We start from the raw sequence: 57,671 nt of genomic DNA, 5'->3' as shown, positions 1-57,671 counted from the left end.
TTCCCTCCCATGTCTCAACGGGTCATCGAAAAATATGCCCTCTCATTCCTTCGTCATGCCTATCCAAGGGGTGGAGGCCAGTTATGCTAACCTAATGGGTCGGTGCCCTTTTGTTCAAGAAATCTGGTACTCCGTGCATCTTTGAAATCCTACGAATAAGAAAACATTCGACAAAAGATAAGCTGAAAATAAAGTATTAATTATTTTCAAGTGAGGTTCCCTTCGAGAACCTGTAAAGCATGATTTATTCAATAAAAACTAGGCTGCTAGAGCTGAAAAAGGTTGTAATTTTTCTGGGGAATAAGATTCATTTCGTTTGGCTATGCCTACAAATACTCGAGCCAGTTTACCAACCAATTTCATAATTGATTTCATTTTCTTTATTTTTTTCACCTTAACATTATTAGCGTGCAACGCTTTAAACTCAGGGTTATTCATGACAAGGCACATCGTCGCTAGGTATAAGAAACGCCGTAGCCTGGATCTCCCACGTTTAGAAATGACAATCTGACCTTTCCATTTACCAGAGCTCGCCTCGGAAAGATGTAACCCTGCATGACGAAGTAGAGAATTACCGTGGGCGAATCCACTTAAATCTCCAGCTTCCCCTAAAATTCCAGCTAAAGAGATTTCACTGATCCCTTTAATAGCCAACAGTTTCTTTGCGAAAGGAATTTGTTGAAGCACGTTAGTGACTTCTTGTTCCACTCTTTCGAGTTGCGTTGTAGCTAGATCATACTCTTCCAGTAGTTGTTCTAAATGTAGCTTGTAAGCATCATGTGCTTGGTGGGATCCGATAGAGCGTTTAGCTAAATCTATAAGTTGATAAGCTTTTTTCAACCCAGGCTGACGCTTCATTACCGATTTCCATTTGGCTACAATATCTTGAGGTTGCATCGATCGTAACTCGATTGGTGTCGGAAACAAACGTAGAGTTGCGATTGCCCCTTTTCCTTTCACATCTTTAAACACTTGTCGTAGCTCAGGAAAGACAACATCTACCCATCGATTTAATTGATTAATAGAACTAACGAGACGTTTTACGATTACGTCACGGTTGGACATAAGAACTCGAAGTTTTTCGAAAGACTCTGAAGCCACATGAACAAAAGAATAGTATCCATTCTTGACCATATCCGCAATCACGAGAGCGTCTTTTTTATCACTTTTGGACTGAGTGTTATCTCGATTTTCTTTATTTCTTTTTACAAGGTGAGGATTGACTGTTACGACATCAACCTTTTCGTTAGATAACCATTTCGATAGATTAATCCAGTAATGACCTGTAGGTTCCATACCGACAATAGTTGTGTCTAATCTGTTTTTACCTTTTAGTTTATTAATCCATTCTAGAAATCTGTTAAAGCCTTCTTCGTTATTTTCAAAAGTAAGAGGATCACCTACCACGATTCCTCGATAATTTACAGCTCGAGCAACGTGAAATTGTTGGGCGATATCCACGCCAACAACGAGATGTCGATCAGAAATTCGTTCAATGAGTTGATTTTGTTTGTCCTGCATTTTAAAATTCATATTAGGGTTCCTCCTAAGGTTTTGAGTTAGAGTGATGTCTTACTCATATCTTACTGAGGAGCCCTATTTTTTTCAAAGTTAATAATTAACGCTCTACAGGAATGCTATCCTGCCCCGTTAGCCAACCATGCAGCGCACGACCAGCGCTGCACCACAGAGAATGAAAATGGTGGAAAACCGTCCATACTGATTCTATGGCTGGGTGAGGAAGGTCGATGAACTATGGTGCCATTAGAGCCCATCCGTTAGTCTGACTCCAACGACCTCGGTGCATCACAGACTGTCGCTCCCTTACGGGAAGCACTCATGGTAGATTAATCCTATTCTGGTTTTTGCACCAGCCTCTAATTTTTTCGCCATAGGAAGGATGGTTTCAATGGAAGTTATCATTGAACGAGTATGCGGAATGGATGTACATAAAGATAACATTACCGCCTGCATTATGACCCCCGAAGGAAAGGAGATTCAAACATTTTCTACAAAAACGGTGTTTTTAATTCAACTGATGGATTGGATTAAATCACATGGTTGCACTCATGTCGCTATGGAGAGCACAGGTGTGTTTTGGAAGCCTATCGTGAACTTAATTGAGGCTGAAGAAATGGAATTTTTAGTTGTTAACGCACAACATATGAAAGCAGTCCCTGGTCGAAAAACAGATGTCAAGGATGCCGAGTGGATCGCTCAACTTCTTCGTCATGGGTTGTTGAAAGCAAGCTTTATCCCTGATCGAAATCAGCGAGAATTACGTGAGCTTGTTCGTTATCGCAGAAGTATTATTGAAGAACGAGCTAGACAGCATAATCGAATTCAAAAGGTACTTGAAGGTGCAAATATCAAATTAGGATCTGTCGTATCTGATATTATGGGCGTTTCATCAAAGGACATGCTTCAAGCGATCGCAAATGGTGAGGATGATCCTGAGAAACTAGCAAACTTTGCGCGACGCTCGATGAAGAAGAAAAAAGATGATTTAATCCTTGCCCTGAATGGGTATGTGAATCCTCATCAACGCATGATGCTCAAAACGATTCTAACTCATATTGATTTTCTGACTGAACAGATTGAAAAACTTGATCAAGAGGTTGCCCAAAGAGTTAGTGTGTATCAAGAAAGCATAGAACGACTGGATTCAATACCTGGTATTGCCACTCGGATGGCAGAACAAATACTAGCTGAAATCGGAACGGACGTTGAAAAACAGTTCGAAAGTGCAGCCAGATTATGTTCATGGGCCGCCCTCGTACCAGGACACAATGAAAGTGCAGGAAAAAGGAAATCAACCAGAGGCAAAAAGGGAAATAAATATTTAAAATCTGCTTTAACCGAAGCTGCTCATTCAGTTGGAGCCTCCAAAAACTATCTTGGAGCTCTATACAGACGGACAGCTGCGCGAAAAGGAAGAAAACGAGCTGGAATTGTCGTTGCCCACGCCATGTTAAGAATTTCTTATTATCTTTTAACAAGGAAAGAAATGTATGTAGACTTAGGCGAAGATTATTTTGATAAACAAAAGCAAGCTTCCATTGTAAGAAATTCGGTCCGAAGGTTAGAAAACTTAGGATATACCGTAAATATATCAGAGGCATCCTAACCACCGATTTATTAGAAGATCTAATAGGGCGCTGCTCTTTTTCAAAAAAATTGAAGCTTGCGTTTTATTTAATATGGTCTTTTTTCTTATTATTAGTGTTTAATTTTCATGGTAGTTCAATAAGAAAAAGGCTGCCGAAGCAACCCCTGTTATAGAACTAACGCACCCGTTAGTTTAAGTACAATTTTTCACAAACAATAAATTTTACCTTGTGACAGCAAGTAATAATGTAAGAAAATATTATTAGTAGGCGATACCTACACGTGATTTTATATAATTGTTACTTTCAATCTGCTTATATGTAAATTCTGCTGTATCCGATACGTATATTTTAACTCCACCCACCGGCAAAAAATCACGTTCCACACGATATTCACCTAAACTTTCTCCATCAGGTAAATACGTAGGACATACAATAGTCCATTCGAGTGTTGATTGTTTAAGCATATCGTAAACTTTATGATGTTCTTCTGCTGCACGGGTTGATTTACGCTTTGATTCAATTGATTGATAACGCAGTAAATTTGGGGTGGTTCTACTTTGTAGGATACCTGCAGTTCCTATAGTAATAATCCGTTGTATACCTTCGTTTTCCATTGCTTCGATAATGTGTGGCATACTTTCAGACAAAGTTGTTGCCCCATCAGTATTTAGCGCACTAATAACTACATCAATCCCGTGCATTGCACGTACGATATCCTCTTTATTTAAAACATTACCTCGAATAATAGTTAAATTTTCATTATTTATTTGAATCTTCTCTGGAGTACGAACTAATGCAGTAACATGATGTCTGTCATGAAGAGCATAATTAACTATTTGACCTCCAACTCGTCCAGTTGCACCTAAAATTAAAATATTCAAAAGTATAATCCTCCTTTTTACGAATACAAATATTACACTACACTATAAATGCTATTATTTCTTCTTTTTTAACTTAGGCAGGATTACTTTAAGTATATAAATTCAAACTACTTAAATTTTGAATAGCGAACTAATTTTCTTTAAAGAAGCCGCTCAACAAACTGACCCTTTTGTTGAATACAAGTTAACAGCACTCTTCAACTAACCTGCCCCGATAGTTCCATAAAGAAAAGCTGCCTTAAAGACAGCTCCGATCATCAGCTAAAGCACCCGTTAGTTTAAGAACATTTCTTCACATTGTTATTCTAGGAGTAAACAATTCAGCGAATTTGTTTATGAAAAAGGCCTGTTAAAACAGGCCTTTTTTAGTTAGAGATACATTTAAAAGTTCTAATACTGGTACCATTTTAATATTTTTAATTTTTTCATCATTTTTTTATAACTCTTACTAAGCCTTTTTATTGCTACATCAGGTGATGGACGGTCGGACGGTTCATAACCAATTTGTTTTTTTAACAAAGAAACAAAATCCAAAGATTCAACTAGATTTTCACTGTCTCTCAATAGGCCATCATGTATATAGACCATTTGTACGAAGAGAAATTTCATATCTTTAAAATAAGCTGGTGGCACTTCGGTTTCAAGCTTCTCTAGTTGCAAAGAAAAAGTTACTGATGGTGGTAATGAGGATTGCCAATCATCTTCTGGGTCATATTTATTTATTTTTTTCATAACTTCAAAAATCTTCATTTGTAGGTATTCGTACTCGTAAACGGGAACTTCGCTTCTATAAAGTTGCAAATTTTCTAATAGGCCTGATGCATTTCCTGAAAATACCCATATATCATTCGCAGCACTTTTAAATCTCTTATAAAACTCATTATAAGCTAATTTTTCAGTTTTATTATTTTGCCAAATTGCAATAAAGACAGCTCCTACAACACATATGAAAGCCCCGATGATTGCAGTAGTTAATGCGTTTTCCCAAAAGTTCATGTGGTAACTCACCTCAACTTCGAATACTTAATTATATGGTAGTTTACCAATAGTATTCACTCAAAGTAAGAGAATATTATTTTCAAAAGGTATACCATTAGGGATTTGATTTTCGGAGCCAGTGCAGCTGCTCTTGGTGTTCTCAAAAGCTTTCTTTTTTATAGAAGTAAACATTTTGGAGATTATGTTTACTCATACGAAAAAGGGACTGTAGATGACAATCCCTTTTTTAACTAACGCACCCGTTAGCTTAAGTACAATAATTCACAATCTTACTTTTTTAGATAAAAACTATTACTAAAAGTTTTATATTGTATAAATATTTTAAATATGTAAAAAAGCTTACTCAAAGAGTAAGCTTAACCTCTATAAACACTATCACATGTTCCAGGTTTTGGTTCATAAAAACAATGGTCTTTAAATTGACCAGTATGAGGTTGATCATACCATGTTGGAGGGCATGGAGCATATGGATTAAAATACCAAAGAGCATATCTAGCCGGATGCTGTCTCCAGTGCTTCAAATTCTGTTCTGCTAATCTTCTTTCAATACCTCTCGCTCTTTGATAAAATACATTCCCTTTTTGAACAGCTTCAAAAGAATAATTTCCTCCTTGTACATGATAAATGACTTGTGGAATTGTTCTTAAACCTTTAAAGTCTAAACAATTAGCTACAAGACGATTCACAATTACATTTCCAACATATAACATTCCTAGTTTTCCTTCACCTTCGGCTTCTGCTCTCATCATCCTTGCCATTAAGTCAACGTCTGAACTTGTGTATTTTGCTCTTGTCATTTTTCCACCCCAAAAATATTGTATGAAAAATAGCCTACAGTCATGTTTATGTAATATAAATGCTTAGTTATAATAACTTACAGCTTTTAAGTAAAATGAAAACTATTGCATTCTTTTTTCCCTTTATTCAACTAACCTGCCCCGTTAGCCAACCATGCAGCGCACGACCAGCGCTGCACCACAGAGAATGAAAATGGTGGAAAACCGTCCATACTGATTCTATGGCTGGGTGAGGAAGGTCGATGAACTATGGTGCCATTAGAGCCCATCCGTTAGTCTGACTCCAACGACCTCGGTGCATCACAGACTGTCGCTCCCTTACGGGAAGCACTCATGGTAGATTAATCCTATTCTGGTTTTTGCACCAGCCTCTAATTTTTTCGCCATAGGAAGGATGGTTTCAATGGAAGTTATCATTGAACGAGTATGCGGAATGGATGTACATAAAGATAACATTACCGCCTGCATTATGACCCCCGAAGGAAAGGAGATTCAAACATTTTCTACAAAAACGGTGTTTTTAATTCAACTGATGGATTGGATTAAATCACATGGTTGCACTCATGTCGCTATGGAGAGCACAGGTGTGTTTTGGAAGCCTATCGTGAACTTAATTGAGGCTGAAGAAATGGAATTTTTAGTTGTTAACGCACAACATATGAAAGCAGTCCCTGGTCGAAAAACAGATGTCAAGGATGCCGAGTGGATCGCTCAACTTCTTCGTCATGGGTTGTTGAAAGCAAGCTTTATCCCTGATCGAAATCAGCGAGAATTACGTGAGCTTGTTCGTTATCGCAGAAGTATTATTGAAGAACGAGCTAGACAGCATAATCGAATTCAAAAGGTACTTGAAGGTGCAAATATCAAATTAGGATCTGTCGTATCTGATATTATGGGCGTTTCATCAAAGGACATGCTTCAAGCGATCGCAAATGGTGAGGATGATCCTGAGAAACTAGCAAACTTTGCGCGACGCTCGATGAAGAAGAAAAAAGATGATTTAATCCTTGCCCTGAATGGGTATGTGAATCCTCATCAACGCATGATGCTCAAAACGATTCTAACTCATATTGATTTTCTGACTGAACAGATTGAAAAACTTGATCAAGAGGTTGCCCAAAGAGTTAGTGTGTATCAAGAAAGCATAGAACGACTGGATTCAATACCTGGTATTGCCACTCGGATGGCAGAACAAATACTAGCTGAAATCGGAACGGACGTTGAAAAACAGTTCGAAAGTGCAGCCAGATTATGTTCATGGGCCGCCCTCGTACCAGGACACAATGAAAGTGCAGGAAAAAGGAAATCAACCAGAGGCAAAAAGGGAAATAAATATTTAAAATCTGCTTTAACCGAAGCTGCTCATTCAGTTGGAGCCTCCAAAAACTATCTTGGAGCTCTATACAGACGGACAGCTGCGCGAAAAGGAAGAAAACGAGCTGGAATTGTCGTTGCCCACGCCATGTTAAGAATTTCTTATTATCTTTTAACAAGGAAAGAAATGTATGTAGACTTAGGCGAAGATTATTTTGATAAACAAAAGCAAGCTTCCATTGTAAGAAATTCGGTCCGAAGGTTAGAAAACTTAGGATATACCGTAAATATATCAGAGGCATCCTAACCACCGATTTATTAGAAGATCTAATAGGGCGCTGCTCTTTTTCAAAAAAATTGAAGCTTGCGTTTTATTTAATATGGTCTTTTTTCTTATTATTAGTGTTTAATTTTCATGGTAGTTGCATAAAGGAAGAGCTGCCTTAAAGATAGCCCCGACCTTGAGCTAACGCACCAAGTTTAAAACTATTTAAAACTAATCACCTATGGCAAATATATGTGTTTTTCGTTGTAACGCTTCTATGCAAAAAAATTTTAATTCTTTAGCAAAACGTCTAACTTTTTGTTCTTTGTCCTCTCCTTTGTATTTATTAATTACGCCATCACATATACCTATTAATTCATTAATCTCTTCTCTATACAATATTGTTTCACCATAAATATTAAGATTTAGAAGTAGACCAAACTCATTATTAGAGTCCTTTTCCCTACTTAAAAGATATGAGTGTATTCCCTCTTCAAACTCTACATATGTTTCTTCCTTATACGCTTCTTTATAGGTGTTAGCTAAAATGAAACTGATTCCACACATTTACTTCACCCTTCCCTGCCTTGTGCTTTTTTAGTCGTCAAAATCATTTTCATAAGGGTTTGCATACAAATCAAAATCAATCTCAGCTTTAACACTATTTGCAAATTCAATCTGTTCGTTATCAAAATACAAACCCGGTGTATCTCCATTTTCCATAATAATAACAATGATGATTTTACATTCCAGTTTATACTTTGTTTTTAACTGATTTATTATAGCTGCTTTATTTTTTAACGGTCCTAAAATCTGGTCCATTTGTTCCTTCACATCATAGGATTCTTGATAGCCCGTACTTAATTCCCAGGCTGTTTCTTTTCGATAAAGAGTTTTCGTTGAAATAACATTTGGATTATGAGGTCTTATGATGACTTCACCCTTTTTATAGGTTTTTGTTGGTTCAATTTCCAACGTTTCGGTCACATAACTTATTGGAAATTCATCTCCATACAAGCTGAAGTAAACCATTACTTGAGTTTTGTCCAATTTCAAATTTCCCCTCCCGATAGTTGCATAAAGAAAAAGCTATCTTAATGACAGCTCCGATCTTCAGCTAAAGCACCCGTTAGTTGAAGATCAAAATAATCAATTACTATATGTACCCTCACTCTAACGGTTTCCAATTTGGGTCCTTTATATCGGACTTATTTGGCTTTCTGACATACTGCAAACTTCTTTCACCTTTAGCCCCAAATTTTTTGAAATTTTGTTGTGCTTCTCTAAAGGAAACATAATTTGCTCCATCCTCATCTGGATGTTCATATTGGTAACCATCATCTTCCCAAAAACAGGTTTCACAAATATCATACGTTCCTGGAGGTTCTTCATCTAATGTTTTATATCCACAGCAAGGACAAGTATATATCATACAATCACCTCTTAGTTGTTTGTTTTTCTTTTTTATAGTTAAACATAATTCTTCAACTAACCTGCCCCGGTAGTTCCATAATAAAAAAGAGCTGCCAAAGCAACTCTCTTATTGAAGTAAAGCACCCGTTAGTTCATTAAGAAAAGCACATTATTTGTCTATCTCTTTTACATAAATCATAGATCTAGGTAGTATACCTAAATATAAATAGCCTCATCAAGTTTTTCCTGAGGCTATTCACTGCGTATAGGTTATTAATGTTTTTGCACTAGAACCAATATATCTATAGGAGCATTTCTTTATTTTTGAACGGCTCTAGTATAATAATATTCTTCAAGAGTAATTCCTTGGCTCATAATAGTTTGAGCTATTGATTTACCTACATATCGAAGATGCCATGGTTCATATTTATACCCAGTGACTGATTCTTTTCCTTTAGGGTATCGGATAATAAATCCATAATCATCTGCATGTGCCTGTAGCCATTGTGCTTCTTTAGTACCTCCAAAGCAATCCTGTGCCGCGCATTTACCATTGCCTCCTGTCACATCAATAGCAAGGCCTGTTTCATGCTCACTTGTTCCAGGTAATGCACTGTATGTGATTGCTTTGGCATAACCATCCCTTTTTACATAAGAATCAAATAGAGCAACTTGTGTAGCATGTGATCTGTAAGCAGATACACCGAGAAGACTTACTCCCTGCTTCTTGGATTCCGTAAATAATTTGCTAATGGCAGCAGCTGCTTCACTTCGCATTTTTCTCTTTTCTGTCTTTTCTTTAAAAGTAAACGGTATCGATGTATACACTAAGTCTTTTGGTACATAGTTTTCTGGTAGCTTATTTTTTTTATTGACTAGCACTGGAATACTTTCAGGCTTTGCAACAACCTGAATGGCGTCAGATGAAGAGTTTGATATTTTTACATATTTGCTACTAACATAACCTGTTTGACCGTTTAAGCTTACCTTTAGCCATCCATTCACATTTTTTCCAGTAACCGTTAGCTTTGTGCCCTGTTTAACTGTTGTTATAATTTTATTAGCAGTAGAAGGACCTGTACGGACATTCAGGTTAGCAGTTGCTGTATAGGTTACAGTTTCTGTACTAGATGAAGAGTTTGATATTTTTACATATTGGCCACTAACATAACCTGTTTGACCATTTAAGCTTACCTTTAGCCATCCATTCGCATTTTTTCCAGTAACCGTTAACTTTGTACCCTGTTTAACTGTTGCTATAATTTTATTAGCAGTAGAAGGACCTGTACGGACATTCAGGTTAGCAGTTGCTGTATAGGTTACAGTTGCTGCATTGGCTACACTTGGTTCTAACACCTTAATATTTGCATGGTTAAAACCGATTAAACCTGCACATAAAATAATGAAAGCAAAACCGGTAGCTAGCAATCTTTTGTTTAACGTTACTTTATTTAGTTTTGTCATTTAGAACACCTCAGCTTTAAGGTATATTTTTAAAAAATAAATGTCAAAATATATATTCTCTTTTTTTAACAATGTAGTTTTCTATTCCTGCAATTAATCTAAAAATATGGATTTGAGTCAATATTTTGGACACTAAAAAGTTAAATCTTAAGCTGTATTCCTAATTCGATCTTCAATGGCTTGTGGGGTTTGATAGCCCAGGCTGCTGTGAATTCTTTTTCGGTTATACCAACCTTCAATAAATTGGAACATCGCTAATTTAGCTGTTTGATAGTCTAGATATTGTACGTGGTTGACTTCTTCCTTTTTTAATAGGGCATGAAAGGATTCAATACAGGCATTATCGTACGGGCAACCTTTCTGACTAAAGGATTGCTTAATATGATGGTTTTGGATATGTTGAGTAAACTCACTGCTTGTATATTGTGAGCCAAGATCTGTATGAAGAACTAAGCCCTCCGAGGGCTTTTGTGAAATGTGTGCGTTATTGAAAGCTTTTATGACCAGTTCTGTCGTCATTGAACGAGAAAATGAATACCCTACTATTTTCTTAGAATGAAGGTCCAATACCGAAGCTAAATAACACCATCCGTCTTTTAACGTGTGGATATACGTAATATCTGCTACCCATTTCTCATTAATGGTCTGAGTAGTGAAGTCTCGTTTTAGCAAATTATCCAATTGAATAACCTTTTCTTTAGATGGATAGGGACGGTATTTTTTCTTAGTAATAGAACGAATTCTTGCCTTGCTCATTAAACGTTGAACACGCTTTAGACTTAGGGAAAACCCTTTGGTTAATAAGCTTTCATGAATCTTTGGAGCCCCATATCGTCCCTTGCTTTCCAGGTAAATCAGATGAATTTCCTTCGTGAGTTCTTGGTTTTCCTGTTCGCGATTTGATACGACTATTTGAAGGGACTGATAATGGCTGCTTCTTGGGATTTCTAGTATTTCACACATCTTCTGTACGGGATATTGTTTCTTGTGTTCCTCAATAAATTCGGTAAGATCTGTCTCGGTTACTTTTTCGCGAATATGGCCATAGCCTTTTTTAAGATTTCAACTTCTTGCTTTAACCGAAGGTTTTCCTTCTGTATGGCGGCTAATTCCTTTGGAGTCATGGACTCTTCCCCTAAACCGATAGGAGTAAATTCTTTAACCCATTTATAAATGGTAACTTCTGATACGCCATATTCGCCGCTTAATTCTTTGACCGAATTACCCGAGTGATAAAGATCTACAATAGTCTTCTTGAATTCATTATTATATTTTTTACCTGTATTTTTACGTTCCAAGACGGACACATCCTCTCAAAAATCATTGTAAGGACTTAACTAAAATGTGTCCATGAAACTATACTAACTCCAATACCAGAGTAAATATAATCTATAACTGCATTGAAAAATGTCCTCCTCATTAAAAAATTCAACTTCTTTATCTATATGTATTAGACAAACTATCAGTGTGTTTTAACATTTACCTTGTTTAACTAAACTGCCCCTTTAGTTCCATAAGGAAAAGCTGCCTTAAAGACAGCTCCGATCTTCAGCTAACGCACCCTTTAGCTCAATAAGAAAAACATATCTTGTTAAAGTAATACATTTTATAACGGTTAATTTTTATTTTTGTTTAATATTTAAAGTAAAAAATAAGTTAACAATTCCTAATATCACAAGGATTCTTGAAACAATTCTTGAAACATTTAAATTATCTATAAAACTCAACAAAAAGACCCCAATTAGAATAATGATACCTAATGAAATGCTTAAACTTAGCTTTTTATTTATACCAATCTACCCCTCAACGTTAGTTTAAGTACACTCTTTCACAATCTTAACAATAAATAAAAAAGCCGTCCTAAAAGACAGCTAATCCCTAGCAAATGTAGCTTTAGAATAAAGTTTGATCAAAAGTATTCTGCAAAGGTTGATTTTATAACAGAAGAAACCCACATATTTTGAACAAAGATTGATCAAAATACGTGGGTTTGTTTTTTGATGATGAAAGTTTTTTACAACAATTATTTATTTTTTAATGTAACAATTGGTCAACTTCTAAACTTTAACTCATTCTATTTAACGACTCCATGGAGTTAAATAGAAAGCTATTGTAAATAGTATGCAGATGAATGAAATTGCAATGAGCCTTTCTTTCTTTGTTTTTCTATTAAGCAGTTTAAAAACAAAGAAAAAGTATGTTTATAACGTAAGTAAAACCGAAAAACAAGTATTATTTGATAAGATGGTCAATCTTTAAAATCCAATCCGCAAGATAATAACAAATAAATAAAAAAATAGGCAAAACGTAGAGTTTTGTTGTATCCATTAATTTTCCTGACATTACCATAGAGTAAAAAATACAAACAATCGATAAAATGATTGTACTAATGCTTATATTATTTTTATCCCAAGTAGCTTGCAAGTAGTGGGCAGAAAATATAAAAATAAAAATAAAGATAAAAAGTTTTAAATATTTCATTATATAAGCTCCTTTTATTTTAACCTAACCTTTTTTTTGCAACGTAGGAGCCATAAGTATAAGCAGATCTGTAACATGGAGCAGATCGGAAATACTTATTACAAAACGGTGCAACTTTATTATAAACGGTTAAACTTTGTTTTAAATCTACAGCAAATCACGAAGCCCCCTATTATAGCAAGTATTACTTTAAACTTTTTAGTGTGAAGCATTGATTCACTTCCCTTTGAGGTACATATATGTACCTTATTGACCTACATAGTAATTGCTTATTATAGGATCACCCAAAACAAAACCCTGTTTAACATATAAGCTTTTTATTCTTATGGTCCTTCCCTGTTCGTCTTTTTCTATCCATTTATAATGTTCGACTCGTCGATCTGGACGCAAAGAATCATAGTTTACTTCTCGTTCTATTTCAGTAGGCGGACCCCAGGAAGAGTATTTGATATTAGAGGAAATCATTCCCTCGTAAGGTTCTATGTTTTTTAATTTTTCTCCTTGTTTTACTTCTATCTGTTGTAAAGCAACATTAGCTTGTTTGGAGTATTTAGGAACATCTTTCACCATTTCAAAACATTGTTTGGCTTTTACCATATTCCTTTGAGTCAAAAATTCCGTGCAGTCTTTGGCGACGATTGTATAAATCTCTTTAAGTTGTTGGTCAGAATCTCTAAATCCGGGTATCATTTTAAAACGGTTTGCTGCCAAATAGTAATCTCCATCAGAAAAAGATTCCTCTGCCCTAGAATATATCTTGTTTTTTTCTACTAAATCGTCGATTCCTAAATTGTGATATAAAAACCAGCAAATACAAATGCCTCCTACTATAGCTAGTGTTACTTTACCTTTTTTAGTTTGGAGCATTGATTCACTTTCCTTTCCAACGAAGTATATATATACCATTTTACTAATTTAATAATGTAATAGCACTACACAGGAGACTTGAATTCCTGTTTTTTTCTTTTTTTAAAATAATGTATATATTGCACCTATAATGTTAAGGAATCAAAATTTTATTTTCTCTAATAATCTCGGGAAAGGAAGAGAAAAGAAAAGGAGTCTCAAGGTTCGGGAGAACACGAGAAAATATTCAAAGATAGGAACGTTTTCTATCGATGAGAACAAATAAAAGAGACCACCTATTAAGTGGTCTCTTTTATTGCATCTTATGGAACTAACGCACCCGTTAGTTTAAGTGAAAATCTTCACAAACTTTTTTTTATCTTAGGCTTTGTTAAATAGTATTGTTGTTTTTCAGGTATAAAATATGGGAACGTCCGATTTGGACGTTCCCGTTCTTATTCCATTAAAGCCCCCTATAATGGAATAGCTGTAAAGCTAATGAAGCTTTTTTAAAAGCTGCGTTTCGCTGCCCAAGCACCTTGCATTTTACTAAGGAATACAATTTGCCCAATATGATATGCGTCGTGCATTGCTAAACTCTTCAGTTCAAGCACTAATGAATTATCTCCTGGAATCTGTCTATACAAATCTTCATGTTCTGATTTTGCTAGTATTTTTCCAAGTTCACGATGAACATAAAAGTATTCTTGTTTTGTTTCCTTCCAATTTTCTAACGTCTCAGTTGGTAATCGAAATGTAGAGTCATTATTTTCTGCCTGTGGTTCATTCGCTGTTTCACCAAGAAATCGCATCAGATATCTCTTTTCAAAGAAAAGTAAATGACAAACTAATTCCCAAATGGAATTCATTGCCCCATCAGCTGGTTTCCAAATTGCCTGTTCAAAAGTGATGTCCTCTAGCACTTTTTCAAGTGGTGGAAACCAGTCTTCTTCATCTAAGCAGCTTGCCCATTGTTGTAACAAAAGTGTCTTTACATCCATTTTCTATTCCCTCCAATTTAATCCTAGATTGAATTTATTATTGCTTACCTTACAATAGATTCGCATCAGTTAAAGAGTATTCCTCTAGACAGAATTTCTTTTATTACTTGTTCCATTATTTCACCTTCTAAAAGATTAGGTTATCGTATTAATTATTGTTCAACTATTCTGCCCCGATAGTTCCATAACAAAAAGAGCTGCCAAAGCAATTCTCTTATTGAAGTAAAGCACCCTTTAGTTCATTAAGAATAGGTTTTCGTTGTCAGTCCTTTGTAATCAGAAACCATCTGAAGGAATTTTTCTTTCTCTTCTAAATACGGTACGTGATTACTTTTTTCAAAAATATAAAGTTTGGAATTTTTCAAACCTGCATTTATTTCTTCAGAAAAAACAAGAGGACATTGGGCATCGTATCTTCCACAATAAACAATGGTCGGGATAGTAACCTGATACAGTTCATTTTGAATGTCGTAGTTTGGCAAGTCATTAAAGGAATAATAATCTAGTCTTTTTTGTACAACTTTTCCACTACTCGGTTTTTTAAAATATTCATCCCATCTTTCTATGTTATATAAAGACATATTAGTCCATTCTCTGTTAGCATCCCTTCGCTCTTCAGTGGTAGAGTCAGGAGATTTTAATACGGAAAAAATCTTTTTCAGTTTTTTATTTAGTGGACTACGAGGACTATAAATACTGCCTTCGTGTTCCATATATTTTTTAGTAGCAGTGGCTCCTCCAACTAATAGTTTTGTCAGAGATTTTGGAAACATTGTTGCATAAATTAAACCGAGCATTCCTCCAGTTGAATGCCCTGCAAAGCACCATTTATTATAATTTAAAGCTTCTCTAATAGCCTCTAAATCCTTAGAGGTTTCCTTCATACTTAATTCCTCTTCTATACCTGCTCTGCAAGAGTTTCCTGCTTCTTTTAAGTTTATTAGATAAACTTTGAATTGATCTACAAGAGTGTCGGCGAAATAATAACCTAATTTATTAAACTCACTATATAAATGGGTAATACACACTGGTTCTCCTTTTCCTTGGGTAAAGATCTCAAACTTTCCGCGAGATGTACTTATAAACATTCTCTCCCACATAACGGTCCCCCTAAAAACAATAATGTATATTATTGTAAATTCGACATTTTTAAGAGAAAACCCTTCCAAGTTACTATTGAACTAAACTGCCCCGTTAGTGCCATAAGAAAAAGGCTGCCGCAGCAACCCCTATTAATGAACTAACGCACCTGTTAGTTTAAGTACAATCCTTCACAATCTTTTTTTTAGAAATCGGAATAAGTTGCCACTACAACTTAAAGACAGATCTAATAGAAGAGAAGAAAAACATAAATAATCTTATAATTTTTTTTCATATTTAAATAACTGGAGTTTTTCAGTAACTTGTACTTCACCTATTTTTATATAACCTAGCTTTTCATAAAAATGGTGATTTCTTTTGTTTAAATAAGGAGTATAAGAAAAATCAAGAAGTAAGGAACTTTCTGGTACAGGTTTGGGCTTACCGATTATCAAGACCATTTTGGAGCAGCACAATGTAGACTTTGGATTTGAATTGAAAAATAATAGGTTAGTGTTTTTTGTGACATTCGTGTAACACACCGGGATTACAATAGTTATGGAGGTGCAATACATGAAAAAAATACTATCAATCATGTTAATCGCTACAATTGCAACGAGTGTTCTTACCGGCTGTGTGAACGACAAAAATATACCTAGCAAAGAGGTCCATTCACAAATAGATAATTTAGACTTTAACTTTAGTGTGGATCCAGAAACTTTAGCGTTTGAGGTAGAGTCTAATGGAACTATTGAAAGAGCATCGGAACCACTGGAGAAAATGGAGGTTTCAAATTTAGAAGACAGTGGAGATACTATTACCTGGAGCTATTTAGAAAAGGAAATTGATGTTGAAATTGAAAAAAAAGATGAGTATGTAGATGTATCCATAATATCTAACAAAGATGGAGATAACATGTTCGCGTGGCCGAAAGTGAAAGGTGATGGATATATGCTCCCGTTAAATCAAGGGAAGTATATTCCAAGCAATGATTCTATTTGGAAAGAATATTTAAGTGAAGAAAAAATGAAGGTGATTGAGGCTTTCTCTATGCAGTTTTTTGCAGTTGAAAAAAGTGAGTATTCACTAGTCTATATAATTAAAAATCCTTATAATAGTGAAATTAATTTTAAGACAAAAAATGATATTGAGTTTACTTTTAATCATGAATTTCCAGCTATTAACGAACAGAAGGAATATGGTTTTAGAATATATGTAACGAAAAAAGATCCAGTAGATGTTGCAAAGACCTATAAAAATTATTTGGTTGAACAAGGGGACTTCAAAACCTTGGGCGAAAAGACGGGAGAAAATAGTAATATTGAAAAGCTTTATGGTGCCCCACATGCTTATTTTTGGGATAGAACTGTGATTTCAGAGGAAAATATAGAATGGGCTATACTGAGAGACGCTATCCCTGAAAAACTGAAATTATGGATTCAGAGGTTACTAAATACTAAAGTTGAGGATGGTTCAGAACTTTCATCGGCCTTTAATGATTTAAATAACTTAGACTATGTAGACAAATATACTAAAAATAGAATTGTCAAAGGCTTAAGTGCTTTAATTCAGCTAAAAGAATTCTATAATCCAGAAATTTTTACTGAAGCAGATAAAGAAACACAGGAATTATTGAACAAAGGAATAGACAATATAAATGCTGTTGAATTAATTGACCTAAATAAGAGATTATTAAAAAGCGTACTTGGAAATGCAGTTGATCCAATAGAGCAGTGGGCAGATGCAAATACTGTAGATGTGATAAAGGATATGAAGGATTCTGGGCTAGAAAATATGTGGATTGGTTTAGATGACTGGCAAGAAGGATTTATTAAACCGGAGTTAGTAAAAGAAGTAGACGATATGGGCTATTTAATTGGCACTTATGATTCGTATCATTCAATCCACGAACCAGGTAAAGAGAAATGGGAAACTGCTAAGTTTAAAGATACTTCACTTTATGAGAATGCAACTGTCACCAATAAAGATGGGAACAAGATCGAAGGATTCCAAGGTCAAGGTAGAAAGTTGAATCCGACACTTGCAATGCCTAGTGTAAAAGAAAGAGTAACTTCAATTTTAAATACGGGCTTAGCATTTAACTCATGGTTTTTAGACACGGATGGTACTGGGGAGATCTACGATGACTATTCTCCAGAACATGTAACTACTGAAGAGGAAGATATCCAAGCAAGAATCAAGAGAATTGAATATCTGCAAAAAGAATGGAATATGGTAGTTGGAACTGAAGGCGGCAATGATTTTGCTAACAAAACTGTTACTTTTGCACATGGAATAGAAACGCCATCATTTTCTTGGATGGATGAAGATATGGCGAGAAACAAAGAAAGTGAGTATTATGTAGGAAGATATTATTCGAGTACTGGCGGAGTACCCGAATTATTTTCTAAACAAATACCTTTAAAAGATAAGTACAAGAAGCTGTTTTTGGATACAAACTACACAATCCCATTGTATAAGTTGGTCTACAACGATTCAGTGATTACGACTTATTGGTGGGGATGGGGAACTTTAAAAATAGAAGATGAAATATCAAATAGGATGCTGTATGAAGTACTTTATAATGTACCTCCCTTATATCATATTGATAAACACGAGTGGGAAAAACATAAAGAAACAATAGTAAGACATTCTGAGGTATGGTCAAATTTCAGTAAAAAAGCAATAACGGAAGAAATGACAGATTTCAAAATCATATCAGATGATAGATTAGTCCAAATGACAGAATACGGTAAAGAATTGAGTGTAGTAGCCAATTTTTCAGATGATGAATTTAACTTTCAAGGCGATACAATACCGGGGAAATCATTATTAATTATTGATGGAAATAGTAAAACTATCTATACCCCGGAAAAGTAAGCGTGAAATTCGCAACATTTTAATTGCATATTTTTCATGAGGCAATCTTCCAAGAGACTGAATCCTTGGTTGGCTGCTTTTACTACAACTTATTGCTAGTTTGAAAAACATATTACCAGCTTAAATGTAAGAGGCCATTGGAAAAGTCCATGTGAATAAAAAGGCATCGTTTACTCATTTTTTTGAGCGAACGATGCCTTTTTTTAAAAGTAAACTACTTTTTATACAGTTAAACCCACTTTGATTTATTATTAGGGAACCCTAAAATCCACACTGACTAAAAAGTAATGCACATAAACATCAAGCATTTTAAGATTTATGTGCTCTTTTTTATTTATGTACACTTGTTTGAATGTTATACCATAATAATCCAATTTCTTATAGAACTATCCTGCCCCGATAGTTTATTAATAACAAAATAAAAAGGACCTCTGGTCCCTTAAAAATACTTTCTATACAAGTCTCTCCGCATTGCACCACTTAGATATGCATAAATTTTTGTGGTTTCACTTTTTTCCTGGCCCATTAAATTTTGAATCACTTCTAGAGGCGCTCCATTATTCAATAAATTTGTGGCGTAACTATGTCTAAGCTGATGGGGATGAATGCTCTTTTTAATATCTGTTCTCTTTGCTACCAGTTTTATAACGTTTCTCGCTTGAGAAATACTCATTCGATGGGGTGCACGGGTTGTCACAAATAGTGCTTCCTCATGATCTTTTCGCTCACTTAAATATCGCTTCAACCATATTTCACAACAAGTATTGAAATATACTTCTCGTTCTTTATGTCCTTTACCTAATACGATTGCTGATTGATTAGAGAAATTGATTGAGGTCCTATCTAGAGTTATTGCTTCACCAATTCTGCATCCTGTTGAATACATAAACTCAAATAAAGCATTTTCGAATGTTGTATGACAAGCTTCCCGCAAATGTTCAATTTCCTCTTCAGACAAGTATTTTGGAACCCTTAATTCTAATTTTGGTTCCTTGATTTTAGAAGCAGGATTTCCATTAATTAAATTTTCATCCTGAGCCCATCTAAATAAAGATTTAATAAATCGAATTCTGTGACCCAGACTGGATGGCTTAAGCTTTTCAGCTGCTTTTCCCAGATAAACTTTAAGAGAATTAGTTGAAAGTTCTTGAATGGATATATTTCCAAAACTATTCACCAGCAAGTTAAATTGGACATAATAGGCCTTTAATGTTTGTGGAGAATACCCTTGGATTTGCTTATCTGCCTTATATAAACTCCATACATCAGTTAAGATCATACCTGTTTCTCTCCCATCTCTACCATATTAATAGATAGTATAGACAAAAAAAGAACTATTATACTAGATTAGTAGATTTTTCAATAAACAAAAGCACCTGTTAGTTAAAGAAATCGAGTAGGAGGAGGCGCCTAGCCTCCGACCTCTCACACCACCGTACATACCGTTCGGTATACGGCGGTTCAGTTTAAGTCTGACGTAGTTTTGTATATCGTTCATATAGATTTACTAACCCATGATGGAGCCAATAAACATTATTAAGGGTTTTGTCTAGAATAGGACTATGCGCTATGCGCCAATAACCCTTTCTGCTATTTCCCCATTCATATGCTTTTCCAAATGGGACGCCTAATCCTTTGAGTTTCTTCACCCTCGTTCTTGGCAATTTCCATTGCTTCCATAGGCACATCCTGAGTCTTCTTCGAATCCATGAATCTAAATTCTTCAATACGTTCGGAGTATCAATGAGGGCGAAATACCCCATCCAACCTCTAAGGTATTGCTTTAACTTATTTATTCGGAGTTTCATGGGTATCGGTAATTTTCTCGAGGTCATTTCCCTGATTCGTTTCTTTACTCTCTTCACCGTTTGTTTAGCCAGTAGAACCTTCGGGTTCTTCTTTGACTTCGTGAAACTAAAACCGAGAAACGTTCTGTTCCAAGGGCGATCATACTTCGACTTCTCGTAGTTGACCTTTAGCTTCAGTTTATTTTCAATGAAGCTTGAGATATTTCCCATTGCACGTTTGGCGGCTTTTCGTGTCTTCACAAAGATAGTACTGTCATCCGCATACCTTACGAATCGAAGATTGCGTTTCTCTAGTTCTTTATCTAAATCGTCTAACATGATATTAGATAATAAAGGACTTAACGGACCTCCTTGCGGAGTTCCCTCCTCACTTTTATGAAAAAGTCCGCCTATCATAATGCCTGCTTGAAGGAATTTACGAATCAGTTTGAGAACTCGTTTATCTTCAATTTTCCGCTCTAACATTCCCATGAGCTTGTCATGATTCACTTTATCGAAGAACTTCTCCAAGTCCATATCCACTACCCATGTATAACCTTCGGTTATATAGGACTTTGCCTTTCGAACCGCCTGGTGCCCTTGTTTGTTAGGGCGAAATCCATAGCTATTCTCCGAAAAGGTTGAGTCATATATCTTAGTCAATATTTGGGCAATGGCTTGTTGAATGAAACGGTCTAGAACGGTTGGAATACCCAATAGCCGAACTCCGCCGTTTGGTTTCGGGATTTCGATACGACGGACGGGCTGCGGTTGATAGGTACCCTGTAAAAGGGCAGTTTTCATGTTGTACCATTCGGTTGCGAGGTGCGGTCTCAGGTTTTGAACCGGCATTCCATCTACACCATGGCTTCCCTTATTTCTTTCTACACGCTTCAATGCCTGTATTAAGTTTTCCCTCTCTAGTATCTGTTCCATTAACATCGTTGATATCCTTTCCCTGCGTGGACGAGATGGTCTATTTGTGCCTTTATCTGCTCCGCCCTTTTGAAGTTCCCCGTGTATTCACCACTTCTTCCTTCAAATAAGTTCCGTTAGGAATTGTTTGCTTCTTCGCAGATAACGAACGCCTAGTATTCATCCTCCTTAATCTGTTCGGTCCTTCCTTATCTTCTCGAGTAGACAAGTACTATGACCTCTGCTGACTTCTGATGATTCAGCTGTCCATCACTGGACAGGTTACCAAGTGTACTTGGCTGTCATCAGACCTCCCCGGGTAAGAGTGCAATCTTTCCCTCCATCTATCTGCTTCATTTACTCTGTACCACCTTCGGCAGTAAGGACTTTGTTTTGTTTCGCAAACTCATCCAATGATACCTAGCCTTATATGAAGTTCGTGTTCCTCAGACCGGAGGTTTGCCGCTTGCTTCCTTCAGATTCCACGTCACCGTGGACACCCTTGCATTAAGCTAACCACTACTACTGCCTTCATGGTTCGGGACTTTCACCCTATAGATTGCACCCATGCCGGGCGCACGAAAAAGCTGCCATAAAGACAGCTCCGATCTTTAGCTAAAGCACCTGTTAGTTCATAAAGGATTTACTCTGTGGAAATAATTATTGTCTTGAAACATCTAATTCCTTCTAAAGCTAAAAAGGTTCGAGGTATCTAATGATAAAAGGAAATTCTTATATTCTTGTTTTCTCCGTGCTTGTCTTTTTAATAATACTACTTGTTTCAACTACACCCATAATAATTAAAACTTTACTTGTTATTATAACGATTGGGTTTCTATTTCCTATTATTAGAAAGATTCTGTTTAAAGATAAATTCAGAAAAATTAAAGTGGCTTTCTATTCATCATTGACCTTTACAATTGGATTTTTTCTAATCTCTTTTCTAATCTCTATGATTGAGGAACAATCATTTAATTTAAATGGAGAGTTATTTGGTTTTACTATTCTTCTGCTTTTTTATAGTTTAATTGGAAATTTCGTTTATGGCGTACCTGTCTCACTAATTGCTGAATTTATCTCAATGAAGTTTTTCAATATTCGATTCTGGTTATCTGGATTAATTCATATTGGATTTGGGTTGGGTACATACTTTATTGACCCAGGTTTCTCTATACCTGCGATTATTTGCTCGATAATCTTTTTTGCTCTTGATGAATTCACTAAAAAAAATCGACTTCTTATTAACTAACCTGCGTTAGTTTAAGTAGCAACCTTCACAATCTCAATATCAGTCCCCCAATCTCAGCAAGTTCAATTCCTTCACGTTGTCACATAAGAATAAGATCTTGTTCTAATTGATTGACAGCAGACATGACAGTAATTAAGAACTGACTGTCTGATAAAATTATTGTGGCTCGAAAGTAGCATTTTTTTTATCATCAAATTCATCTGTGTCTACTCCATGAAGATGTAGCTTTCGAAGGAGGCGCAGGTTATGGTGGAGGAGTTTAGCATGTCTCTCTTTAAGTTCTTCATTATCCTGACGATATACGCTGGAACGTGATTTCTCCTTTTCTAGAGAATTTAAGAGGCGTTCTTTTTGATGTTCATTCTTCTGCAGTAGTTGTTCTAAAAGAACAATCTGATCCTCTAACTTCTTTTGTTCCCGAAGTTGACGATTTGTATCGTGTTTACTTTGCCGTTCTTTTTCACTTTTGCTCCACGTTCTATCCCATAAAGGGCGCAAATGGGATTTATATAAAACCGTACGACTTAGACCAGAAATATCCGCGATTTTCTTTGCACTAATTCTGGAATGATCACCCTCTAAGTCTCTCAAGTACTGAACTGATCATTTGACACGCTCAATACTGTCTTCACGCATCTGCTGCTGCTTTTCTAATAATCCTTCATTAGCCATATTTTCACTCCCATTCAGGTGGTCTAAGCAGATGACTGACCTGCTTTTGAAGTTTCTCTTCCTTGAATTTTTCAATACCCTTTTCACATATGTTGATAATTCTCTCTAAATAACTGGCATTGCGTACCGCATTTTCAAAATGAGCTGCACGATTTGGATCTTTTGATGTTCGATCTATAACATTCTTCCAATGAGTTTGCTCAGCTTTATAGTCGTCATAATACTCAAGTTTTGGCACAAACCAATCACAAGCATAACACTCAAAATGTACAGAAGTTCCCTTCGGATTGCATCCCGTTATATCACTGCAAATTCCAACCCCTTTCTTTCCATTTGCTTCCCACGTTAAATAGCGCCTTGAATCTTTTGAGAGCTGTTCTGTCGTTCGCTCGTCGAGATTTAAAATTTTTCCACGGAACGCAACTGGGCTTTCATTTGGATACCTCAGCCCTTCAATTTTTTGGTGAATTTCTTTGTGCTTTTCCACAAGTTGATGGGTGTAATACTTTGTCATTCCTTCATTTTTGTCTTTCTATAAGGAACAAGCCCTATCTCCTACAAAGGAAAGAGGGCTCAAATATTTTTATTAATCTTATTTGCAATTTCTTCGAATGCGCCACTGTCCAATTGCTCCTAGTCTTAGCGTACTATATAATTCATTTCATAGATTGTAATTAAATCCTTTCTTTTCGATAACTCATGTTGCTTCCAAAAACAAATAGATTGTCTTTCTGGATTTGACCCAAGAGTCCTTTTTTAATCAGCAGTTTTAAATAAAAAACCGTAAACTTCACTAAGGTAACTATCTAGGTTTACTTTCAACACAACTTCACCTGTGGATGGATCCATTACAATTGAATCACCCAATAAAATTCCATGGCCATAATAATCAATGCCTGCATGTTCTGGTTGCGCTTTAAAGCTAAGAAAACCTATCTTTAGAGTCTGAGAAATTTTTGGATGTTTGATTTCTTTAGGCACTTAACTCGCCTCCTTTATACTCGTATTTCACACCAACAACAGGTAAATTAATTTCTGTGATAAGCTCGTCCTTGCGATTAAACAATTTGAATACTCCATCGTGTAAGATAATGTCCTCAACAACTTCTCCACCAAATTCCCTACCAATCGAAATGGTATTAACAACTGCTCCTGAAACTACCTCAAAAGATTTAATTTCTCTTTCCACTTTATCCACCTTCCATCAATTGTTTTCTCAAATTATCATAAGTACGGATTTTTGAGAAAACTCTATTTTTAGTCTGATTTTCCGGTGGCACGTTCGGATGATTTTCAATATAATAAAGCCGCGCTTCTTCAGTCATTAACCAAAAGATAACATCACTCATATGACTTAATTCCTTTAATACGACCATCAGCCATATTGTTATACAAGTGTTTTATTTTCCGAACTGTTAGATAATCTATTCACCCAAAGATGTTTAAAGCAATGTTCTTTTATATCCTAAAATGTTCGCCTTTGTTCCCATATAATTGAGTGGTTTTATTACTCCATTCAAAAAGGGTTGCTCAATCACTTGTTAAGCCAGATGGTAAACTTGCCCCTTAACTACACTTAAAGTGTATGTCAGGGTCAAAAAAAATGATATCGTCAATCGAAAAACCAACGCACTCTGCAAACAAAAAAGCCTTATCAATACGTAAAGGAATTTTATATTGCTCGTAATCGATATAGGTTCTCTTGGCCATTCCTAGCACTTTTGCCATTTCTTCTTGTGTTAAACCTTTATACTTTCTCGCCTGTTTGATTGTAAATTTCACATTTGTCACATCTTGTCACCTCCTGTCTAAAAAAAGAATATCACACTTGAAGTATAGTTAACAACAAATTGATGTAAAATTCACACACCTTAAGTTTACTCATATTCACTCATAGTGTATATTCAAGGTAGAGGTGAAGAAATATGCACATTGGAGAACGAATTAAAAAGTTAAGAAAAGAACGAAGAATGACCCAAGAAGATTTAGCAAAAATATTAAAAGTTGCTCCTACAGCAGTATCAGCCTGGGAATCGGGGCGTAACAAACCTTTAATGGATAAATTAAGCCTGATGTCTACTTGCTTTGATATACCGCTTTCCCACCTCATTGAAGGATCACCTACAGTTGAAGATGATCCTTCAATGGAATATTTAAACGAGAAGAACGTCAGATTTATTGGTGTTTACGGAAATATCCCTGCTGGTGAACCGAATTTTGCCCGAGAGTATATTGAAGCCTATATGCCTACTTTAAATTCTATGCTAGATACAAACAAAGAATATTTTTATCTTAAGGTAAATGGCAACAGCATGAATAAAGAATTCAGCGACGGCTCACTTATCCTAGTTGAAAAAACAACCTATGTTGAAAGCGGTAAAATTGGCGTGGTCTTAGTAAATGGTCATGATGCTACAGTCAAAAAAGTGAACATTCTCGAAGAAAACATCACACTGATTCCATCCAGCACTGATCCATTTTATGAAGAAAAAACTTATAACATCAAAAAAGATCGGGTTCGAATATTAGGAAAAGTAGTTCAAGCAATAAAAATATACGATTGATAATTCCAATCGTGAGCAATTTAAAGATGGGCGAAGGTTCACCCTCTTTTAGATGTTTTATCATTTAATTTATTTCTCTATCAAGGAAGCCCTGCTCATTTTCATCTATCAACCAGGTTGGACCATTATTAATTTTTGCAGCAATCCCACAAAATCTACCGCACAATAAGAAGAACCCTTTTTTATCGTAGGATTCTAATATTTAACAAGTCAGGTTTTTCATTCTTTTAATTTCGGTTATACTATCGTTCACAACCACTTATAAGATTCGTATAATTAGAGTATTATATTTCGCCTCTGTAGCTCTAGAAGGGAAGAGCGCCGGAAAACATTGTAGCCACCGGGTCGCAAGGTAAGGGTTTCAGAAGCACCGAAAAGCAAATAAGCTGAGGCAGGTGCAATTCCTGCCGGTGAAAATCCGTAGGGAAGCGTGTTCTCCCCTATCCTATGCTTACGAAAGGAGTGCGGGTTCGAATCCCGTCAGAGGCTTTCACTTCCTTTGCACAAGTTGCGTTGTTTCCATCTGTTGTAAGGTTCTTCAATGAAGTTACTGCCACTGTTACAGGTGCAGGGAATTTAACAATTGCAGTTGAAGACTTCTGGACTGACACAGGAGCAGATGCTACTACACTTCCGGCTTTAGCAACAGATAATAGTTACTTTAATGGTTATGTTATTGTGTACTGCAGATGGATGATCTATTAACCTATACTCCTGGAGGTGCAGTTGTAAGGCAATTAGTAATTACAGTTCCTGCTGGTTCAACTATTGAACAAAATTCATACCCACGAGCGATACAACTGTTATCAATTAATCCATTAAAGACCTCTGAAGAATAAGGGGATAAACCTTCTCTCTCCCAAATTGTATGTATAGTTACCTCTTACAATTGAGTTGTAGAATTGTATCAGCAATATTTCTATTTATCGATACTTTTCTTAATTTATCTATTCGTTAGTTATCGAAAAACAAGCGCATGGATGGGATTATTATGAGGTGGTTTGCTTGTGTTTACCTTTTACATTGCGATGTTAACGAGTATTAAATTTTTATAAAAGTGAGTGATTTGAGGATTTAAGGTTGATTGAATTTTTTTCAATTCCTCTTTTACTCGATTTCCCTATTCCTCTTCATATCAAAAAGTCCTCACTATTGTCATTTTGAGTTGAAATTAAAATCTTTCACTCATATTGTTCCACCTCATTCAAATATTTTGTTTATGCCGAGTTTGCCAATTTGTCGAAAATTTGTTGTAATGATGGTTTGAATATAATACCCACTCTGATACAATGAGTGCGTTATTACTATTTGGAGGTTAATTATGATAAAAAAGTTATTTTTATTTACGTTTATATTCTTCCTAGCATTTGTGAACAATGCTTTGGCTCACACTGGTTTAGAAAGCTCATCTCCTCAAAATGGAGCTATTGTTAAAGAGGAATTGCAAGAAATCACATTAACTTTTGAATCAAAGATAGAACAGAACAGTACATTTGAGATTCAAAATTTAAATGGAGATTCAATACCTGTTAAAAATATCTCTATAACAGAGAATAAAATGGTAGGTAGTTTTTCAAATCCTTTAGAAAATGGGAAATATCAAGCGAAATGGAAGATTATCGGAGCAGATGGGCATCCTATTGATGGAGATTTTTCCTTCTCGGTAGATATGCCTGTTACTGAAACTCCTGCAGAAATACAAAAGGAACAAAAAAAAGAAGATGCGAAACAAGTAGAAGAAAATAAACCAAAAACAGCAAATGAACCAAAAGAGGAAATCGAACAAAATAAATTGCCCTCTTATATAATTCCATCTATTATTGGCGTATTAATTGTGATAGTTGTTGGAAGTTTCATATGGGTATTGAGAAGGAAAAAATAAAATGTTCTTAATAGGAATCATTAGTGAGGCATTGTTATATCTTTGCTTTTCTCTTCTCATCGGCAGCTTTCTCTTATATCTTGTACCAAGCTCTTATCGACCGGATATAAATGTACCAAAGGGTTATTTAATGATGGCTATAGGGGGTATAGCCATCTTTTCGTTTATCCCCGTTTTACAATTGATTTTATACCTATATGAGGATATTGGATTTTCTCAAACTTTTCAGTCTGTTCTTTTTACATTTGAAGTGGGAAAAGCGTGGGTTTTTACTTACATTTTCTCGAATTTATTATTTATTTTAGTGGTTTGGTTTGATTATCGAAAAAGGGCCCTCTATTCTTACATTGGGATTATCTTCACGCTCATATTAATTCTTGCACTTGGTTGGTCAAGTCACGCCAGTTCGTATGATCAGGTGAAGGGCTTTTTAAATCAATCAGCCCATTTTACTGCTGTTAGTGTTTGGACAGGGATACTAATCGTTGTTAGTTGGTTTTCAAAAAATCATTCTAATTGGTTGAATTTCTTAAAATGGTTTACACCTGTTGCTATTGTTTGCTTTGCAAGTACTATTGTGACAGGTCTTATACTAATGACCTTTGTTGTTGATTTTAAGGATTATTCTAATTCTTGGATGATTCCTTATGGACAAGCCCTCTTGATTAAACATATATTGATTATTCCTTTAATGGTATACGCAGGAATCAACAGTATTCTTATGAAAAGGAAATTAGAAAAAGATATAAACTTTAATCCAAGACCTTGGGCAAGAGTAGAAAGTATCGTAATTCTGCTTATATTTTCAGCAACTGCAGCATTAGGACAACAATCACCACCACACGAAACAACTGTAACAAGTGAAGTGGTTTCTAAATTATTTACGATGTTTTATCAAGGGCAGTTTCAGCCAGAAATGACTGTTCAACTTGTTCTAAACTCAACAAGTATGTCTCTTATTTTGTTAGCCCTTTTATTCTTAGTTTTAACCATTTTTTCATTCACCAAGAAAGCCCCTGCTGTCGTTTCTTTTTTTATGTGTATCCTATTAGTGCTATGCGTTTATTTATCTCTCATATTAGGACTCCAATAAAAATCACTAAGAATTTACTTCCCTATATCTTCCTGGTTTCTGCTATGAATGCAGGAAGATATAGGTCGTATGGTATTATGCCAACTCTTAAAGAAAAACTATTTGCTAACAAAACAAGAGAGATAAAAGATGCTGCTTAGTTTTTTAATACGTAGATTCAAAAGATCGCCAGATAGGCGGTCTTTTTTGCAATCTTCTTGTTGAATTCCCCCAGTATGATCGTTTCCCTTTGTCTATCTATACTTTATTTTTAACCCTTAATTTTTGAAAGTCTTAAAAAAACAAAAATTGGGTTGGACAGATATTTACGGATTAAAGATTATTCATATATTCTATCGAGGTTTTCTTTGAAATAGATATTATAGGAATATATATCATGCCACTTTAGCAAGAAAGAGGTCTTAAAATTGGGAAGCTAGCTAAATCCATACCGCTGCACCTAGGAAGGCATTAACGGTTTGATCTAAATCAGCATCAGGCATAATGATCATGTGGTTCTTTTACCACCAAAAGTAGCGACTCGTTTATTATTTCGGCATCCCTCCGAACCCACAAAAGAAATAATTTCTATTTTAAAGAAGACATAGAAAAAAAGAATATGAGGCCCTATTTGTGCTCATGCAGATTTATACAGCCCTTTTATTTTACAGTATCAGAGCAGGCTAATGTTCAACCTGCCTGCATTTTTTTATGTTTTAACCTTTACCTTATTTGCTTTCTATTAACACTTACCTCTTACTTCTATACTATCGGATGAGATTGGTCTTAGCCAGCTCCACAATATCATTGCCCTGGCCATTCAGCACTGCTTTAAGCATCCAAAGAGTGAATCCCTGTGCCTGTTCTAATTTGATACTAGGCGGAAGTGACAGCTCCTGGCGGTTTACAACCACGTCAAGTACAACTGGGCCGTTATGTGAAAAAGCTCGTTTCACCGCATTCTCAAGATCTGCCGGGTCTTCTACACGAATTCCTTCTATTCCCATCGCCTGGGCAACATCAGCGAAGTTTGGATTCTCTAGACCTGTCCCTGTTTCTAGGTAGCCTGAAGACTTCATCTCGAGTTCTACGAAACCTAGAGCATTGTTGTTAAATACAACTACTTTTACCGGTAATTTATGCTGCCGAAGCGTCAATAAATCACCCATTAACATTGAGAGTCCTCCATCTCCAGACAGTGCCACTACTTGAACTTCCGGTCTCGCAGCCTGGGCTCCAATTGCCTGAGGCAAAGCATTTGCCATCGTTCCGTGATTGAAAGATCCCAGAAGTCGTCTTTTTCCGTTCATTTCTAGGTATCGTGCAGCCCATAAAGTTGGTGTACCTACATCACATGTAAACACTGTGCCCTCACTGGCGAGATTGCTTATTACTTTAGTAAGAAATTGCGGATGAATCGGCTTCCTTCCTGGCTTCCCTATTGCAAGCTTATCCAATCCCCTGCGAACATCCTGATAATTTGAAACAAATTTATCTAGATGATGAGTGTCATGTGTTTCACTTAAAAGAGGAAGTAGTGATTCAACTGTATATTTAACGTCTCCACAAAGTCCAAAGGTTAATGCTGCTCGGCGGCCTAAATGTTCCGCTCGAATATCAACTTGTAAAATAATTGATTTTTTAGGTAAAAATTGCCTGTACGGGAAGTCTGTACCAAGCATTAATAATACATCACAATCCATCATGGCATGATATCCAGATGAATATCCAATAAGACCCGTTAGTCCCACCAAATATGGATTATCATACTCAAGATGTTCTTTCCCTCTAAGTGCAATGACCATTGGCGATTTAAGTTTGTCACAAAGCTGCATCAACTGAGCGTGGGCTCCTTCACAACCTGCCCCGCACAATAATGTGATGCGTTTACCACTATTAAGATATTCTGACAGGCGTTTTAACTCTTCATCAGATGGCCGAACAACCGGCTGTGTTATGTGGATTACCTGTTCAGGAACACTTTCATTGTCAGCGAGTAAAGCAACATCTCCAGGAAGAACGAGGACAGAGACACCTTTTCGTGAAATGGAATGTTGTAGAGCCATCGTAACCATGCGGGGCATCTGTTCAGGTTTTGTCACAACCTCACAGAAATGACTGCACTCCTTGAATAAATGCTCAGGATTTGTTTGTTGGAAATAGTCTCCTCCAATTTCATTACTTGGTATATGTGCCGCAATAGCCAACACTGGTATTCGACTTCGATGACAATCGTAAAGTCCATTGATTAGGTGAAGATTCCCCGGGCCACTGCTTCCTGCACAAACTGCGATACTGTTACTTAATAATGCGTCAGAACCCGCAGCGAAGGCTGCAACCTCCTCATGCCTCACCGATATCCAATCAATCTTCCCCGAACGGCGAATGGAATCTAAAACAGCGTTCAGTGAGTCACCCACTATCCCGTAAATCCGTTTTACTCCAGCGTTCAGCAAAGAATCAATCAGTAAATCTGCTATTGTTTGTTTCATCCTTTTCCTTTCCTCCTTAGTAAATATAAAAATCTTGTATTTTATTACCCGCGTCTTAACAAAATAATAATCCTAATATTAATTTCAATTTATTAACATTAAGGTTTCCTTTTTACTGTTTAATATTCTGTTGATGTAAACATCCTTTCACTAAGGCGGAAAGGCGGAGTTTCGACTTACCATTATTGAAAAAGCTGCCTTAAAGACAGCTCCGATCTTAAGCTAAAGTACCTGTTAGTTGAAAAAGTTCGTATCAACTTATTTATTCTGATTTAAACTCAATCTTCTTTGCTTGATACATTTTATCTTTAAATTCATAAGAAATTTCAATCGTACCAATGAACATGGCGGGAGTAATTTGACCACCTACATAAGCCAACAAATGATTATCAACCACATCAAATTTGACGATACTGCCAAAAGCAACATCATTAAACAAATGGTCTAGGGGGATTTGAAACTTTTCGATATTAATTACCGTTTTCTTATCGCCAATTGACACTACAGCTTCATGTTGTGTCAGTTTTGTTTTAACATTTTTCAAAATAATCGCTATGGGATTGTCTACTAGAACCTCTTCATAAATCTCACCTATATTGGTTTGGGTTTTATTTAGTACATGGACTTCACTATCTAAAGCCTCTGTGCCATAACCCTTTGTTAATACAATAGTTAAATCCTTCTTCTTATCTTGATTTAAGTCATTGTATAGGATTCTTGGGGCATATGAAGGATTGGTTACATTCACCCAATAAGGAAAATATCTTGTTCCCCCATCAATCTTCATCTCGAAATCTCTGTACATGCCATTTTTTCTATCTATGTCATTAGCATATAAAATAACATTGGCTTCTTTTGATTTTGAAATAACCTTTTTGGATTCAGCGAATACTGTTGTCATACTTTGACCGTTATAAAAAGAATTAACCATGACCAGTAAAAACAGAATTTTGTACCACATAAAGTCCACCTCATGATTAATATGTCACTTGTCTTATTTCGCTATACTGCCCCTTTAGTGCCATAAGAAAAAGGCTGCCTCAGCAACCTTCCTTATTGAAGTAAAGCACCCGTTAGTTGAAGAAGAGACAACATTTTTAATGGCGCTAACGAACCCGTTACTTTAAGAATATATTTATTAGTGTTTTTGCACTCTCATTATCCAACTCTCCATAACTTTTGTTTTCATTATTGCTAATAATTGTCGCCGTACCGTTTTCATTGAACCAGATTTCATATTCAACAATTCTCTCAGGCATATTTTCATCAAAAGTGTAAAATAGAGTAGCAATTAAATCAGGTTTTCTAGCCATTTTAACCATTCTATTGTCCCATTTGATATGTTTAAATGCCTCGCTTAACAATTCTATTGATTCGTTATCTGTTATCATTAAAGCTTCTACGTACTTTCCTTCAGCATCGATTTTTTGAACATCCACTCTTGTTAATTGTTCTGTATCTTCTCCCATACAACCGACCAATAGCAACATAAAAACAAAAAGAAAAATAAAATTTATAATTTTTCTAATCTTATTCCACCTCCATATATTTAGAGACGATTACATTGCATAATAGTTCCAACCTTTATAACTAAACTACCTCTTTGGTTGAACAAGGTTATTTTTTTCCTCTAATTTGAATGTATGATTATGTAAATTTTCGTACATTAAAAAGATTTCCAAGACGTGGTCTTCTTCTTGAACCAACGCCACTCGTTAGCTTAATAAGCCAGATAAAAAAATTAAAGCAAAGACGCTATCCAAAAGTTTTCTTTTGGACAGTATCATCTAGATATACTTCAGAAGGCCGCCAATTGGCGGCCTTCTTATGGCACTAACACACCTTTAGGGGTAGCTCCAACCATTTATCACATTTCCTACGCTAAGGATCAACTTGATAAATAAGGGTTTTCCTAAAACGTTCATTTAAGAAAATTTTCCTATTACTCGAAAGTGATGGTTAAAAAGAGTGATTTTCAATCCTTAAACTCTTCCTTATTCAAAATCTCTATCTAAAGACAGAGAAACGTTACAGGATCTTCCTTAGCGTGGGTTTTACGTCAAATCGTTGGCGGGACCCCTTCTTGTGCCCAGTATGATGAGGGCGACATAGATTACGATGGCAATCGAATCTATAAGCGTATCCGTAAGCCCGGATACGTCAAGAAATGCCGTTACACTAAGAATAACCATCAGTCGGACGATCAGGATCGCCGCGATCAACCATGCGGCAAACCGGATCTTTGATTGCTCGGTTTGGAATGACATGAAAATGAAAGCGATGCCGAAGACCAGATTTTCCGCCGTGATGATGTGCCGGACATACGTGAATACTGTCTGGGTACCCACGGATATCGCCTCAATGTTGAGCGTCGGTAGCACAGCGGATTGCCCGTTCCATGCGTGCGTGACGGCAAACAGCATCGCAAGGACGCCTGCAATCAGATAATAAAAATTCCTAACCTTGATGTTCACCACAACCTTCCTTGGAAATTCCCGGTCCCTTCTTTCTCTTTTTTGTTTACTTCTTTAATCTATTCTGTAATTTGAAACAAAGTCGTACCGTTTCATTCCTTATCGAATAAAGAATTCTAAGTGATTTTTAATCAAACTTTTTTATAAAACGGAATATTCATTCAAAAAGATAAGAATCCATTTTGATCAACCTTTTTTCAAAATGGATTCTTTTTTTGTGCCGTAGAATATGAGTTTGTTGAACGTTTTTGATTAAACCTGCTTTCGGTGATGGGCCAATAGGATGCTCATTAGAAGCTAATTTAATAAACCTTTTCAGCCCTAATTCTTTTTGAACTTCCCATAATGGTTTACCTGGTGTATACGGCTTAAGTTTATCCAGTGCTTTACGAGACCTTATCTGATTGGTGTTGTACATTGCCTACTCCCTCAAATCGATTTAGTTTTTTACTCATCTATTTAGTTTTTAACTCATCTACTAAAACAAACTATAAAAGATTTGAAATTTCCCTATATGAAAAGTCCCATGATAAAGAGATAATTGTGAAACAATTCACTCATTTAACCAATAAATAATCATTATTTAGCCATTTATGTGATTGTTAGATTAGAATCGACTCTATAATAATAAAAGATTTAATATTTTTATCACCATCCATTAACTTTTAATTAATAAAAAAGAATCATGAAAATATCATGATCCTTAGTTGATATAAGATGCTAAATATTCAACAGCATTAAGGGCTTCCGCAAACCTTTTCAGTTCATTTGGTGAAAATATACAATTAATACAAGTGTGACAACGACAAATAGTTTGTTTATGTGCTAAAGAGCTGTTTTCATTTTAACCATTCCTGAATAAACTCAATTAGTTTTTTCGATCCTGGTGACATATAACGTAAGGAAGTGGCTGCAATTCCAATGGAGCGATAATAATTACCTTCCAAAGGGATTATTCGAATACTCTCGTGGATACGATACAGTATCATTTCAGGGAGGATACTGATTCCAAGACCATTTTGCACCATGGAAATGATCGCCTGATCTTCAGCGATTTCATATTTGATTTTTGGTTTGATTTTGTGTTCTTTCAAAATTCTTCGAACATCCTTATCGATGCTTGATTTAGGCATGATAAAAGATTCATCTTTGAGTTGATCTAAGTAAATGATATCTTGCTGATTTAAAGGGTGCGTATCCGGTAAAATACACAAAAGTCTATCTTTTTTTAACGGAATCACTTCATATGCCTTTGAAACTGGCAAGGACATAAAACCAAAATCAATGGTTCCATCCGAGATCCATTGATCAATTTCATCGTAATCTCCTTCAAATAGTTTTATTTCTATGTACGGGAAATCTATATTAAATTGCTTAATAATCATAGGCAACCATTGAATAGACACACTCGGAAGTGTACCGATTCGTACGATACCTGTTTCTAGTCCATTAATTTTAGATACTTCCTGCATCATCAGCTCATTCCATTTTAATATTTCTCGCATATAAAGCAGCATTTTTTCTCCATTGCTGGTTAAATGAATACCTAAACGTCCCCGAGTAATCAACGAAAAACCGAAGTCGGACTCAAGACTTGCTATTGCATGACTTACAGCTGATTGAGTTAATCCAACTACTTCCGCTGCTTTCGATAGACTTCCTGTTTCTACAACGGTTCTAAAGATCTCATATTTGATCAGTGTCATTCATAGTCACTCCAACTATTAATTTTTTTCATATTTTATATTACAATTATTCATTTGATTTATATAAAGAATTGAATTTATAATAACAATTAATCAATTGCTAGTAAATTTATCGGTTTTATAAATTTAAAAAACTAACTTAAACGAAAGCTAGAATTATACAAAAAATGAAAAATAGAAAGTGAGTGTTTATATTGAGTAAAACGAATCATGTTATCCCACCATATTCCATGGAAGTCATGACAGCTAAATTATTTACAGAAATAGAAAAAATCGTTGTTTCGAAATATAAAGAAAATGGAAAGGCATTACTGCAACAAGGAATTGATAATTTTGGATATAAAGACGCGGAAGTGATTGCGATAAAAGCAACGACAGAAAGAGAAAATCATACGTTATTTGACTATATTCCTAAAGATCATAACAGTCAAAATAAGTATGGAAATCTTACACCCTTTGCCCTATTTGCAAGATTATTTGCCCAAATTACGAAAGCTATAGTAGATACTTATGGCGATGAAGGAGAAGCAGCTATTCAAGAAGGTATATGGCAATTTGGTGAAAAGCGTGGTCGTGGTATTGCACAAAGAGCCAGAGTAAATGGGGCGGACAACACAATTGATCAATACTTAACAAACTACGATATGGGACGAAGTGATTTGTTTACCATTGAAACGGTGAATAAATCTGAGGAAATCGAGCAAACATTTACAGTATGTCCATTAGGCCAACAATGGGCTGATGACGATATGCATTCTTACGGACTTGTTTATTGTAGGGTGATAGATGATGCAATTGCTCATGGTTTTAACAATAAATTTAACGTCGTACATGATCAATTTGTGTTAAAAGAAGGACAATGTCATTTTCGTTTTCAATTAAAAGATTCAGAGGAAAAAAATGATTAATATCAAGCGATTGAATACCCATTTAGAAGAGTTATCCGTCATTGGAAAAACAAAAGATGGTGGCATTAATCGGTTTTCTTATACAAGTGATGAGAGACGAGCAAATGAACGAGTCAAACAATATATGGAATCTGCTGGTTTAACCGTCCATTATGATACAGTGGGCAATCTGATTGGGAGTCAAGAGGCTACAGATGATTTACCCACTATTTTAATAGGTTCACATATTGATACCGTTCCAAATGGCGGAAAGTATGATGGGAGTTTAGGAGTCTTAACCGCCATTGAAGTCATACATTCGTTAAAAGAAAAAGAAATTGAACTGAAACATCCTGTTAAAATTGTTGCCTTTAAGGATGAGGAAGGAACCCGTTTTGGCTTTGGTATGATTGGGAGCCGAGCTGTCACAGGTACATTGACATCCAATGATTTAAAAAAAGTAGATAATCAAGGAATATCGATTGAACAAGCTATGAGGGATTATGGATTAGAAAAGCAGCATCTCCAAAGTGCGAAAATAGAAAACGTAAAGTGCTATTTAGAAGTTCATATCGAACAAGGAAAGGTTCTTGAAAATAATGAAGCAGCAGTAGGTAATGTAACTGGTATCGCTGGTCCGGTGTGGCTTCAGTTCAAATTAACAGGACTGTCCGAGCATGCTGGTGCAACACCGATGAATCAAAGACAAGATGCTTTAGTAGGAGCTAGTTTAATTATTGCAGAGGTTGAAAAAATAGCTAAGGAGTCCCCTTCATCTGTAGCTACCGTGGGCAAACTTTCTGTAAAACCAAACGGCGTGAACGTCATTCCTGGTGAGGTGGAATGGACAATTGATATTAGAGATATCGATGAAAAAACCAGAGATCAAGTCGAACAAGAGATTAGAAAATTCGCAAAAAAGATAGCTAATGATCGACAATTACACTTAGAAATCTCTGTATTACAACGTGTTGCACCTGTTCGTTGTGAAGACAACATTCAAGATGTCATAAAGGAAAGTATTCAAGAATTAGGTGAATCCATCGTCTCTTTACCTAGTGGTGCCGGACATGATGCCATGCAGTTTAAAAATCGATTCCCAATTGGTATGATTTTTGTTAGATCGAAAGATGGGATCAGTCATAATCCAAGGGAATTTTCTTCAGAGCAAGATATTGAAAAAGCCGCTAAAGTCTTATATTTAACAATTCTACAATTAGACAAAAACTAAAGAATATATCATTGTAGTATGTTCAGAGCCTGTTTATGATTATACTTTTTCAAAATCTGGCTCTTTTATTTATATAAATCAAGGGTTAAATCATGTTTTTGAAATTAGATGTTAACCGTGAATAATCCCTGATGGGAAAAAAATTTTGTATTTATTCTTACTATACAACTTTGTTTAATATAATTTATAAAGGAGATAATAAAATGAATTTTTCAGGATCCTCGATTGTTTTTGCCGAAATCATCATTTACCTTCTCTTAATGCTTGGAGTGGGTGTGCTCTTTAGTAGAAAAAAATTGGACCACGCTGATTATTTTCTCGGTGGAAATAAGTTACCTGGTTGGGCACTAGCTTTTTCTGAAAGAGCTACAGGTGAATCCGCCTATATGTTCTTAGGGGCAGTAGGTTTTATTTATGTAACAGGTTTGTCAGGAATATGGATCTTATCGGGAATGTTTATAGGCGTCCTCTTTTCTTGGCTCTTTTTAGCCAAAAGATTTATGAATGAAACAAAAAAATATAAAGTGTATACATTAACCGACTATATAGCTGTGAAATTTCCTAATCACACTAATTTGATTCGTTGGTTGTCATCGATCATTATGGTCATATTTTTTACTTGCTACTTAGCAGCTCAATTTTCCGGTGTTGGTAAAACTCTTTATTCTTTTTCTGGACTTAATATTACGGTAGGAACCATTGTAGTTGCCCTCATCATTATTGCTTACTCTTGTATGGGTGGGTTTATGTCAGTTGTATGGACTGATACAATTCAAAGTTTTTTAATGGTTTTAGCGTTTATTATCGTTCCAATTGCAGGATTTTTTGAAATTCAACAAAATGATTTATCGATTTCGTATACCTTAAGTTCAATGGGAAGTGGTGCAGATAGTTGGATCGGAGGATTATCTGGACTAGCCATCGGAGCCATGCTATTTACAAACCTTTCTTGGTTCTTTGGCTGGCTTGGCGGACAGCCGCAATTAAGTTCTCGCTTTATGGCGTTAAAGGATGAAAAAGAACTAAAAACAGGAAAAATTGTTGCGATTATTTGGACATTAATTGTCTATGTCGGTGCCTTTTTATCTGCCATTTTTGCTTCCGTTATCTATAAACAAGGAACGATTGAAGATTCTGAAATGATTTTGCCTCATATGGTATTCGATTTGTTGCCACCATGGGTTGCAGGAATCATCATTGCAGGAATTTTAGCTGCTATCATGTCAACAGCTTCTTCTCAATTACTCGTTATTACAACATCAGTAAGTGAAGATATTGTTCATAAAGCAATGGGTATGACGATAAAGAGTCAAACCTTAGTGAAATTATCTCGTTGCATTGCCATTGTAGCTGGTCTTGTAGGTATTGTTGTTTCGTTAGCATCTGGCTCCATTATTTATAATATGGTCAGTTTTGCTTGGGCAGGAGTCGGCAATACATTTTCTGCCGTCATTTTACTTATATTCTTTTGGAAAAAAACATCTGGCACAGGCGTAGTAGCCACTATTATTACAGGGTTTATCAGTGCCATCCTGTGGACCACTTCTCCTTTAGAAGCCATCGTGACTGCTAAAGCGGCCACTTTCTTTATCTGTCTTATTGTTGGTATTGTAGTGAGTTTATGGTTTCCTGAAAAAGTTTCAAAATCAGCTAAATTAGCTTCTTAATTGTTCCAAATAGGTTGGAATGATTGACAGTTGCTAGTTCAAGTCAGAATTATCTTATATAAACCTTGTAATCCTTGTCTATCAAGGATTACAAGGTTTTTTGGATGTAAAAGAGTCTGTTGTCGATGTAATACAAAGTTGTACCCTAAGTAATAAATTTACTTCATTTTGAAATTATCAAGACCTAATAAAGGAGAGCTAACTGAATGGCAGTACAAATAGCAGATAAACTGGCAGCTGTATAGAGATAATAAAGTCTTTTATTTTGCTTAAGAAACCCAAAGGAGATACTATCTAAAACGTAGTACCTCCTTTTTAAGCTCTTTAATATGATTCGTTCAGAGTAAATACAATTAATAAAACTAAAATCAAATTCGTTTAATTTCCACTAAAGTGCGTTCGTTACTGAATTATAGATTTTCTAATCTCTTAATCTTTTTTGTAAGTTCATTGAATCTTTGATCGAGTTCTATATACTCTGGGCTTTTGGATGATAAAAAGCTCAATTTCCCTAATACTTCTTGTCGTTCTGTTTCAAGCTTTAAGCGCTGTTCTGCAAGTGAATCAACCTTTTCATTTGATTGCTTTAATTTCTTTTGTATACGGTGATTTTCAAAAATCAACTGAACTGAAGTCGTTTTACTCAAGAAATATTGATCGTGTGAAACAACGACCAACGTACCGGTATACTCTGCTAACGTTTTTTCCAATTGCTCTCTCGAAGGCAAATCTAAATGGTTTGTCGGTTCATCTAAAATTAGTACATCTTTTTCTTCCAGTATATATAGCATAAGCTTACACTTCACGCGCTCTCCCATACTCATCTGTTCAATTGGCTCAGACCATTGACTTGCTGTAAATCCTAAATGCTTCATTAAATTCTGAACCTTGCCCCGTTCTTTAAATGTTTCACGTTTAAATAATTGTTCAGGCGTTTGCTCTAGAGGCAAGTCAAATACTTGCTGCGTTAAATAACCAATATTCGCAGATGGGGAAACCCAAATGTCCCCTTCAGCAAACTCATTGCCCATTACGATATTTAAAAATGTCGTTTTCCCACTACCATTCGGGCCAATAAGCGCTACTTTTTCACCGTGTTGAATTGTAAAATTCGTCTGTTCAAATAATATTCGTTCCCCAAACTCCTTTTTTAAGTTTTTTACCTCTAAAAATCTTTTGCCGACCTTCGTATTCGCTTCTAACGAAAATCGAACAAGATAATCTTCCTCAACACGTTCAACCTTCGTCTTCTCAAGTTCCTTCTCAAGACGTTTACGCTTAGATTTGACTTGAGAATCCATTCGTTTCGCTTTTAGGCGGTAATATTCTTTAAATCCTTCTTGCTTCGTCGATTGTGCATGCGCTTTTTGCGACCACGATGTCAGTTCGTTTATTTGATTTTCTACGAGTTCCATTTTTCTTTGTTGTTTTTCGTACTCTCTTTGTTGAGTTAATCTTCTTTGTTCTCGAATCTTTATATAATGTGTATAATTTCCTTTTTGCTCGAATAATTTCGTATTTTCAATCGACCAAATTTTCGTCGCTACAGTATCCAAAAAATATCTGTCATGTGAAACGACAATGATTGTACCCGTATAATTTTCTATTTGATTAACTAATAGCTCCGTACTTTCTATATCTAGATGGTTTGTTGGTTCATCTAATAAGAGTAAGTGCGGTGCTAACGCGAAACCTTTTGCAAGACGAATTTTGAGCTTTTCTCCGCCACTTAACACTTCGTAAGGAACATCTGGAATATGCCATTTCGCCATTAGAGTAGCTTCTAATTGTGTAACATGCTCAGATGCGTATGTTTGTTTCTCCTGATCCACTAAAAAGACTTCGGTTTTGTTATTTTCCCATTCAACCTGTCCCTCAGATAGTTTTACATGTCCAAGTAATATTTGTAATAGCGTGGACTTTCCGCTACCATTACGGCCAACTAGACCAATCACTTCTCCACGACCAATAGTTGCGTTAAGATCTTTAAATATAATACGGTCCATAATTTCTAAATTTATTTGATTTAATTTTACGATTTCTTTCATCGTATCACCCTTTCTTTTTCAAGGGAGAAAAAAATCCTCCCAAATGAATTTGGAAGGATTAGTTGCATTTTTCATAATGAAAATAAGCTATTTAATGAATAGCTTAAAAAATTATATGGAAAATGGGCAGACTAATCCTATTTTTTAATTTGAAAAATTTTCTCAAATGTTGAAATAAGATTAGAACTTCATCGGCCACCCATCATCCCTTCTAATATGATTTAATATATTATACCCAAAAAATCGAATAATGAAAAGAAAAATCTGGTTAAACTATTCCGTTCCTCCACTCAGTATTTCCTCGAACGTTTCAGAATTTTTCTGTTTCATCTATTATTATCAGCTCTTTATTAATCGATTATAAAATTTAATTTTAGTTGAATAAACAATAATACCATGATTCAGTAAGAATTTACTGTATAAAGGTAATAGCGATAAATTGATGGTGAATTGCCTCGTAACATCGCATGAATTACAAAGTTGAAAATTTGATAAACATATTCATTACTTTATTGTTTGGTCACGGTTGTTTTCCGCTGCTAATTACCAATGGATCTTTGAAGGAAAGACCTTTTTTCAAATTAAGTCCCGCTGCTGCAATGAATGATGGTAAAAACAGCGCAAGAGATTAAATAAACAAAAGCTGATGTTTCGATATCCTATTAATTCAACACCATCACCAACTGCTTCTTTCATTTGTTCAATGTGTTTTCTAAAGTATTAGGCAATCGAATCATTCCCTCTTATGTACTACCCCTTTACCCGTTAATGGCAGTGACATTCAAGCCTAATTTTTGGTATACTTATTCACATGTTCCGATAACGTGTTTCGTTCCGTTGACAAGATCCATCGCTTCACCCAAGTCCTCTGAAGACCTTGCCTGGGATCATCCAGTTTGCCAGATCACCATTTTCCGCTACTTCCATACCGCTTAAAAAAACGAGATCAATATGGCCGCACAGATTGGTGGGCCCCTTGTTTATTCAACAATTTTCACATTCGTATAATCCAAAGCTTCCTTTGATATCTGACTTGAAGCATAGGGAACTTTCCGTGTCTCATTATTTATCAAATCTGATGAGTAAACACTGATACTTACAGTGCCTTCTTGCGTTGTAGCTCGGATTAGGATTGGTTGGTTGTACTTGTTTTTAAAGCTAAAATCAGGACCATACCAGCTTACCGTGGCATCGCGGCCTGGTGGAACATAAGGAACATGCCTAGTATGGGAGTAGCGGTGAATAATTTGCAACCCTGCATTGTCGATGGCATTATACAGAGTGGATGAAACCTGACAAATCCCTCCACCGACCCCTTCAGAAAACTCTCCTTTGACGATAACGCGAGCGGGCAAATATCCTTTGTTCACTGTTCTCTTACCAACGGCTTGGTTAAAAGAAAACGTCTCTTCTGGAAACACGACATAATTATTAATGGCGTCTGTAGCGAGCGAGATATTATTATAACGATTTTTATTATTCACATTAAAATAGGTTCTATATTCACCAATCTTATTTACACGTATCTGAGCAAGTAGTTCGTTATCAACCTTTGGATGAATGGCAAGTAAGGGAACTTCTACTTTCTGTTCTCTACGTCCGTATAGAAAGGAAAAAAATTGCTCTTTAAATGCTTGATGGTATAGCTTGTAACCTACCCGCCCAGGAAGAATATTACCATTCTTGTCGATTGTGGCATTTACTGGTTCTTGATACACATGACGGTCTATTTTTTCGATAAACTGATTGTATTTATCCACGTCCATAATAGGAACATCTAGAAATGGCATAGAAACATCAGAGCGTTTGACAGCAGCAATCGTTTGTCCTTGCTGGGTTACCGATAAGCTGTCAGGAATATACACTTGTTGAACGAATAGTAAAAGGCCGGCAATCCATGTTAATCTCAGTGAAACCACCCCCACATTATTTTAATATGGGTTGGAATTTATCATTTCATGTATTCCTCATTTTACATATCCTATTTTAAGTCTTCATAGAGCGAATCTTGATCAATAAACCAACGATCAGTCAAACTGTCCCTTCGGATCATAAAATGCATAACCTTTTTTTCTTTGCCTTCTCTCTTCTTATAGATAGCTACTTGAACGGGTACATCCACGAGAAATACCCCATTTAGTTGCTCAGGTGGTTGTCTTAAAGGGTCAACAACACCAAAATATGTAATATCTTCAACAAGTTTATTGACACGATTAAGATGACTCGGATTTGATAAGGTCAGTGCTAATAATTTCTGATTTCCTTGATTAATGGAAATGGTAAAAATACGAATAAGTTCATAGGGACTTACCGTTTCTATATAATCATCAAGCTTACCAGCCGCTTTCAATACCATTAATTTATGAGAAAGATCTTCGTTTTTCAAACGATGCGTTATACTTCCAGAGAAATGAACACAGAAGTGACCAGAAAAACCATTTTGAAGAGCACCAGCGCCATGTGGCATTCCATGCATAGATGCAGCAATCATTTGATTATTGATTAATACAATAATAGCTCTTCTATTCCAACTCCATTTATTATTATAAATTTTCTTCATGATTTGAGTATCTTCCTTGGTTAGTGGCTGTACATCGGCATGATGGCTACCTGCTCTTCGTTGTACTTTAAATGATAAACCAGTTTCAATATCTATAATGGTGAAATTTGTTTTATTAGGAATAATGTTGTTTACAATCTCCCAAGGCAACATCTCAATTTTAAAGCTTATAGGTACATCTTCATCTTCCCATTCAATTGCATAAACAGTGTGATTAATCATTAACACAAATAATAAAGTAACGATAAATACTTGATAAATTTTTTTGTTTTTCATTTGATTTCTCCATTGTGTTTTTTCTTATTATTTCTGGAAACAATGATTTGAATAGCTTTAAATATTTGGAAATACATCCATAAAGTTGTTAAAAATATGATTTAACAATTAGGGTCTAATCACGTTTAGTGAATCAGCTTTAGTCCTAAATCTATTAATAAGATGGAATGCATCGAAAATCTCTGAAAACAACTCCAATCAAAATACACGGGTAGTCCTGTTCCATCACTTACCGGGGAAGACAAACTGGAAGGATACATTTCGATTTCTCTTTTTACAATTAGCATATGTGGCATTGACATATGCTAATTGTAAAGATTATTAAATGATGTGAACCGCGTCTTTCCACCGAGCTAGCCTTAGTTTATTGTCAGCTGATCCTACTTTATCAAGAAGCTTACTGGTAAAGAGTTGGATATAGTGCCTCCGGTGAAAATGTTTGTAGTACGTATATTGACAATAATTATATATATACAAACGGAACTTCTGTGGCGACACCATATGTTGCAGGTGCAGCAGAAAAATTGGGAATCCTCATGAATATGGATATGGTGTCCTTGATAATACAAAAGCTTTAAAATTAGTACCTTCTAAAGAGGAAAGTTAAGACACAAACATTTTAACAATTCGCCCCTTTTACAATCCCTTTTAAAAGGGAAACAGTTCATTAGATTATTTATTATGGTTAAAAATAAATTAAGAGGAGATATCACATGAAAAAAGCTTTATTTATTAAAACTATTTTATTAATCTTAATTATTGCTATTATGGGAGCTTGTAGTAATAAAAGTACTAGTAAAGAGGAAAATGTAAATTTGAATGTTCAAATAGATAAATTAACGGATGATGAATTTAAAGAAGTACAGGTGAATTACCTTAAAGACCCTAAAAAAGATGACTTTAGAAAATTTTCTCTTACCTTCCAGATAGATGGTTCTAGTAAGAAGAGAGTAAATATACCAGACTTTAAGAAAGTAATTAATACAATTGATAATCAGCAGAGATATTGGTTCGGGAATTCCTCCGAAAAAGAAAGTGATAATTCTGATATATATAAGAGCGAATTTATATTCTATTCTAAGGGGATAACGAAAGATACCATCATAAAAGCTTTTGAAGAAAAAGAAGTCAAGGTTATTTTTTATAAAAAAGATAAAATTATTGATGAAAAACAATATAATATTGGGGATTCTTTAATATTCGAATAGAATAAATCTACACTGAATAACGTTTGCATCTCTAATTAACATAATTGACCTAATGGAAGCTACTAAACAATATCATCTGACAGATTGTCTGCTGCAAAATATCGTGCAAAACTAGATGGAACGTTCATGACAGTAAAAAATGGCCCTTATTCAGCAATTGCAAATGGTTATAGTTATTTTAAGGTAAAATAATAACATACTAGGTGGTTTTCTATATTGGAATGGTTGAAACCTTTTGAAGCAAATAATCAGTTTGAAGACAATACAAACAGTCTTTTAGATTTCAAGATCAGGGAATTTATTCCCGAATCAAATGTCCAAAAAAAATATTCACTATTAACTCAATTCTTTTTATTGTTGGGTTCTCAAGATGATAATAGTGTTACTTCGTTATTTGTCAAATAATAGAATTGATAATCAAGTAATCGAAGAAATTATTATGCATTTTGACAACACGAAAATTGTATTAGAAAACGAATTACCATCAGAAATAATGTTAAGTAAGCCGAATCAAGAATCTCTCTCTTTTATCAGGTCGAATAAGGTAAATCCAATAATAAAAAATCTATATGGGACAATTAACAACACACAATATGAATGGAGACCTCAAAAATCATACAAGATATTATCTGAATTTATAGAGAAAGACGAAGATATGGGGTTCGATGAGGTGTTAGATTGTTTAAATAACACATCACAGGGTCCTATAATTTCTCTTGCCTTATCCAGTTGGACTTTTCTTTAAAAGATACTTTTGCAATTAGATATTTCACGCACAAATGTAAGAATGTTTATTTATGGATCGATGATGCTAATATTGTTTCTACAATTCAATTAGAATTAAAATAGGACTGGTTAAAAATTAAAAGAGTAGCAATTGCTACTCTTTTAATTTTGGGCTGTTAGAGACCACATACGAAAAATCCCAGTTACCCAGCCCCAATAGGCTTTACTCTATCGGGACTTCGAGTTTGTGAAAATCAAAAATATGTTTAATAAATAAGTTAACATGTGGAGCAACAAAACGATTCTTACATGTAACTAGGTACACAGTACGGTTAAAATATGAAGAATCCAAATATTCAAAGTGCAATCTAGAATCATTTATACTTTCACAATATCGTTCAGGTAAGATACTGATACCTAAGTCATTTGAAATTAGTTCACAAATTGTTTCAAAGCGTTCGACGGAAAATTGTACATCGAGAGAAAGATTTTCGGCTTCAAAGGCTTTGAAAATGTTATTCCTCGTTTCAAATCCATCTGAACATATAATAAAAGGGTATGGCTGAATATCCGATAATGAAATATTCGGTATCTTGAACAGTGCATGATTAACATTTGCAATTAAACATAATTTTTCAGAATATAATTTTTGTACATTTAATTCTTGGTGTGTAATTTCTTGATTTGTTAAAACAAGATGATTTTTATAATTTAGTAATGCGTTAATTACATTATCTTTACTTAATATTTCGTCTAATTGATAATGAGTTATTGATTGATGTTTATTGTAATCTCTAATTACCTGAGATATCCAATGTTTTGTTGATTCAATAATTCCGATAGACAGCTGCTTATTTCCAACTTGTTGTATTTCTGCCGATTCTATTTCAAATTGTTGGAATTTTTTTAATATTTCAGTTGCTCTTTGATAGAATAATTCTCCTGAATCTGATAGTCGAACAGAACGAGTAGACCGTTCAAGTAAAGGAAATCCAATATTATGTTCTAATTTTGTAATTGCATTGCTTAACGAGGGTTGAGAAAGGTGCAATTTTTTTGCTGCTTTTGAAAAACTCTTATTTTCTACTACAGAAATGAAATAAGTTAGTTGCCTAATATCCAAAAATGCACCCCACTTATAGTTTTTTTATATTAATATATTGAAAATAGGTATTGGATATTATAAATAATAGCAGATATACTCTAATAAATAAATAATTTCTAGGGTGGGATAATAAATGTATGCAGTACCAAATATGGATTTATGGAAAGGCAGAACAGATAGTTTAATAGATAAAGATGAATTTAGAATTCATCAAATAGTTAGTGATCATTCAAAAACATCAACAAATGATTCATGCGGGATAATAGGATTCTCTTGTGAGGAAGGCGTGCGCAGGAATAAAGGAAGACTTGGAAGCAAAGAAGCTCCAAATGAAATACGTAAATCCTTATCTTCTTTATCTTGGCACGGCCAATCAGCAGATAGTCTAGTTGATTTTGGAAATATCATTTGTGAAAATCAACAGTTAGAAGCAGCTCAAGCTGAATTAGGAAGTCACGTTGAGAAAATATTAACTAAAAATATGTTTCCTGTTATTTTGGGAGGCGGACATGAAACCTTTTATGGACATTATCTAGGAGTAAGGTCGTATGTTGGACCAAATGTTAAAATAGGGATCCTTAACATTGATGCTCATTTTGACTTACGTTCTTATGACCAAATGACTTCTTCTGGAACAATGTTTAAACAAATATTGGACAATGATAGTCAAGCAAGTTATTTACCTATTGGTATTCAACGTTATGGAAACACAAAAAAATTATTTAACACCGCTACCTCACTTAACTGTTCCTGGATTTATGAAGAAGAATTAGTAAATGAGATTTCCAATGGAAATGAAGAGAAAATTCAAAATTTTATAAATCAAAATGATTGTATTATATTAACACTTTGTATGGATGTTATAAACGCTTCTGAAGCACCAGGTGTTAGTGCACCTTCCTCATTTGGTCTCTCTGGAAAAATAGTTAGAGAATTAATTCGCAAAATTACTTCACATAAGAAAACTATTTCATTTGATATCTGTGAAGTAAATCCATCATTAGATTATGATAATCGCACGGTAAAACTAGCTGCTAACCTAATAAATGAAGTATTCATGTGCGTAGACAAGAAATAATAATATGACCATCGAGATCAATCTCTGCTAAATATGGGCCTTCAAGTAAAGCGTTTTTAATCGATGTGCGTTTCTTATTGATGTTTTTGCTATGCCAATTATCAGTATAAATATATTCAAATGATAATTTGTTCATAATTTTTGTTTTTTAAGCTAAACAAAAGATTAAAACCTCACTAGAAGTCGATCAATGACTTCCTGTGGGGTTTGATTAATGTACCGCATGTAGAAGTGACCACATCAAAACGGATAGGGTAAAGCTTGCTAATGAAGACAGAGCTAATCACTCGCTCAAAGCCATTCCACAGCCTTTAGATTGCCCATGAACAATTAAGGCAAGATGCATATTATCGCTTAAACCTGTAACAGTATTACTGCCTCTTTGCTTCCCTCCACAAACCAATCAAGAAATCGGTCACCTTAATCTACATACATTACCTAAAAATTAAAAGGGGCCAGGTGTCCATATCAACATCTTGCTCTACATATTCGTAAACTTGTTTCGAAACTTAGTCTACTGTTTTAGTAGGGCACTATTCAAATTAAATGCTAGCCTAATAAATAGCTTTCCGTATGTCATTGCACTTATATGTGGATTAAACTTAAAAGACTAGATTTGATAATCCTACACAAATTCACCCTCTTATAACTACGTCTCTTCCATCGATAACCCCTTCCATTTTAGGCACATAATAAACAGATGTGGATGTACATGTTCTCTGTTTCTAGAACCAAAGATGCAAAACGGCTGCTTTTTGAAAAAGTATAGATGTTAGTTGGTCTATCCTGTTCATTGGAACCGCCTTTGGATCACTACTTATACTGACAATAGATAGAATTTTCTTTTGCATTTCCCTTAGACCCCGATTATCTTTTGTAATCATTTCTTATCCGGAATAGTTATTTTTTGTTATGGTTTAGCCGTACTGAGTAATATTACCAAGATGAAAATTATATATTTTTGATAATTTTCAAAGTTAACCTTTTCAATGTTATTGTTTTGAAATGAGGCATTTATACTAGTCCATTTATTATTGCATTTCATAAACTATCAATGACTTATAAAATAAGAATCGGAGGTTTTGAAATGTATAATAGAACATGGGCTAATGCACACAATGGTCAATGTCCACCACAATATTGTCCGCCACAAACTTTTCCTATTCAGCATAGTCCACCTCAAATTTCACCCACAAAACAATTTGTTAAAACCAATGTCACGAACACAGTAATACCTGTTGTTCATCCGACACATACTACAATCGTTAATAAACATGTGAAAAAGTATATACATCATTCCCCAAATAATGTATCTGTAGTGAATGAGTGTTACACTCAAAGGTTTGTTTGTGGAGTGCCACAACCTCCTTATTGTCCGCGAAGACCATTCAGATATTAACTATATAAACCCCTATTTGGGGTTTTTTATTAGTTTTTTCTTCCTTTTCTCAAAGTTTTTATTCTCTATACATCTTCAAATTTAACAACCACTTACACATTTTTATACTCTTTTAACTTTGCAATTCTTTTTACATATGCAAGGATGAAGTCACCCTTTGTGCTCGTAGGAGAGGAACGTTTTCTATAAAGAGATAGGCTTAAACAATGATTTTTGGATTTAACGACGTAACTGATACGTAGTTAAAAAGGATCCTAAACGCCATACTCATTTAGCCCTTGAATAATTTATAGAGGATTTTTTCCGGAGATTTATCGAGCAGTTGGTATATGAATTAGGATTCATGAAAAAATGCACGATAAGTAAAAAAACCGAAATCACATTTTGATTTCGGTTCATCATTTTTATAAACTGTTTAACTATTTATCAAACGATGTTTAAGTCATTGTCTATTATGATTGTACTTGATCTTTTTTTAACTCAACAATCGCTTTTTGATCTATTTTTGTAAAAATTCGTTCCAACTCACTTTTGTCATGCAACAATTGTTCGCGGTTTTCTTTGAGTAGTTCATTAAAAGATTTCCTTTTTCTAGACATTTTTTATTCACCTCTTAAGTGATTGAATTCTTTTTGGAGGACAACAATTGGAAGTTCATATAGTTGTTTATTATATTTTTTAAATATCCCAAATTTCAGAAGTTCTTGTATAAGCTGATCTTTTTTTACTTCTCCTTTTATACTTAATTGCGTATTCATCAAGCGGCCTCCTTTATGCAGACTTTTGGCATTTCGGGATGCTTAGCACCCGATTCCACGAGAGAAATCGCCATTTTTTCCTCTTGTTTCCCCATATAAGAGCATAAACTGCAAAATCTTCGCATTTCTTTATTTGATCATATGTAGAGCTTTCTTGATGAATTTTTAATATTTTCTCAAATACATGAAAACCATATTCCTTCATTTTATCGGAAAGAATATTTATTGCGGCACAAGGTTTTGTATGGGTCAAGTCGCCGGCACCAAAAAATGCGACTTTTACTCCTTGAAAATCTACTTGTTCTATTTCTTCATAAAATTCGTTTGCTTCATATGGCAAATCTTCTTTATTCCATGTATATAATCCAATAAAGGCCAAATCAAAATCCTTTAAGGTATCAACTTCTACCGTGTCCAATCTTTCCATATATACTTTACAGCCTGCAGCCTTCATTCTATTCTTTATGATTACAGCCATTTTCTCGGTATTACCGGATAAACTGACGTAGCCAATGAATACCTTCATCTATATCACCCACCTAATTGAGAATCACTTTCAGTATATACCTAATATAAATGAAAATGATTATCATTGTCAATTATTTATCTCCAAACTAATTCTATGCAGAAAGAACATCAAAACTGAAATTATATTTCTACAGCAAAAAAAGGAAGACATAACACTCTATGACCTTCAAGGTTCTTTGCCAAAGTATCATTAATGGACAATAGGTTAACAACGATAACAACTAAAAATATGTCTGGCTTCAACTATCATGGTGCAACAAAGACTCAACCACCTCAAGCAATCCTAGTAGATTTTCACTTGAACTTTTCAATAAACCCTCCTTTATTAGTATTAGTTAAATCGCTAGGATATCTCATTAACTTAGTAAATAATCCCATTTAATAAAAATAATGTGATAAAGTTATTAGGAGTCCCGGAACAGTTAATTAAAATAGTAGCTAATAATTACTCAGTAAAAAAGATTGGTAAATCAGATATAGGATGTGTTTTTATGATAAATATAAATAAAGATATAGTAGATTTAACAAGTAAGATAGACTTTTCTGGTGTTATTTTAATAAAGAATAAAAATAATTGCGTTTATGAGGCTGCCTTTGGTTTTTCTAACAGAGCTGATGAAATAAAAAATAAAATTAACACTAAGTTTGGAATCGCTTCTGGGTGTAAATTGTTTACAGCGGTAGCGATTTGTCAGTTAGTAGAAAAAGGAGCTATTGCTTTCGAAACAAGGCTTAAAGGTTGTTTAGACCTTGATTTTCCAAATTTCGATGAAGATATAACGATCCACCATCTTCTAACACATAGTTCAGGGATGCCTGATTATTTTGATGAAGCTGTAATGGAGAATTTTGAAGACCTTTGGAAAGAAAAACCGATGTACCTACTAACAAGTTTATCTGATTTTTTACCTATGTTTCAAAATAATAAGATGATGTTTACTCCTGGAGAAAGGTTTCATTATAATAATGCTGGCTATATTCTATTAGGACTAATTATTGAGCAACAAACAGGTATAAGTTTTACTAAATATATAGAAACGAATCTTTTTGCAAAGTGTGATATGCATGATTCTGGTTATTTCTCTTTAGATAGACTACCTAAAAATACCGCAATTGGTTATATAGATTTAGAGGACGCTGGAACATGGAAAACCAATAATTATGCCGTCCCAATTCAAGGTGGGGCAGATGGAGGAGCATTTATTACGGCTCCTGATATGATGAAGTTTTGGGAAGCTCTACTTAGCTATAAACTTTTAAAAGAAGAGACAACCCATCTACTTTTGACCCCTCACATTTGTGAGGAGGACGAAGAATATTATGGATACGGGATTTGGATAAGTAAGAAGGATAATACAATTTGTAAATATCATGTCATGGGTTATGACCCAGGTGTCAGTTTTAACTCTTCTTATTATCCGCAGTCTGGAATTACAACGGTCATACCTTCAAATAAAGATGAGGGGCCATACGATATATCTCAGACAATTGAAACTAACTATATAAAATTTGGATAATAACTCTTATCAATGATAAGCACAGACCACCATCTAAAATTTAAATGGTGGTCTGTTTACTATTAATTTAATTATGAGATACCTTTCTTCAGCTGATAGATCACCAGTTCTTAGAATTCCTTACTAATTTACTATCCAACTTAGCAAATGCCGACAAAAAAGAGCCAGTTTTTACTACGTTAAAAGTAAACAGGCTCTTTTTATTTAATGGTTGGAATGTTACATTAAGAAACTTGATCTTTTTAGACTGTAATAGCCTTTTGAACAACATGACTATCCACATATTGATTAAATTTCACTATTTTCTTATTTTGAAGTTCCTAAACATGTACCAAAATCTGCTTGATATGCTGACGTAGATTCTGTATAGACTTCAAATTGTAAATTTGACATGTTTTTTTCCTTCATATACTTGCTTGTATTAATAAAATTTCACAACATCTTCGAAAGGTAAGAAGGTTTTTTCTCCCGGTTGTTCATTCGGCTCACCAAATGGCATTTGGGCTACTAAACTCCATTTCCCTGGAATATCCCAAGTTTTCTTTACTTCTTCATCAATAATTGGATTATAGTGTTGTAAAGATGCCCCAATACCTTCTGCTGATAAAGACATCCATATTGCATACTGCAACATTGCACTTCCTTGATGGGACCAATATGGAAATTGTTCTTTATATGATGGTGCTTTATCTTGCATTTGCTCTATTGTTTCTTGGTTTTCAAAGAATAGAATTGTACCTACTCCATCACGAAATCCTTGTAATCGTTCTACAGTCGCTCCAAAGTTCTCTTCTGGAACACGAGAACGAAGTGTTTCTTTTACGATATCCCAAAACTTTTCATGCTCGTCATTCATCACTACCACTATACGTCCACTTTGCATATTAAATGAAGATGGTGCATGTATTGCGGTTTTTAATACTTCATTGATTCTTTCTTTCGTAATATTTTCGTTCTTTTTCACCTTTCGAATGGAACGACGATTGATGATTGCGTCTTTTAAATTTGTTTTAGTTACTGACATTTTGATTCCTCCAAATTATGTTTAATTTTAAAATTATATATTCATAGATTTTTTCTAATAGTTTAAACCGTTATTAGCAATTTCCCTTCATATCACATTGCAAGCCATCAAATTCATTTTGTTTATTTTTTTCTGCTTCGTTCTCAATGGCTTGTGCTAACCTTTCTTTGCTAGCTAGTCCTTGAATAACTTCATCACCAATAATAAACGTTGGAACAGCCATAATGTTAGCTTCTTCGTAAGCATGTTTTAGAGCTTCTTGATGCACTTCGCGATACTTACGTGACACTAACGCTTCTCTAAAAGCATCCTCAGGGATTTCAACTTCACCTGCTAATTTTGTTAATACTTCAATATCTTCAATATTTTGTTCCTCTTGAAAAAATGCCGTAAACACTCTGCTGTGGAACTCATTCCCTTTTCCATGCTCCTTTGCAAACTGACACCCTTCAAAAGCCAAATGTGTATATGGATGTGGAGAAACACGTGGTAAACGCATATCGACTCCGAGCTTTTTCGCAGTAGGAAGAATATAAGAATCCCATGAATTCAATTTTTCAGGCTCTTGCCATGGATCAATTTTGGAATATGGACTCGGACGCAATTCAAATGGCATCCATTCTACTTCTACATCTTTTTCCTTTACGATTTCATCTAAAGGACCTTTTCCTAAGAAACAAAATGGACATATGAAATCAGAATAAGCTTTAATTTTTACAGTCATATTATATTCCTCTCTTTTTATCAATAGTTTACACTTGTAACTTAATTAGTTACAATAAAAGTAAAAAAATATGCTTTCTCTACAATATAGAATGCAATTGATTAACTACACATTCACTGTGCAGCATGTATTTGATTTAGTAGTGATGTAACTACTTGTTCCATTGCTTCTTGCGGTTGTATTATTTATCACCTCTGCTGTAACTATTTTAGTTACAGGTTGAACAGAAGTCAACTATTTTTTAAATAAAATTTAAAAAGCATGAGATGATCATATGCATTTTGAGATATATCTACACTGAATCTAAAGGACTACAGGAAAAACAGGCAAAGAATCTAAAGGCCATCTTCCCTATTCTTTGACTGGCTCTTGTAACTGTAAGTTTTATATTCATTTTAAAGAAAAAAAGTTTGTAAAGAAAGCGTCGCTTTCTCTACAAACTTTTTTATTAAGCTCCCTTACATCTCGATGTGTTCGTTAACGGGTTCTCTCTTTTTCTTTCTCTGTTTTTTCGATTTTTTATAGTGTAGCAATTCGTATATACATGGAATGACGATAAGTGTGAGCAGTGTAGAAACAGCAAGCCCGCCAATGACAACGATGGCTAAGCTTTGCGAAACCAAACTTCCAGTTTCCGCCTTTTTATATAAAAGAGGCAGCATTGCACAAATGGTTGCTACAGCCGTCATAATAATCGGACGGAATCTTGTAGCCGTTGCTTCAATAATTGCATCACGAATAATCATTTTTTGTTCGTTTTGTTTGACTCTATCCAGAAGCACAATCGCGTTTGTCACCACAATTCCAATTAACATAAGCGCACCCAACAGTGCTGTAATATCCACTGGAATTCGACTGATAACCAATCCTAACACTGCTCCAATAGCAGCGAACGGCAATGAAAATAAAATCGCGATCGGTGCTTTAATTGATTTAAATGTTATAACCATGATTAGAAAGACAATACCTATCGATATTAACATGGTAAGGAACAAATCAGTAAAATCATCTGTCTGCTGAGCGCTAGCTCCTCCAACATAAATATCTACATCTTTCGGAATACCAAGGCCTTTGTTCTCCTTATCTCCAAATATCTCAAGATTTATTTTGCTTGCAATATCAGAAAGCTTAGCCGGATCTACGGTTGCAGTTAATTGAAGATACGTTTCTCCGTCTTTATGGAACTGGGTTGTTGCACTCTCTTCACTCTTTAAAGAAGCAACTTTTGACACCGGGACTAAACCACCATCTGTCATAATAGGAATATTCTTTAAATCCTTTGGTTTTTTAGGATCTAAGATTGGTTCAAGGACTACAGGTGTCTGCTTATCCTCCAAGGTAATATTGCCGATTGGGGTTCTATTAAGCATGATACCAAGTTGTTGCCCTATTTGTTCTGTGTTGCCTTTAGCCGGATCTACCTTGAATGAATATATGGTTTTCTTTTCGTCTTGGTTCGTTGTAACATCTTCAATTCCTTTAATATCTTGAATATTTTGTTTGATCTTATTGGCTGTCAACTCCAAATCTTCAACATTACTGCCAATCACATCTATCGTAATGTTCGTCTTTGATGCCCCCATCATAAATGAAGAAGCGGTGGTAGTAAGCTTCGCATCAGGATAGTTTTCTTTTTGCTTTTCGATTTCCCCCAAGATTGTATCTATGTTTGCTTTATCCTTCACTAAGATACCAAAAGTCGCTTCTGTAGGTGATGTGACAGCGCCATATTGAGCCGCTTCGGCAGAGTTTCCTAATTGCATGAACACATTATCCACTACACTCATATCTTGAATCGTTTCTTCGAGTTCAATCGCTTTTTCTTTTACTTTATCAAAGGGCTGATCATTTGGATAAGTTAACGTCACTGAGACATAGTCAGCTGAAGAATTATCAATTGCTCCTTTTGGCATAGCAAAATATGTACCAATTGAACCGACAAACAACAGCAATGCAACAATCAAGACCATCCATTTATGGTTTAATGACCAAGTAACCAACTTAGTAAAACGCTTAGCTGGTCGATGTTTTGGCAACTTCGCTTTCTTCAGCAATCCTGCACTCATTAACGGAACAACAGTTAATGCTACAATTAAAGAAGCTAGCAAAGAATAAGTGACCGTTAAAGCAAAAGGCAGTAGAAATTCTTGAAGCCCTCCGTTCAATAAAGCTACTGGCAAGAAGACGGCTACAGTAGTAAGTGTTGAAGCTGTTATCGCCACTCCTACTTCTTTTGTTGCATCCATCACCAATTGGATTGAAATCTTCTCTTGTTGCATTTTCCGGAAAATATTTTCAATAACAACAATACTATCGTCCACCAAGCGACCAATCGCTACAGCGACACCGCCTAGCGTCAATATATTTAACGTCACTCCCGACAATGACAGCAAAAATAACGTGAAGCCAAGAGATAACGGTATGGATACGATTGTAATAAATGTAGACCGTACATTTCGTAAAAAGACCATAATCACAATAGTGGCGAATAGTGCACCAAGTAGCACTTCTTTAACCATCGTCTGAACAGAAGTCTCCACCATATCAGCTGTAGATAAATAGATAGTTGATTTCTGGTCAGGATACTTTTCATTAATTTCTTTTGATACTTTTTCAACTTCTTTACTGATTGTGACAGCATTTGATTGGCTGTCCTTAATAATGCTTATATCAATGCTTTCTTTTCCGTTAAAACGACTTATGAGGTTACCATTCTTCGCTTCGTCAACTTTTGCTATCTCTCCTAGCGTGACCTTTGAAGTGACCTTTAGCGCTTTTAATTTTTCAATACTCGTTAAATCACCGATAACCTTAATATTACTTGTCTTCCCATCAATCACCTTCTCGCCAACGGCTAGAGCTGTATTCTGACCGTTAAGGACGCTCATTACATCTTGAATGGAGACTTTCTTTTTAGCCAATTGTTTATTATCCACTTTAACTGAAAGAACAGATTGGGAAACTCCAAATGTCTGTACATCTGAAACTCCTTTAATATCTTTATATAGAGGCTCTAATTCTTTCTTAGCAAAGTCTAGATTTTCAGCTGTTAATCCGTCCTTAAAAGTCACAGCTATAAATGAAATAGGAATCATTGAGGTATTAAGCTGTGTAACAGTAGGCTTTGCAATATTTTGAGGCAATGTTACATTGTCTAAAGCCTCTTGAACATCAAGTTTTGCTTGTTTCATATCAGATCCCGATTCAAAGAATAGATCTACTTTTGAAAATCCATCTCCAGTGGTGGAGTATACTGAACTCTTTCCTTTTACTCCTGTAACAACCCTTTCTATCGGATCTGTAACTTGCGTTTCCATCGTTTTCGAATCAGTGCCCTGCCCCATTGTGACAATCGTAACTTGTGGATTATCAGCAGATGGTAAAAATTCCATCGGCAGTTTAAAATAACTAACAACTCCTATCAACAAAATAAAAATGGTTACTAATGAAACTGCTGCCTTGTTCTTAAACGACCACTTAGTAAAAAACTCCATGTAAATCCCACCCCAGATTGTATATTTTAGAAAATAATTCCATTTTAAATAATACCATATATTACTAATGTAAGTGAGTAAAAATTTTAGTTTTGAA

General features: G+C 35.1%; 53 protein-coding genes and 1 pseudogene. 16 read left to right on the top strand and 38 right to left on the bottom strand.

The annotated features are described in order from the left end of the window. Nucleotides 1–258: 258 nt before the first annotated feature. Nucleotides 259–1,533, bottom strand: coding sequence for an IS110 family transposase (locus tag NST21_RS10355; RefSeq protein WP_340887875.1), 1,275 nt, complete (start codon nucleotides 1,531–1,533; stop codon nucleotides 259–261). A gap of 376 nt (nucleotides 1,534–1,909) precedes the next feature. Here NST21_RS10355 and NST21_RS10350 point away from each other — a divergent pair, with 376 nt between their 5' ends. After that, on the top strand, nucleotides 1,910–3,127 hold the full coding sequence (locus NST21_RS10350) for an IS110 family transposase (protein ID WP_340888989.1): 1,218 nt from the start codon (nucleotides 1,910–1,912) through the stop codon (nucleotides 3,125–3,127). Between the two features lie 243 nt (nucleotides 3,128–3,370). Here the strand turns inward: NST21_RS10350 and NST21_RS10345 are convergent, their stop codons facing one another. The 3 genes from NST21_RS10345 to NST21_RS10335 all read right to left on the bottom strand — a co-directional run bounded on the left by NST21_RS10345 (nucleotide 3,371) and on the right by NST21_RS10335 (nucleotide 5,787). Next, entirely contained in the window at nucleotides 3,371–3,991 is a 621-nt protein-coding gene (locus tag NST21_RS10345; protein ID WP_340888992.1) for an NAD(P)-dependent oxidoreductase, read from the bottom strand. A gap of 390 nt (nucleotides 3,992–4,381) precedes the next feature. Then, complete coding sequence (locus tag NST21_RS10340; RefSeq protein WP_340888991.1) at nucleotides 4,382–4,987, bottom strand: hypothetical protein; 606 nt, start codon at nucleotides 4,985–4,987, stop codon at nucleotides 4,382–4,384. A gap of 359 nt (nucleotides 4,988–5,346) precedes the next feature. Next, nucleotides 5,347–5,787: a cell wall hydrolase gene (locus tag NST21_RS10335; protein WP_340888990.1), complete on the bottom strand. Its 441-nt coding sequence runs from the start codon at nucleotides 5,785–5,787 to the stop codon at nucleotides 5,347–5,349. A gap of 403 nt (nucleotides 5,788–6,190) precedes the next feature. Here NST21_RS10335 and NST21_RS10330 point away from each other — a divergent pair, with 403 nt between their 5' ends. Further along, on the top strand, nucleotides 6,191–7,408 hold the full coding sequence (locus tag NST21_RS10330) for an IS110 family transposase (RefSeq protein WP_340888989.1): 1,218 nt from the start codon (nucleotides 6,191–6,193) through the stop codon (nucleotides 7,406–7,408). 189 nt (nucleotides 7,409–7,597) lie between these two features. Here NST21_RS10330 and NST21_RS10325 read toward each other — a convergent pair whose 3' ends face one another. From NST21_RS10325 to NST21_RS10285, 9 genes are all read right to left on the bottom strand, one after another. After that, nucleotides 7,598–7,933: a hypothetical protein gene (locus NST21_RS10325; RefSeq protein WP_340888988.1), complete on the bottom strand. Its 336-nt coding sequence runs from the start codon at nucleotides 7,931–7,933 to the stop codon at nucleotides 7,598–7,600. A gap of 30 nt (nucleotides 7,934–7,963) precedes the next feature. Then, on the bottom strand, nucleotides 7,964–8,416 hold the full coding sequence (locus NST21_RS10320) for a DUF4279 domain-containing protein (protein ID WP_340892493.1): 453 nt from the start codon (nucleotides 8,414–8,416) through the stop codon (nucleotides 7,964–7,966). 118 nt (nucleotides 8,417–8,534) lie between these two features. Then, the gene (locus NST21_RS10315) at nucleotides 8,535–8,798 is read right to left on the bottom strand and encodes a CPCC family cysteine-rich protein (RefSeq protein WP_340888987.1); all 264 of its coding nucleotides are present in this window, start codon (nucleotides 8,796–8,798) and stop codon (nucleotides 8,535–8,537) included. 299 nt (nucleotides 8,799–9,097) lie between these two features. Then, entirely contained in the window at nucleotides 9,098–10,243 is a 1,146-nt protein-coding gene (locus NST21_RS10310; RefSeq protein ID WP_340888986.1) for a D-alanyl-D-alanine carboxypeptidase family protein, read from the bottom strand. Between the two features lie 147 nt (nucleotides 10,244–10,390). Continuing rightward, nucleotides 10,391–11,541, bottom strand: a protein-coding gene (locus tag NST21_RS10305; RefSeq protein WP_445670500.1) for an IS3 family transposase whose coding sequence is annotated in 2 segments (ribosomal slippage) — nucleotides 10,391–11,292 and nucleotides 11,292–11,541 — 1,152 coding nt in all. Because the reading frame shifts where the segments join, the coding sequence is not laid out codon by codon here. 934 nt (nucleotides 11,542–12,475) lie between these two features. Next, a complete protein-coding gene (locus NST21_RS10300; protein ID WP_340888983.1) occupies nucleotides 12,476–12,724 on the bottom strand; it encodes a hypothetical protein in 249 nt (82 codons plus the stop codon). A gap of 246 nt (nucleotides 12,725–12,970) precedes the next feature. After that, entirely contained in the window at nucleotides 12,971–13,591 is a 621-nt protein-coding gene (locus tag NST21_RS10295) for a hypothetical protein (RefSeq protein WP_340888982.1), read from the bottom strand. A gap of 488 nt (nucleotides 13,592–14,079) precedes the next feature. After that, nucleotides 14,080–14,571 (bottom strand): DinB family protein, encoded by a 492-nt coding sequence (locus tag NST21_RS10290; RefSeq protein ID WP_098372726.1) that lies wholly within the window; start codon nucleotides 14,569–14,571, stop codon nucleotides 14,080–14,082. Nucleotides 14,572–14,813: 242 nt separating this feature from the next. Beyond that, a complete protein-coding gene (locus tag NST21_RS10285) occupies nucleotides 14,814–15,671 on the bottom strand; it encodes an alpha/beta fold hydrolase (protein ID WP_340888979.1) in 858 nt (285 codons plus the stop codon). A 553-nt stretch (nucleotides 15,672–16,224) separates the two neighbouring features. Here NST21_RS10285 and NST21_RS10275 point away from each other — a divergent pair. Next, complete coding sequence (locus NST21_RS10275; RefSeq protein ID WP_340888977.1) at nucleotides 16,225–18,531, top strand: glycoside hydrolase; 2,307 nt, start codon at nucleotides 16,225–16,227, stop codon at nucleotides 18,529–18,531. 439 nt (nucleotides 18,532–18,970) lie between these two features. On the opposite strand, the gene NST21_RS10270 is transcribed toward NST21_RS10275, so the two are convergent. After that, complete coding sequence (locus tag NST21_RS10270) at nucleotides 18,971–19,810, bottom strand: tyrosine-type recombinase/integrase (RefSeq protein ID WP_340888975.1); 840 nt, start codon at nucleotides 19,808–19,810, stop codon at nucleotides 18,971–18,973. Between the two features lie 187 nt (nucleotides 19,811–19,997). Continuing rightward, on the bottom strand, nucleotides 19,998–21,260 hold the full coding sequence (gene ltrA / locus NST21_RS10265; protein ID WP_053344638.1) for a group II intron reverse transcriptase/maturase: 1,263 nt from the start codon (nucleotides 21,258–21,260) through the stop codon (nucleotides 19,998–20,000). 688 nt (nucleotides 21,261–21,948) lie between these two features. Here ltrA and NST21_RS10260 point away from each other — a divergent pair. Then, entirely contained in the window at nucleotides 21,949–22,482 is a 534-nt protein-coding gene (locus NST21_RS10260) for a hypothetical protein (protein WP_340888974.1), read from the top strand. Between the two features lie 156 nt (nucleotides 22,483–22,638). Here NST21_RS10260 and NST21_RS10255 read toward each other — a convergent pair whose 3' ends face one another. The 6 genes from NST21_RS10255 to NST21_RS10230 form a co-directional block, all read right to left on the bottom strand. After that, entirely contained in the window at nucleotides 22,639–23,073 is a 435-nt protein-coding gene (locus tag NST21_RS10255; RefSeq protein WP_340888973.1) for a hypothetical protein, read from the bottom strand. Between the two features lie 85 nt (nucleotides 23,074–23,158). Next, on the bottom strand, nucleotides 23,159–23,668 hold the full coding sequence (locus NST21_RS10250; RefSeq protein WP_340888971.1) for a hypothetical protein: 510 nt from the start codon (nucleotides 23,666–23,668) through the stop codon (nucleotides 23,159–23,161). Between the two features lie 242 nt (nucleotides 23,669–23,910). Beyond that, nucleotides 23,911–24,135, bottom strand: a complete 225-nt coding sequence (locus tag NST21_RS10245; RefSeq protein ID WP_223305321.1) for a YqaI family protein — start codon at nucleotides 24,133–24,135, stop codon at nucleotides 23,911–23,913. After that, nucleotides 24,128–24,343, bottom strand: coding sequence for a hypothetical protein (locus NST21_RS10240; protein ID WP_056523836.1), 216 nt, complete (start codon nucleotides 24,341–24,343; stop codon nucleotides 24,128–24,130). Before NST21_RS10240 ends, NST21_RS10245 begins: the two co-directional genes overlap by 8 nt. Nucleotide 24,344: 1 nt before the next feature. Further along, complete coding sequence (locus NST21_RS10235) at nucleotides 24,345–24,503, bottom strand: hypothetical protein (RefSeq protein WP_340888967.1); 159 nt, start codon at nucleotides 24,501–24,503, stop codon at nucleotides 24,345–24,347. A 217-nt stretch (nucleotides 24,504–24,720) separates the two neighbouring features. Then, the gene (locus NST21_RS10230) at nucleotides 24,721–24,945 is read right to left on the bottom strand and encodes a helix-turn-helix transcriptional regulator (protein ID WP_057217595.1); all 225 of its coding nucleotides are present in this window, start codon (nucleotides 24,943–24,945) and stop codon (nucleotides 24,721–24,723) included. Between the two features lie 134 nt (nucleotides 24,946–25,079). Here NST21_RS10230 and NST21_RS10225 point away from each other — a divergent pair, with 134 nt between their 5' ends. From NST21_RS10225 to NST21_RS10210, 4 genes are all read left to right on the top strand, one after another. Further along, complete coding sequence (locus NST21_RS10225) at nucleotides 25,080–25,718, top strand: LexA family protein (protein ID WP_340888965.1); 639 nt, start codon at nucleotides 25,080–25,082, stop codon at nucleotides 25,716–25,718. Nucleotides 25,719–26,165: 447 nt separating this feature from the next. After that, nucleotides 26,166–26,423, top strand: coding sequence for a hypothetical protein (locus tag NST21_RS10220; RefSeq protein ID WP_340888963.1), 258 nt, complete (start codon nucleotides 26,166–26,168; stop codon nucleotides 26,421–26,423). Between the two features lie 616 nt (nucleotides 26,424–27,039). After that, on the top strand, nucleotides 27,040–27,600 hold the full coding sequence (locus tag NST21_RS10215) for a copper resistance CopC family protein (RefSeq protein WP_340888961.1): 561 nt from the start codon (nucleotides 27,040–27,042) through the stop codon (nucleotides 27,598–27,600). Between the two features lies 1 nt (nucleotide 27,601). Further along, nucleotides 27,602–28,693: a copper resistance D family protein gene (locus NST21_RS10210; RefSeq protein ID WP_340888960.1), complete on the top strand. Its 1,092-nt coding sequence runs from the start codon at nucleotides 27,602–27,604 to the stop codon at nucleotides 28,691–28,693. 746 nt (nucleotides 28,694–29,439) lie between these two features. On the opposite strand, the gene poxB is transcribed toward NST21_RS10210, so the two are convergent. From poxB to NST21_RS10180, 6 genes are all read right to left on the bottom strand, one after another. Beyond that, on the bottom strand, nucleotides 29,440–31,164 hold the full coding sequence (gene poxB, locus NST21_RS10205) for a ubiquinone-dependent pyruvate dehydrogenase (RefSeq protein WP_340888959.1): 1,725 nt from the start codon (nucleotides 31,162–31,164) through the stop codon (nucleotides 29,440–29,442). A gap of 262 nt (nucleotides 31,165–31,426) precedes the next feature. Next, complete coding sequence (locus NST21_RS10200) at nucleotides 31,427–32,125, bottom strand: hypothetical protein (protein WP_340888958.1); 699 nt, start codon at nucleotides 32,123–32,125, stop codon at nucleotides 31,427–31,429. Nucleotides 32,126–32,282: 157 nt separating this feature from the next. Then, on the bottom strand, nucleotides 32,283–32,633 hold the full coding sequence (locus tag NST21_RS10195; protein ID WP_340888957.1) for a hypothetical protein: 351 nt from the start codon (nucleotides 32,631–32,633) through the stop codon (nucleotides 32,283–32,285). A gap of 585 nt (nucleotides 32,634–33,218) precedes the next feature. After that, entirely contained in the window at nucleotides 33,219–33,641 is a 423-nt protein-coding gene (locus tag NST21_RS10190; protein ID WP_340888956.1) for a hypothetical protein, read from the bottom strand. A gap of 154 nt (nucleotides 33,642–33,795) precedes the next feature. Next, nucleotides 33,796–34,056: a hypothetical protein gene (locus NST21_RS28780; protein WP_377372438.1), complete on the bottom strand. Its 261-nt coding sequence runs from the start codon at nucleotides 34,054–34,056 to the stop codon at nucleotides 33,796–33,798. A gap of 421 nt (nucleotides 34,057–34,477) precedes the next feature. Continuing rightward, nucleotides 34,478–35,344 carry a LysR family transcriptional regulator gene (locus NST21_RS10180; protein ID WP_340888955.1) on the bottom strand — a complete coding sequence of 289 codons (867 nt, stop codon included), beginning with the start codon at nucleotides 35,342–35,344 and terminating at the stop codon, nucleotides 34,478–34,480. A gap of 194 nt (nucleotides 35,345–35,538) precedes the next feature. Here NST21_RS10180 and NST21_RS10175 point away from each other — a divergent pair, with 194 nt between their 5' ends. From NST21_RS10175 to NST21_RS10165, 3 genes are all read left to right on the top strand, one after another. Next, a complete protein-coding gene (locus NST21_RS10175; protein ID WP_340888954.1) occupies nucleotides 35,539–36,252 on the top strand; it encodes an L-2-amino-thiazoline-4-carboxylic acid hydrolase in 714 nt (237 codons plus the stop codon). Further along, entirely contained in the window at nucleotides 36,245–37,462 is a 1,218-nt protein-coding gene (locus tag NST21_RS10170) for a Zn-dependent hydrolase (protein ID WP_340888952.1), read from the top strand. The genes NST21_RS10175 and NST21_RS10170 overlap by 8 nt, the downstream gene beginning before the upstream one ends. Before the next feature lie 203 nt (nucleotides 37,463–37,665). After that, nucleotides 37,666–39,129 (top strand): sodium/proline symporter, encoded by a 1,464-nt coding sequence (locus NST21_RS10165; RefSeq protein ID WP_201249741.1) that lies wholly within the window; start codon nucleotides 37,666–37,668, stop codon nucleotides 39,127–39,129. Nucleotides 39,130–39,539: 410 nt separating this feature from the next. On the opposite strand, the gene abc-f is transcribed toward NST21_RS10165, so the two are convergent. The 4 genes and pseudogenes from abc-f to NST21_RS10145 all read right to left on the bottom strand — a co-directional run bounded on the left by abc-f (nucleotide 39,540) and on the right by NST21_RS10145 (nucleotide 44,013). After that, nucleotides 39,540–41,177 carry a ribosomal protection-like ABC-F family protein gene (gene abc-f, locus NST21_RS10160; protein ID WP_057217571.1) on the bottom strand — a complete coding sequence of 546 codons (1,638 nt, stop codon included), beginning with the start codon at nucleotides 41,175–41,177 and terminating at the stop codon, nucleotides 39,540–39,542. A 742-nt stretch (nucleotides 41,178–41,919) separates the two neighbouring features. Further along, nucleotides 41,920–42,134: pseudogene (locus NST21_RS10155) on the bottom strand (CoA-transferase); the annotation flags it as partial. A gap of 23 nt (nucleotides 42,135–42,157) precedes the next feature. After that, entirely contained in the window at nucleotides 42,158–43,087 is a 930-nt protein-coding gene (locus tag NST21_RS10150; RefSeq protein WP_057217611.1) for a VanW family protein, read from the bottom strand. A 71-nt stretch (nucleotides 43,088–43,158) separates the two neighbouring features. Next, nucleotides 43,159–44,013: a hypothetical protein gene (locus tag NST21_RS10145; RefSeq protein ID WP_056523865.1), complete on the bottom strand. Its 855-nt coding sequence runs from the start codon at nucleotides 44,011–44,013 to the stop codon at nucleotides 43,159–43,161. A 713-nt stretch (nucleotides 44,014–44,726) separates the two neighbouring features. Here NST21_RS10145 and NST21_RS10140 point away from each other — a divergent pair. Continuing rightward, nucleotides 44,727–45,221: a hypothetical protein gene (locus tag NST21_RS10140; protein ID WP_340888946.1), complete on the top strand. Its 495-nt coding sequence runs from the start codon at nucleotides 44,727–44,729 to the stop codon at nucleotides 45,219–45,221. Between the two features lie 216 nt (nucleotides 45,222–45,437). Further along, a complete protein-coding gene (locus tag NST21_RS10135; protein WP_340888944.1) occupies nucleotides 45,438–45,626 on the top strand; it encodes a hypothetical protein in 189 nt (62 codons plus the stop codon). Between the two features lie 544 nt (nucleotides 45,627–46,170). On the opposite strand, the gene NST21_RS10130 is transcribed toward NST21_RS10135, so the two are convergent. After that, nucleotides 46,171–47,070 carry a LysR family transcriptional regulator gene (locus NST21_RS10130; RefSeq protein ID WP_340888942.1) on the bottom strand — a complete coding sequence of 300 codons (900 nt, stop codon included), beginning with the start codon at nucleotides 47,068–47,070 and terminating at the stop codon, nucleotides 46,171–46,173. Nucleotides 47,071–47,185: 115 nt separating this feature from the next. Here NST21_RS10130 and hutG point away from each other — a divergent pair, with 115 nt between their 5' ends. Together hutG and NST21_RS10120 are read left to right on the top strand one after the other, a co-directional pair. Continuing rightward, nucleotides 47,186–48,130 (top strand): formimidoylglutamase, encoded by a 945-nt coding sequence (hutG, locus tag NST21_RS10125; protein ID WP_340888940.1) that lies wholly within the window; start codon nucleotides 47,186–47,188, stop codon nucleotides 48,128–48,130. A gap of 1,087 nt (nucleotides 48,131–49,217) precedes the next feature. Continuing rightward, nucleotides 49,218–49,529 (top strand): CotD family spore coat protein, encoded by a 312-nt coding sequence (locus NST21_RS10120; protein WP_340888938.1) that lies wholly within the window; start codon nucleotides 49,218–49,220, stop codon nucleotides 49,527–49,529. A gap of 452 nt (nucleotides 49,530–49,981) precedes the next feature. On the opposite strand, the gene NST21_RS10115 is transcribed toward NST21_RS10120, so the two are convergent. The 3 genes from NST21_RS10115 to NST21_RS10105 are packed head-to-tail and all read right to left on the bottom strand — an operon-like array spanning nucleotide 49,982 to nucleotide 50,813. Continuing rightward, nucleotides 49,982–50,128: an FbpB family small basic protein gene (locus NST21_RS10115; RefSeq protein ID WP_340888936.1), complete on the bottom strand. Its 147-nt coding sequence runs from the start codon at nucleotides 50,126–50,128 to the stop codon at nucleotides 49,982–49,984. 3 nt (nucleotides 50,129–50,131) lie between these two features. Next, nucleotides 50,132–50,287 (bottom strand): Fur-regulated basic protein FbpA, encoded by a 156-nt coding sequence (locus NST21_RS10110; RefSeq protein WP_083450699.1) that lies wholly within the window; start codon nucleotides 50,285–50,287, stop codon nucleotides 50,132–50,134. 13 nt (nucleotides 50,288–50,300) lie between these two features. Further along, complete coding sequence (locus NST21_RS10105; protein ID WP_340888932.1) at nucleotides 50,301–50,813, bottom strand: flavodoxin domain-containing protein; 513 nt, start codon at nucleotides 50,811–50,813, stop codon at nucleotides 50,301–50,303. A 493-nt stretch (nucleotides 50,814–51,306) separates the two neighbouring features. On the opposite strand from NST21_RS10105, the gene NST21_RS10100 reads away from it, so the two are divergent. Beyond that, nucleotides 51,307–52,332, top strand: coding sequence for a serine hydrolase domain-containing protein (locus NST21_RS10100; RefSeq protein WP_340888930.1), 1,026 nt, complete (start codon nucleotides 51,307–51,309; stop codon nucleotides 52,330–52,332). A 421-nt stretch (nucleotides 52,333–52,753) separates the two neighbouring features. Here the strand turns inward: NST21_RS10100 and NST21_RS10095 are convergent, their stop codons facing one another. The 3 genes from NST21_RS10095 to NST21_RS10085 all read right to left on the bottom strand — a co-directional run bounded on the left by NST21_RS10095 (nucleotide 52,754) and on the right by NST21_RS10085 (nucleotide 57,574). Next, nucleotides 52,754–53,356, bottom strand: coding sequence for a nitroreductase family protein (locus NST21_RS10095; RefSeq protein ID WP_056523889.1), 603 nt, complete (start codon nucleotides 53,354–53,356; stop codon nucleotides 52,754–52,756). A 73-nt stretch (nucleotides 53,357–53,429) separates the two neighbouring features. Further along, a complete protein-coding gene (locus NST21_RS10090) occupies nucleotides 53,430–54,080 on the bottom strand; it encodes a DsbA family oxidoreductase (protein WP_340888929.1) in 651 nt (216 codons plus the stop codon). Between the two features lie 458 nt (nucleotides 54,081–54,538). Continuing rightward, nucleotides 54,539–57,574, bottom strand: coding sequence for an efflux RND transporter permease subunit (locus NST21_RS10085; protein WP_340888928.1), 3,036 nt, complete (start codon nucleotides 57,572–57,574; stop codon nucleotides 54,539–54,541). Nucleotides 57,575–57,671: the final 97 nt, after the last annotated feature.

It is taken from the genome of Peribacillus sp. FSL K6-1552, assembly GCF_038005205.1.
Taxonomy (GTDB): Bacteria; Bacillota; Bacilli; order Bacillales; family DSM-1321; genus Peribacillus; species Peribacillus butanolivorans.
The sequence above is the reverse complement of the archived record's forward strand: the minus strand, read 5'-3'. Positions and strand labels throughout refer to the sequence as shown.

Excerpts from the sequence above, each read along its gene's own strand:
- NST21_RS10195 (WP_340888957.1), bottom strand. The coding sequence starts at position 32,633 with ATGGGAGAAGATACAGAACAATTAACAAGAGTGGATGTTCAAAAAATC.
- NST21_RS10315 (WP_340888987.1), bottom strand. The coding sequence starts at position 8,798 with ATGATATATACTTGTCCTTGCTGTGGATATAAAACATTAGATGAAGAA.
- NST21_RS10260 (WP_340888974.1), top strand. The coding sequence starts at position 21,949 with ATGATAAAAGGAAATTCTTATATTCTTGTTTTCTCCGTGCTTGTCTTT.
- NST21_RS10310 (WP_340888986.1), bottom strand. The coding sequence starts at position 10,243 with ATGACAAAACTAAATAAAGTAACGTTAAACAAAAGATTGCTAGCTACC.
- NST21_RS10165 (WP_201249741.1), top strand. The coding sequence starts at position 37,666 with ATGAATTTTTCAGGATCCTCGATTGTTTTTGCCGAAATCATCATTTAC.
- ltrA (WP_053344638.1), bottom strand. The coding sequence starts at position 21,260 with ATGTTAATGGAACAGATACTAGAGAGGGAAAACTTAATACAGGCATTG.
- NST21_RS10350 (WP_340888989.1), top strand. The coding sequence starts at position 1,910 with ATGGAAGTTATCATTGAACGAGTATGCGGAATGGATGTACATAAAGAT.
- NST21_RS10330 (WP_340888989.1), top strand. The coding sequence starts at position 6,191 with ATGGAAGTTATCATTGAACGAGTATGCGGAATGGATGTACATAAAGAT.
- NST21_RS10275 (WP_340888977.1), top strand. The coding sequence starts at position 16,225 with ATGAAAAAAATACTATCAATCATGTTAATCGCTACAATTGCAACGAGT.
- NST21_RS28780 (WP_377372438.1), bottom strand. The coding sequence starts at position 34,056 with ATGTACAACACCAATCAGATAAGGTCTCGTAAAGCACTGGATAAACTT.
- NST21_RS10355 (WP_340887875.1), bottom strand. The coding sequence starts at position 1,533 with ATGAATTTTAAAATGCAGGACAAACAAAATCAACTCATTGAACGAATT.
- abc-f (WP_057217571.1), bottom strand. The coding sequence starts at position 41,177 with ATGAAAGAAATCGTAAAATTAAATCAAATAAATTTAGAAATTATGGAC.
- NST21_RS10120 (WP_340888938.1), top strand. The coding sequence starts at position 49,218 with ATGTATAATAGAACATGGGCTAATGCACACAATGGTCAATGTCCACCA.
- NST21_RS10095 (WP_056523889.1), bottom strand. The coding sequence starts at position 53,356 with ATGTCAGTAACTAAAACAAATTTAAAAGACGCAATCATCAATCGTCGT.
- NST21_RS10225 (WP_340888965.1), top strand. The coding sequence starts at position 25,080 with ATGCACATTGGAGAACGAATTAAAAAGTTAAGAAAAGAACGAAGAATG.
- NST21_RS10285 (WP_340888979.1), bottom strand. The coding sequence starts at position 15,671 with ATGTGGGAGAGAATGTTTATAAGTACATCTCGCGGAAAGTTTGAGATC.
- NST21_RS10295 (WP_340888982.1), bottom strand. The coding sequence starts at position 13,591 with ATGCTCCAAACTAAAAAAGGTAAAGTAACACTAGCTATAGTAGGAGGC.
- NST21_RS10270 (WP_340888975.1), bottom strand. The coding sequence starts at position 19,810 with ATGATCTTAACTGATGTATGGAGTTTATATAAGGCAGATAAGCAAATC.
- NST21_RS10340 (WP_340888991.1), bottom strand. The coding sequence starts at position 4,987 with ATGAACTTTTGGGAAAACGCATTAACTACTGCAATCATCGGGGCTTTC.
- NST21_RS10290 (WP_098372726.1), bottom strand. The coding sequence starts at position 14,571 with ATGGATGTAAAGACACTTTTGTTACAACAATGGGCAAGCTGCTTAGAT.
- NST21_RS10110 (WP_083450699.1), bottom strand. The coding sequence starts at position 50,287 with ATGAATACGCAATTAAGTATAAAAGGAGAAGTAAAAAAAGATCAGCTT.
- NST21_RS10105 (WP_340888932.1), bottom strand. The coding sequence starts at position 50,813 with ATGAAGGTATTCATTGGCTACGTCAGTTTATCCGGTAATACCGAGAAA.
- NST21_RS10235 (WP_340888967.1), bottom strand. The coding sequence starts at position 24,503 with ATGAGTGATGTTATCTTTTGGTTAATGACTGAAGAAGCGCGGCTTTAT.
- NST21_RS10100 (WP_340888930.1), top strand. The coding sequence starts at position 51,307 with ATGATAAATATAAATAAAGATATAGTAGATTTAACAAGTAAGATAGAC.
- NST21_RS10090 (WP_340888929.1), bottom strand. The coding sequence starts at position 54,080 with ATGACTGTAAAAATTAAAGCTTATTCTGATTTCATATGTCCATTTTGT.
- NST21_RS10200 (WP_340888958.1), bottom strand. The coding sequence starts at position 32,125 with ATGTGGTACAAAATTCTGTTTTTACTGGTCATGGTTAATTCTTTTTAT.
- NST21_RS10115 (WP_340888936.1), bottom strand. The coding sequence starts at position 50,128 with ATGTCTAGAAAAAGGAAATCTTTTAATGAACTACTCAAAGAAAACCGC.
- NST21_RS10250 (WP_340888971.1), bottom strand. The coding sequence starts at position 23,668 with ATGACAAAGTATTACACCCATCAACTTGTGGAAAAGCACAAAGAAATT.
- NST21_RS10335 (WP_340888990.1), bottom strand. The coding sequence starts at position 5,787 with ATGACAAGAGCAAAATACACAAGTTCAGACGTTGACTTAATGGCAAGG.
- NST21_RS10325 (WP_340888988.1), bottom strand. The coding sequence starts at position 7,933 with ATGTGTGGAATCAGTTTCATTTTAGCTAACACCTATAAAGAAGCGTAT.
- hutG (WP_340888940.1), top strand. The coding sequence starts at position 47,186 with ATGTATGCAGTACCAAATATGGATTTATGGAAAGGCAGAACAGATAGT.
- NST21_RS10210 (WP_340888960.1), top strand. The coding sequence starts at position 27,602 with ATGTTCTTAATAGGAATCATTAGTGAGGCATTGTTATATCTTTGCTTT.
- NST21_RS10140 (WP_340888946.1), top strand. The coding sequence starts at position 44,727 with ATGAAAAAAGCTTTATTTATTAAAACTATTTTATTAATCTTAATTATT.
- poxB (WP_340888959.1), bottom strand. The coding sequence starts at position 31,164 with ATGAAACAAACAATAGCAGATTTACTGATTGATTCTTTGCTGAACGCT.
- NST21_RS10220 (WP_340888963.1), top strand. The coding sequence starts at position 26,166 with ATGCTTACGAAAGGAGTGCGGGTTCGAATCCCGTCAGAGGCTTTCACT.
- NST21_RS10215 (WP_340888961.1), top strand. The coding sequence starts at position 27,040 with ATGATAAAAAAGTTATTTTTATTTACGTTTATATTCTTCCTAGCATTT.
- NST21_RS10170 (WP_340888952.1), top strand. The coding sequence starts at position 36,245 with ATGATTAATATCAAGCGATTGAATACCCATTTAGAAGAGTTATCCGTC.
- NST21_RS10145 (WP_056523865.1), bottom strand. The coding sequence starts at position 44,013 with ATGAAAAACAAAAAAATTTATCAAGTATTTATCGTTACTTTATTATTT.
- NST21_RS10085 (WP_340888928.1), bottom strand. The coding sequence starts at position 57,574 with ATGGAGTTTTTTACTAAGTGGTCGTTTAAGAACAAGGCAGCAGTTTCA.
- NST21_RS10180 (WP_340888955.1), bottom strand. The coding sequence starts at position 35,344 with ATGACACTGATCAAATATGAGATCTTTAGAACCGTTGTAGAAACAGGA.
- NST21_RS10300 (WP_340888983.1), bottom strand. The coding sequence starts at position 12,724 with ATGAAATATTTAAAACTTTTTATCTTTATTTTTATTTTTATATTTTCT.